Here is a 56,937-nt window from a genome sequence, read left to right as displayed (position 1 = left end):
GCTCGAAGAGCTGGCGCCGCATCATTTGAGCGTGCCGTCGGGCTCGTCGATTCGCCTGGATTACAGCGAGCAGCCACCGATTCTGGCGGTGCGTCTGCAGGAGCTGTTCGGCCTGGCCGAGACCCCACGCATTGCCGGTGGGCGGCAGGTGGTCAAACTGCATTTGCTGTCCCCGGCGCGGCGGCCGGTGCAGGTGACGCAGGATCTGGCGAACTTCTGGCGCAGCACCTATGCCGAGGTGAAGAAGGATTTGAAGGGGCGGTATCCGAAGCATTATTGGCCGGATGATCCGTTGGTGGCCGAGGCGACGGCGCGGATCAAACCCCGTAAGTAGCGCCGCAGGTGTTTTAAGGCGCAGCCGGTAACAGAAACCGCGCAATCACCGGCAAGTGATCGGAAATGCGCAGCGTATCGTCCTGCCGCACCCGTGCTTCGACCCGTTTGATGCGCGGGCTGTAAAACAGGTAGTCGACGGTCCGGTCCGGCCCGTTCAAGCCGGGATCGTTCGGGTAATGGGTCAACCATTGCGCCCGGTCGATCCCGCTGGCTTCGTTGTTGGTGGGGATCATCGGGTATTTGTCCCACAGCACATGCAGCGCGCTGTCGGCGGAGTAGGGCGTGCGTTGCTCGGCGGGCAGGCGTTGATACTGGCCCAGCGGCAACAGATTGAAATCACCACCGATCAACCACGGCGTGCCGCGGCTTTCGAACTTGTCGAGCACCCTGGCCACGGCGGCCACTTGGGTTTGCAAGGTATCGTCGAGCTGGGTGGCGCGGTCCAGATGGGTGTTGAGCACGGCCATCTGGCCGCCGTCGTTCAATGGCAGGTACGTGACCAGCAAGGCGTCTTTCGGCTTGAACTGACGGCTGATGAGATTGGCCGGCGCGACCGGCAATTGCAGGCGTTCGGCGTGTTCGATCCGGTAGCGGCTCAGGGTCGCCAATTGCCGGCCAACGCTGCCGAAAATATGCGGTTCAGGCACGAAGTCGGCTTTCCAGTCGAAGGCCTGAGTGGTGCACGGATACAGGTCGGTGACCCTATCCTGAAGCAATTTGAACTGGTTCTGGTAGTCGCTGGCCTTGGCGCCGTCATCGAGTTCCTGCAACAGCACGATGTCCGGTTGCTCGTCGCGAATCACCCGCGCCACTTCGTCGAGGCTGAAGGCCATGTCTTCAGGCGTAGGGCTCTCGTCGTCTCCTGCGGCCAGGTCGTTCCAGAACACATAGCGCTTGCCGGCCAGGTACTGGACGTTCCAGGTCATCACCTTCAACGCCTGACCGGGCACCAGCGTCGGCGCCTGGGCGTTGCAACTGACCGGCAGCGCTTCCTTGGCGTCGGGGCGCCAGGTCAGGCTGTAGATCAGCAATGCAATCAGGCTGATGGCGATCAGCAGGCCCAGCAGGGTGTAGCGCAGTAGACGGGGCATGGCTCGGCTTATCGCGTTACAAGATTGACCCCGAGCATAACCGAGAGCAGCGCCAAAGCCCAAGGGTAGAGCGGTCAGAGCCGCTCATCAGATTTCTCGGGCGCATCGGCGATCAGCATGAACAAGCGGAACAGCACCACGCTGGTGAACAGCTGCAGGAAGCTGTGGGCGCTGTCGATCAGCAGTGAGATCACCGGGTTCTGCGGGTCAGGGTAAACCGCCAGCGTCGCTCCCTTGAGCACCCACAGCGGGCCCATCACACAGAGAATGCACACCAGAATGCGCATGAAATGCCCGCGGGTCAGGCGCAGGCTTTCCTTCATCGCCGCCAGCGGTGCCAGGCCGCGCAACACCAGCAGGTACTCGCCGAACGCCAGCGTCACCATCAGCCAGATGCCCGGCAGGAAATACAGTGACAGGCCGACCAGGATCAGCAGGGTATTAAGGGCGGTCAGCACGGCGAAGCGCGGCCAAAGGGTCGCGGCGCTCGCCAGCAGGTCGCGGGTACGCGGCGATTCGCCGCGGCTGCGGGCATCGAGGAACAGGATCAGCGCGGCGGTGTACAGCGGATACACCAGCAAGCCGACAATCACACTGATGCCGGCGAAACTGTCCGGCCCGGTGGAGTGGTCGACCACTTGTTGCAGCAGCGCCTCGACAATCACCAGCGGCAGGCACAGCTGCACGATCTGGCCCAGATTGCGCTTGAAGAAATACAGAGAGTCACGCAGTACATCGAACGAATTCATCAGTCGGTATCGCAGGTTGAAAGCAGTGCCTCACTTTAACCGATCAAACCCTTCGGGACACAAACGTAAACGTTCGGTAAAGGTCATTGAAACATCCTGTATCAGCCCCATTACTGGTGAGCACCTTATCCACTGTGGGTGAGGGCAACGATATTCCCGGCAATCTACGAGGTCGCCATGAACAGCGAAGAACAAACCCTGATCGATGGACTGTTTTCCCGGCTGCAACAGGCCGAAACGGACTCAGCCCCGCGCGACGCCCAGGCCGAAGCACGGATCAAGGAGCACCTGACTCGCCAGCCAGCGGCGGGTTATTTCATGACCCAGGCGATTCTGGTGCAAGAGGCAGCCATCAAGAGCCTCGACGAACAGAACAAGCAACTCACCCAGCAAGTGCAGCAATTGCAGGCCGAACTGCAACAGGCCAAGGCGCAGACAGCGGCGCCGGCGCCGAGCGGCGGCTTTTTGTCGAGCATTTTCGGTGGTGCTTCCCGTGATCCACAGCCTGCGCCGACTCAAAGCGCAGCCCCGTCGAATGGCGGCTGGCGTGAACCAGGACGGCCGTCGTTCAACTCGCAGCCGCAGCAAAACTTCGGTGCACCGCCTGCGCAGCAGAATTTCGGAGCGCCGCCTCAGCAGAATTACGCACCGCAACAGCCTGTCGGCAGCGGTTTCCTCGGCGGTGCCTTGAAAACGGCAGCGGGCGTGGCCGGTGGCGTGATGCTGGCGCAAGGCATCAGCAGCCTGTTCCATCACAATCAGCAACCGGAAGTGGTTGAGGTCATCAAGGAAGAACCAGCCCAGGTCAACAATCAGAGTGACAGTGGCAATGGCTGGGGCGACGATCAGCGCGTGGCTGACAACTCCAGCGATCAGGGCGGTTTCACCGACGCGAATTACGACGATGACGGTTCATCGTTCTTCGGTGGCGATGACGACGACTCCTTCGTCTGACCTGCCATTCGTCCGGAGCGCCATGGCGCTCCGGGCCGATTATTCGCGGAACAATCCTTCTGGCTGGCATACTGGGCGACTTTTCGGGCCTGGAGCCTGATCCAGCCCGCGCGCCTGTGCGCCAAGACCCCGCGCGCCAGCGCGTTGAGAGGATGTGCGGTGAAAAAAATCGCAGTGTTCGCCGATGTCCAGAACCTCTATTACACCGTGCGTCAGGCCTATGGTTGCCACTTCAACTACGCCGCTTTGTGGGCTGACGTCAGCAAGCAGGGGCAGATCGTCGAGGCCTATGCCTATGCGATCGATCGTGGCGACAGCAAGCAGCAGCAGTTCCAGCAGATCCTGCGCAACCTCGGCTTCATCGTGAAGCTCAAGCCCTACATCCAGCGCAGCGACGGTTCGGCCAAAGGCGACTGGGACGTGGGCATCACCCTCGACATCATGGACGCCGCCGACCATGTCGACGAAGTGGTGCTGGCCTCCGGCGACGGTGATTTCGACATGCTGCTGGAGCGCATCATCGCCAAGCACGGCGTGCAAGCGGTGGCCTACGGTGTGCCGGGCCTGACGGCCAACTCGCTGATCCGCGCCGCCAGTCGTTACGTGCCGATCGAAGGCGCGTTGCTGCTCAAGAATTGATTTTTACGGAGTTGAAACAGGTTTGGAACGCATAGCAGTCATCGACTTTGAAACCACCGGGATCTCCCCGAGCAGCAGCTGCCGGGCCACGGAAATTGCCGTGGTGATTCTTGAACAGGGGCGCATCGTCGAGCGTTACCAAAGCCTGATGAATGCCGGCGTGCGGGTGCCGGCGTTCATTGAACAACTGACCGGCATCAGCAACGCCATGCTGCGCACCGCGCCTTCGGCCGAGCAGGTGATGAACGAGGTCAACGAATTCGTCGGCATCACGCCGCTGCTGGCGCACAACGCTGCGTTCGACCAGAAGTTCTGGGACTACGAGCTTGGGCGAATCAAACGTACACGCTTGCAGAACTTTGCCTGCTCACTGTTACTCGCCCGCCGCCTGATGCCCGCCGCACCGAACCACAAACTCGGCACCCTCACCACCTTCGCCAGCCTGCCCAATACCGGCAAGGCTCACCGGGCCATGGCCGACGCGGAAATGGCCGCCAACCTGACGGCACATCTGGCGCAAGAGCTGCGGCAAAAGCATGGGTTGCGCGAGTTGTCCCATGATCTGCTGTGCAACTTGCAGAAAGTGCCGGCGGCGAAGATCAATGAGCATTTGAAGCGGTATCGCGGGTTCTGACAGAAGCACCTATGGACCTCCTACGGGGGAATTATTTTCCATTTCCTTCCAGTTGACCCAACGGCACGCGCTTTTCGATGGCGCTGGACAATACAATCGAGGTCTTGCTGAACCCAAACGTGGCGATCCGGTTGATCAACTCTTCCAGCTCCGGCATCGAGCCCACTGCCGCTTGCATGATTACGCACGGGTCGCCGGTGACGCGATGGCACTCGGTGAGCTGTGGGATTTTGATCAGTTCGTCGTAGGTTTTCTGGTTGCCGTGCTGGTTCAGGCGCAGTTCGATGACGCACTGGATCGGCAGGCCGATTTTGGACATGTCGACTTTCGCCTGGTAGCCGGTGATCACCCCGCAGGCCTCAAGTTTGGCGACGCGTTCGGCCACCGCCGGAGCGGACAGATTCACCTTGCGCGCCAGATCGGCGTAGGACGCACGACCGTTTTCCAACAGGGCGCTGAGGAGCATGCGGTCGTATTTGTCCATCGTGGCCTACCTGAAAAATGACTGACTTTCGAAAGCACGGTTTATAGCGCCGAACTCCGTGTTTTGAAAAGTGTACCGGCGCTATAAACAGGTTTTGTAGCTTATTTTCCGCTGTTGGCCTTTCTAGAATAGCTGCTCTCCTTGTCTTGTTCCTCGAGTTGCCCATGTCTGGTCTACGCCGTTTTTCCTTACCGTTGATCGCTGCTTTTTTCGCGTTGTACGTGATTTGGGGGTCGACTTACCTGGTGATTCGTATCGGCGTGCAGTACTGGCCGCCGTTGCTGCTCGCCGGTATTCGCTTCGTGCTCGCCGGGACGTTGATGTACGCGTACCTGCGCTGGCGTGGAGCGCCGGCACCGACCTGGGCACAGTGGAAAGCCGCGGGGATCATCGGGATTTTGCTGCTGACGTGCGGTAACGGTGCGGTGAGCGTCGCCGAACACACGGGCGTAGCCTCTGGCGTGGCCGCGCTGGCGGTGGCGACGGTGCCGCTGTTTACCTTGCTGTGCGGGTATTTCTGGGGCGCGCGTAATACCCGTCTCGAATGGGCTGGGATTGCGCTCGGGCTGATCGGCATTGCCATGCTCAACCTCGGTTCCAATTTGCAATCGAGCCCTTTGGGCGCGGCGTTGCTGGTGTTCGCGGCGGCTTCCTGGGCCTTCGGCTCGGTGTGGAGCAAACACTTGCCATTGCCTCAGGGCGCGATGGCCAGTGCCGTGGAAATGCTGGTGGGCGGCGTGGTGTTGTTGATCGGCAGCGCGGCGAGTGGCGAGCGTCTGGAAAGTCTGCCGCCGATCGAAGGCTGGGCGGCGCTGGCGTACCTGACCATTTTCGGTTCGATCATCGCCTTCAACGCCTACATGTACCTGTTGAAACACGTGCGTCCGGCCGCGGCCACCAGTTATGCCTACGTCAACCCGGCGGTGGCAGTGTTGCTGGGGATCGTATTTGCTGGCGAGACCATCGGTATCGAGGAAGCGCTGGCCATGGCGGTGATCATCAGTGCCGTGGTGTTGATCGGGTTGCCGCAGTGGCGCCGTGGCACAGATCGGCCAGCCCCTGCCGTGGTGGTGCCGACAGAATCCCGCGCGAATTAGGGTAAACTGCGCGCCATTGCACACTTGTTTCGCACAATCGCGCTGAATTTTCCTACGGTACTCTCATGACTTTCGCCACCCTTGGCCTGATCGAACCCTTGCTGCGCGCCCTCGAGACGCTTGGCTACCAGACCCCGACGCCGGTTCAGACGCAAGCGATTCCGGCGGTGCTGGCCGGTCGCGACCTGATGGCCGCGGCCCAGACCGGCACCGGCAAAACCGCTGGTTTCGCCTTGCCGCTGCTGCAATTGCTGACCATGGAAGGGCCGAAAGTCAACGCCAACTCCGTGCGCGCGCTGATCCTGGTGCCGACCCGCGAACTGGCCGAACAGGTTCACGAAGCCGTGCGCCAGTACGCCGAGAACCTGCCGTTGAGCACCTACGCGGTGTACGGCGGCGTCAGCATCAACCCGCAAATGATGAAGCTGCGCAAAGGCGTCGACCTGTTGGTCGCGACCCCGGGCCGCTTGCTCGACCTGTTCCGCCAGAACGCGCTCAAGTTCAATCAGTTGCAAACCCTGGTGCTGGACGAAGCCGATCGCATGCTCGATCTGGGCTTTTCCGAAGAGCTGGGGAACATTTACAAGGCACTGCCGAAGAAACGTCAGACGTTGCTGTTCTCCGCGACCTTCTCCGATGCCATCCGCATGCTGGCCGGGCAAATGCTCAACGACCCGCTGAGCATCGAAGTCAGCCCGCGCAACGTGGCCGCCACCACCGTCAAGCAATGGGTGGTGACGGTGGACAAGAAGCGCAAGCCCGAGCTGTTCATTCACTTGATGCGCAAGGGCAAGTGGAAGCAGGTGCTGGTGTTCGCCAAGACCCGTAACGGCGTAGACGCATTGGTGGAAAAACTCCAGGGCCTGGGCGTCAATGCCGACGGTATCCACGGCGACAAACCTCAGGCGACCCGTCAGCGGGCACTGGATCGCTTCAAGGCCAGCGAAGTGCAGATCCTTGTGGCTACCGACGTGGCTGCCCGTGGTCTGGATATCGAAGATTTGCCATTGGTGGTCAACTTCGACCTGCCGATCGTGGCAGAGGACTACATCCACCGCATCGGTCGTACCGGCCGTGCGGGTGCCACCGGGCAGGCGATTTCGCTGGTCTGCGCCGATGAAGTGAATCAGCTGTCAGCCATTGAGATGTTGACCCGTCAGACATTGACTCGCCAGATGGAGCCGGACTTCGAGCCCGAGCACCGCGTGCCGGATACCGATGCCAGCGGTCAGGTGATCAAGAAGCCGAAAAAACCGAAGAAGCCCAAAACCTCCGGTGGCGGTAAGCGCAACCTGGGTAAATGGGTCGAGAGCGGTGAGGCGTCAGCGCCGGAGCCTTCGATCAAGCCTGTGCGTAAAGTGCCAGTGTTCAATACCGGGCCGCGCAAGCGTAAGCCTTGATCCAGTAAAGATCGAAGATCGTTCCCACGCTCTGCGTGGGAATGCAGCCCGGGACGCTTCGCGTCCCTACCGATGCGGACGCAGAGCGTCCATTGAGGCATTCCCACGCAGAGCGTGGGAACGATCAGTGCTTCAGCCACTCCACCATCCCCAACCCCGCCGCACGCCCGCTGGCGAAACACGCGGTCAGTAGATAGCCGCCGGTCGGCGCTTCCCAATCGAGCATTTCCCCTGCGCAGAACACGCCGGGCAGTTGCTTGAGCATCAAACGTTCATCCATCGCCTCGAACATCACGCCACCGGCGCTGCTGATGGCTTCGTCCAATGGCCGGGTTTTCACCAGCGTCAGCGGCAATGCCTTGATCGCTTTGGCCAGCAGCGCCGGATCGGCAAAGCATTCGGCTGGTGTCAGCTCCCGCAACAGCGCTGCTTTCACGCCATCAAGCCCAAGCTGACTGTGCAGGTGTTTGGCCATGGAACGTGAGCCGCGCGGTTTACTCAGCGCCGCCTGGATTTTATCCACAGGCTTGCCCGGCAACAGGTCGAGGTGAAGGGTTGCCGAGCCGTGTTGATTGATCGCTTCGCGGATCGCTGCCGACAGGGCGTAGATCAAACTGCCTTCAATCCCCGTGGCGGTGATCACACATTCGCCGAGTCGTGGCACGTCGTCATTGAGGCCGATGGCGATGTTTTTCAGCGGGCTGCCGGCGAATTTGCTGACCATCAATTCGCTCCAGGCCTGCACCTCGAAGCCGCAATTGCTCGGTTGCAGTGGCGCCAGTCCTACACCGCGTTGTTCGAGCGGTAGCATCCAGGCACCGTCCGACCCCAGGCGCGACCAACTGCCTCCGCCGAGGGCTAATAAGGTTGCATTCGCTTGAACGGTTTTTTCGCCTTCGGGGCTGTCGATGCGCAAGTCACCGTTGTTATCCCAACCGAGCCAGCGATGGCGGGTGTGGATAACTACGCCGGCATCGCGCAGGCGTTTGAGCCAGGCACGCAGCAAGGGCGCGGCTTTCATGTCGGTAGGAAACACCCGGCCGGAACTGCCGACAAAGGTTTCGATGCCCAGGTCATGAATCCATTGGCACAGGGCTTCGGCGCCGAAGGCTCGCAACAGCGGCGCAATCTGCGGTGCCCGTTCGGCATAGCGTGAGAGAAATGCCGGGTAGGCCTCGGAGTGGGTGATGTTCATGCCACCGACCCCGGCGAGGAGGAATTTTCGCCCCACTGAAGGCATGCCGTCGTACAGGTCGACCTTGACCCCAGCCTGGCTCAACACTTCAGCCGCCATCAAGCCGGCTGGGCCGCCGCCGATGATGGCGACGTGAGGGGGAAGGGAAGTGGAGGGCTGGGTCATGGCGAGAGCTGCGGCGTGGCGGAATAAGCCGCGCATTCTACCAGTCCTGCTCCTTGTGGGAGGATTCGAGGGCTGGTTAAAAAACGACCATCGCTCTGTAGCCTATACCCCGCATGGGCTACAGACCCTTTCACTCAGGTTATCCACAGGCGGTTCCACAGGCATTGTGGGTAAAGACCCACACATCAATGACAACCTGATGACTGCCAGACCCGTTGGGCGCTGTGATGGAGGAGGCCATGACGGCGCGCCAGGGCCTTGCGGTCCTTGCTGTAGCCGCCGCCGATCACGCCGACCACCGGAATATCCCGGCCCAGGCAATGGCGCATCACGCGTTCATCGCGAGCGGCGACGCCTTCGTCTGTCAGCTTCAGATAACCCAGGGCGTCATCCTTATGCACGTCGACACCGGCGTCGTACAGCACCAGATCCGGTTGATAGAGCGGCAGCAGATAGTTGAGCGCGTCGTCCACCACCTTCAGGTAATCGGCATCGCCCATGCCCATCGGCAACGGAATGTCCCAGTCGCTTTCGGCTTTGCGTGCAGGAAAATTCTTTTCGCAGTGCAGGGAAACGGTCACCGCCTCCGGAGTGTTGTGCAGGATTCGTGCAGTCCCGTCGCCCTGATGCACATCGCAGTCGAAGATCAGCACCCGATTCACCCGGCCACTTTCTAGCAGGTAATGGCTGATCACCGCCAGGTCATTGAAGATGCAGAACCCGGCAGGGTGATCGTAATGCGCGTGGTGCGTGCCGCCGGCCAGGTGACAAGCCAAGCCATGTTCCAGCGCCTGTTCGGCCGCCAGCAGCGAACCGCCGACTGCCCGCACTGTGCGCCGGGCCAGTGCTTCGCTCCAGGGCAGGCCGAGGCGCCGCTGGTCTTCGCGGGACAACTCGCCGCTCATGTAGCGTTCGATATACGCAGGGTCATGGGCGAGGGCGAGAATATCCGCCGGGCACAGGTCCGGGCGCAGCAGGTCGGTGTCTCGGGTCAGGCCACTGTCCACCAGGTGATCGCGCAGCAGGCGAAACTTGTCCATGGGAAAGCGGTGTTCCGCCGGGAACTCGGGACTGTAGTCTTCATGGTAGATCAGGGGCAGGGGCATGGCTGATTTATCGGGGAAGCCTGTAGGAATGAGTGAACGATCCTACCAGCGATGTAGACTTGCGGCATGGAAACAGAGGGGAAGGGCACGATGGAGCCGATACTGGAACTCGAAAGCGCACGACTGTCGTTACGGCAGTGGCGCGATGAGGATTTGCCGGCGTTTGCGGCGATGTGCGCCGATCCACAGGTGATGCGTTATTTTCCGGCGCCCTTGAGTCGGCTGGAAAGTGCCTCGCTGATCGGGCGGGTTCGCGGGCATTTTGCCGAGTATGGTTTCGGCCTCTGGGCACTGGAGCGCAAGGACACCGGGGCGTTCATCGGGTTTACCGGGCTGGGGGTGGTCGGTTTCGACGCATCGTTCACGCCGGCCATCGAAATCGGCTGGCGCCTGGCGCGCGAGCACTGGGGCCTGGGTTATGCCAGCGAGGCGGCGTGGACCGCTCTGCGCTGCGGATTTGATCGCTTGGCGCTGCAAGAGGTCGTGGCGTTCACCACCGAAACCAACCTGCCTTCGCAAAAAGTCATGCAGGCGATCGGCATGCAGCATGATCCTGTTGATGACTTCGAGCATCCGAGGCTTGCAGCCGATCATCCGCTGCGCCCGCACGTGTTGTACCGCATCACCCGTGAGCAATGGCTGCAAACCTTGCATGGATAAGCAGGCGCGGACGTTTACAATGGCCCTCATGTTGAACCGGGCCATAAATTGAATCGACCGCCGCAGCCAAGACTGCGCGGCAGTGCTTTGAGTGAGGAGAGTCTGAATGAGCCAAGTGTTGGAAGATCTGGTGGACCTGCTGACCCTGGAACCGATTGAAGAAAACCTGTTCCGTGGCCGTAGCCAGGACCTGGGTTTCCGTCAGTTGTTCGGCGGCCAGGTGCTCGGTCAGTCCCTGTCGGCGGCCAGTCAGACAGTCGAAGCGGCGCGCCATGTGCATTCGATGCACGGTTATTTCCTGCGCCCGGGCGATGCCAAGTTGCCGGTGGTGTATCAGGTCGATCGGGTGCGCGATGGCGGCAGTTTCAGCACGCGCCGGGTGACGGCGATCCAGAAGGGCAACCCGATTTTCACTTGCAGCGCCTCGTTCCAGTACGACGAAGAAGGCTTCCAGCACCAGAGCGAAATGCCGCAAGTGGTCGGCCCGGAAAACCTGCCGTCGGAGCTGGAGATCACCCAGCAGCGCGCGCACCTGATCCCTGAGCACATGCGCGAAAAACTGCTGTGCCCGAAACCGATCGAAGTCCGCCCGGTGACCGAGAAAGATCCCTACAACCCGCGGCCTGCCGATCCGGTCAAATACGTCTGGTTCCGCGCCGACGGTGCCTTGGCCGACATCCCGGCGTTGCACAAATACCTGCTCGCCTATGCGTCGGACTTCGGTCTGCTGACCACCTCGATGCTGCCCCACGGCAAGTCGGTCTGGCAGAAAGACATGCAGGTCGCCAGCCTTGATCACGCCTTGTGGTTCCACGCCGACCTGCGCGCCGATGACTGGTTGCTGTACGCCATGGACAGCCCATGGGCCGGAAATTCCCGCGGATTCTCCCGTGGCAGCGTGTTCAACCGTGCCGGGCAACTGGTGGCCTCGGTCACTCAGGAAGGCCTGATTCGTCATCGCAAGGATTGGGCATGAGCTTGGCCGAAGTGCGGCACTGGGTGTTCGACATGGACGGCACCCTGACCGTGGCCGTGCATGACTTTGCGGCGATCCGCGTGGCGTTGGCGATTCCTGCAGAACACGACATTCTCACTCACCTCGCGGCGCTGCCGGCCGATGAAGCGGCGGCCAAGCATGCGTGGCTGCTGGAGCATGAGCGGGATCTGGCACTGGGTTCGAAACCGGCGCCGGGGGCGGTGGAACTGGTGCGTGAGTTGGCTGGGCGCGGTTATCGGCTGGGCATCCTCACGCGTAATGCTCGCGAGCTGGCGCATGTCACGCTGGAGGCCATCGGCCTGGCCGACTGCTTTGCGGTGGAGGATGTACTGGGCCGGGATGAAGCGCCGCCCAAACCACATCCCGGTGGTTTACTGAAACTGGCCGAAGCCTGGAAAGTGCCGGCGAGCGAGATGGTGATGGTCGGCGATTACCGCTTCGATCTGGATTGCGGCCGGGCGGCGGGGACGCGGACGGTGTTGGTGAACCTGCCGGATAATCCGTGGCCGGAATTGACCGATTGGCATGCGCGCGATTGCGTGGAGTTGCGGCAACTGATTTCGGTTTGAGGAATTGGTTGTCGGGTTAACCGCCATCGCGGGCAACCCCAAACTCACTGCCCAAACAAAGCCTTCTGCCCCTCAGGCGAGGTAAACATCCCGTCCCCATTGTGTCCGACCCCGGGCACTTCGATCAGCTGCTGACTCAACCCTTGAGGATGGCGCCGTTTCAGATAATTGAAATAGTTGCGTCCGCGAATCAATCGAGAAGCGCCCTGGGCTTTGGCCTCACAACTTTTATCCAGCGCCGGGTGATTCGGGTCGATGTCCTGCTGCCCGAGCAAATAAACGATGTCACGTTTGACGTAGTTTTCTTCCAGCTGCGCAGGTGTTTGCCCATTGGCATAGACGGGCAAGTCCGCCAGCCCGTACTTCCAGCGGTTGAAGTTCGGACACCCCGCGTGACTGAACGCCGCCGGCCGTTGCTCATTGAAATAGGCATACGACGACGGATTGGCGATCACATAGCGCACCTTCACCCCCGCAGTGTCGAGAGCTGGCTGAGGGTGGCTCAACAAGGCATAACGCTGAACCACCTGAGCGCCACCGGAGTGACCGGCGATGACGATTTGCTTCACGTCCGGAAACTGTCGCCGATCACCCAGGCGAGCGATGATTTCGTCGAGCGCCGCATAGGAGCTCAACGTAAACGGCGCTGTGGATAAGCCGCCGGCCATCCAGTCATTGCCCTGCCAGCGTAAAACGCTGTCAGGCACCGGATGGCTCGCGATGTCGGTTTCATTGAGGAACTGCGGGGCGAGCACCAAGGTGTTCGCGCTTTGCCCGGCCTGCTCGGCTGCGTGCTCGGCGCTCTGGCGGTAGGTTTCAGCGTTGCGCAAACGACCATGGATGATGATCAGCACCCGTTCGATCTTCTCCGGCGGTGTCGGGCCGATGCCCACCGCGATTTCGCCGGCGCTCAACAGCAGGCGCCCGGAACTGATCGCCTTGACCCCATGCTCGGCCGCCTGGGTGCTTGCGCAGGTGATCAACAGAGCCAGCAGCCACTTACGCATTACAGATTCTTCGCAGAAAAGGTATCGCACTGGCCGATCTCGCCCTGTGCGAATCCGGCTTTGAACCAGCGCACCCTTTGCGCTGACGTGCCATGAGTAAACGAGTCCGGCACCACGCGGCCCTGACCTTGCTGTTGCAAGCGGTCGTCGCCGATGGCGTTGGCGGCGTTCAAGGCTTCTTCGATGTCACCGGGTTCCAGCCAGTTCAGGCGCTTCTGCGCATTGTTGGCCCAGACACCGGCCAGGCAATCGGCCTGCAGTTCCTGACGCACCAGCAAACCACCGTCGCCCTCCATTTGCCGGCCCTGTTGGCGAGCGGTCTGAATCTTCGCCGAAACGCCGAGCAAGGTCTGCACGTGGTGTCCGACTTCGTGAGCGATAACGTAGGCCTGGGCGAAATCACCTGCGGCGGAAAAGCGTTGCGACATTTCCTGGAAGAAACTCATGTCCAGGTAGACCTTCTGGTCCGCCGGGCAATAGAACGGACCGGTCGCCGACGTCGCCAGGCCGCACGCCGAGTTCACCTGATTGCTGAACAGCACCAGGGTCGGGTCTTTATATTGCCGACCGGCCTGCTGGAAAATCTGGCCCCAGGTGTCTTCGGTGTCGCCGAGGATCGAGCGCACGAATTCGGCGCCTTCATCATTGGCCGGTGGTGCCTTGCGGGTTTGGGTAGTGGTCGGGGCCGATTGCTCGCTCATCTGCCCGGTCAATTGGCCGAGGATCTGCAACGGGTCCTGGCCGGTGATCCAGCCGATCCCGACGATCAACAGGATCGCCGTCAGGCTCAGGCCCTTGCCCCCACCGAAGCGCATCCCGCCGCCCCCACCGCCGACATCATCGCCACGGGCATCGACCACGTTGTCGCTGCGTCGGCCTTTTTTCCAAAGCATGGGGAGGAATCCTCGTTTGAATATGGTGATGAGTGTTGCTGGTCAGTGAGAGCGGCGCCAGTCCGGTCGTCTGTCTTTTACTGCGCACGGAATGTTTCAGACTTGTATTGAACACGGATAGCCCAGCGAATTCCTTCAGGGCAACAGGTTTTTACCGAGTGGGCGAATGCTTGTCTCGAGAATCACTGATCAAACTCACGCTATACCGGCGATATGCCGCGCAGCGATGTAGCCGAAGGTCAGCGCCGGGCCAAGATTGATGCCCCCGGCGGGATAGTGCCCGCCCATGATGCTGGCCATGTCGCCGCCCGCCGCGTACAGCCCGGCGATGGCTTGACCGGATGCGTCGAGGACTTGCGCGTGTTCGTTGACCTTGAGCCCGGCGAAGGTGCCAAAGCACCCGGGCTGAACCTTCACAGCGTAGAACGGGCCTTGTTCAATCGGCGCGACGCACGGGTTGGGCTGCTGCAACGCATCGCCCTGTTTGCGGTTGTAGGGCGTCGAGCCACGACCGAACAACGGATCTTCACCGTTGCGCGCATGCCGGTTGTACGCCTCCACCGTGCTGCGCAATCCGTTTGGGTCGATGCCGCAGGCCAGGGCCAATTCCTCGACAGTGTTGCCGGTTTTCAGATAACCGCTGCGGATAAAGGATGACAACGGCACCGGAAACGGCCGGGAGATTCCCAAGCCATAACGCCGCTGAAAACCATGGTCGCAGATCAGCCAGGAGGCGACTTCTTCGCCCTGCGGTGCGGCGGCGACCATGGCCGTCACGTAGTCGTAGTAGCCGTCGGCTTCGTTGACGAAGCGCCTGCCATTGCTCAGTACGCCGATGATCCCCGGTTTGCCGCGTTCGATGATGTGCGGGAAGTGGCCGATGCTGCCGTCACTGTGCGGCACTTGCGAAACCGGCGCCCAGGCCACGGGCGATGCCATGTCGCTGTTGACTCGCCCACCAGCGCTTTCGCCCAATCGCAAACCATCACCGGCGACGCCGAGAGGCGGCAGCGCCAGGTGTTCGTTGCCGGTCGGTGTGCGAGGGAACAGCGCCTTGCGCCGCTCGATGTCATTGGCAAACCCGCCGGCAGCGAGCACCACGGCCTTGCGCGCATGGATGCGGGTTTTGCCTTTGGCGGTGCTGACTACCGCTCCTCGGACCTGATCGCCTTCGTGAAGCAACCCGGTCACCGGTGCCGATTCCCAGAGCAAGACGCCCAGGTCTTCGGCGGACTTTGCCAGCCGGGCGATCAGTGCAACACCGTTGACCAGTTGCATCGCCCGGCCATGAACGGCGAGGTCGAGCAGGTGTCGGGTAAAGCGGCGGGTCACGTGCCATGCAGCGGGCAAAGAGCGGGTCAGGTTGAGAAATGCGCTCAGGTCCGTCCCCGCCATGATTGGCATGCCCATGAACGAAGTTTCCCGCATGGTTTTGCGAAGACGCTTCAGTAGCTTGCCGACTTTTCGCCCGTCATAAGGCGCAGCGATCACCGACCGTCCGCCGGTGCCGGCACCCGGCGTGTCGCCATGAATGTCGGCGATGGCGTTGCCGTCGGCGAATTGCAGGGAGGTGTGCTGCTCGAAGAACGCGACCATTCGCGGGCCCGCCTCAAGGAACGCGTCGATCATCGCCGGATCGTAACGCTCACCCAATTCGTGTTTCAGGTAGGTGCGCGGTTGCTCGACGTCTTCGACGATGCCGGCACGACGTGCCAGGGGATTGCACGGCACCCAGGCCCATCCACCGGACCACGCCGTGGCACCGCCGAATACCGGGTCTTTCTCGACCACGATCACTTTCAAGCCATGCCAGGCCGCGGTGACGGCTGCGGACAATCCGGCCGCGCCGGAGCCGACGATCAGCACATCGCATTCGATGTCCGCAAGGAAGTGAGATTCGGCAGGCATCGTCTAAAAGCTCCAGTGCGTATTTTTAGAATTTGATTCCAAAAAATATAAGAGTGTGATTGACCTAGGCAATCATTCAAGGCGTAAAGAGGGCGGTTATCGGACAGTTGGTTCCAGATTTTGCATTGCGTGGTTTGTCTTCTAGAATCGGCAAAATTTCGAGTGGAACCCCCCATGGCCGGCAGTCAGATCGAACGTGTTTTCAGCGTGCTGGAAAGCCTCACCAGTGACCCTCGCGGCCTGCCGATGCAGACGCTGGCGGAGCAACTGGACATCCCCAAAAGCGCGACCCACCGCCTGCTCGCCGAGCTGATTCGGCTGGGTTACGTGCGACAGAATCCGGAGAACCTGCGCTATCACCTGTCGACCAAACTGGTGGCGATGGGTTTTCGTTACCTGTCGAGCACCGGCGCCGATATCGTGCAACCGGTGCTCGATCGCCTGGCCGAGGAAACCGGTGAGCTGGTGCGTCTTGGCGTTATTGAGGGCGAGCGCCAGGTCTGGATCGCCAAGTCTCAAGGCGCCCGCTCGGGGCTGCGTTACGACCCGGACATGGGCCGTGATGCGCCGTTGTTCTACACCGCGTCGGGCCACGCATGGCTGGCGTGCATGAGCGATGCCGAAGCGTTGTCGCTGGTTGAACGTCAGGGTAGTGAGCGACCGAAAGACCTGGGGCCGAATGCACCGCGTTCCAACATTGAGTTACTGGAGCGCCTGCGTCTGGCGCGAGAGCAGGGCTACGCCTGGGTCGAAGAGAGCTCGGCCGTGGGCACCTCAGCGATAGCGGCGGTGGTGCGCCACCCAGGCGACGGGCGAGTGATCGGTGTGCTGAGCATTGCCGGGCCAAGTGCGCGGATGCCGGGGGCACGGTTGCATGAGCTGGCGCCGTTGTTGTTGAGGTTTACTGAAGAACTGTCCGCCGCAAGCCTTGCTTCTGAGTTGTTCAGCTGACGTTTCAAAAGATCGTGTGCGCTGTTCGCACACTTTTGCGGTACGCCTGTGTAAGAATCTGGAACCTGGTTCTAAATTGTCGGAATTCATCCTTCCAACAATAATCACAAGAGGACCGCACCATGACTTCGCCCCTTCGCATCGCCCTGATCGGTGCCGGCAACATGGGCCAGCAGCATTACCGGCATCTGCAAACCCTGACGCAAGCGACGTTGTGTGCGGTTGCCGATCCGGGCCCACAAGCGGCAGGCCTCGCGGCCGAATGGGGCGTGGGGTATTTCGCCGATTACCGTCAGATGCTGGAGCAGGTGAAGCCAGACGCGGTCATCGTCGCCAACCCGAACACACTCCACGTCGGCACTGCGCTCGATTGCCTCGCCGCGGGTGTGCCGGTGCTGCTGGAAAAACCGGTCGGTGTGCACCTGGATGAAGCGCGCGAACTGGTGGCCGCGTCGAAAGCCACCGGTGTTCCCGTGCTGGTCGGCCATCATCGCCGGCACAATCCATTGATCGTCCGCGCCCATGAACTGGTGCAGGGTGGCGCTTTGGGGCAACTGACGACGGTGACGGCGCTCTGGCAGCTGCGCAAACCCGACAGCTATTTTGAAACGCCGTGGCGCCGCGAGCCCGGCGCGGGGATGTTGCTGACCAACCTGATTCACGACCTCGACCTGCTGCGCCATCTGTGCGGCGAAGTGCGGCAGGTGCAGGCGATCACCAGCAATGCGGTGCGCGGGTTTGCCAACGAAGATTGCGCGGCGGTGCTGCTGCAATTCGACAATGGCGCACTGGGCAGCCTGACCGGTTCCGACGCGGTGGCAGCGCCCTGGAGTTGGGAGCTGGGTTCCGGGGAGAACCCGGTCTACCCGCGCCAGGCCGATCAGCCGTGTTACTTGCTGGCCGGGACGAGCGGTGCGTTGAGCATTCCGCAGCTCAAGCGCTGGCACTACGCCGACGTCGATGGCGGATGGCATGAGCCGTTGCTGGCGGAGCAGGAAAGCTTTAGCGCCGATGAAGCGTTGCGTTTGCAGTTGCAGCATTTCGTGCGCGTGGCGCGTCGGGAAGTCGAACCATTGGTGAGCGCTGCCGATGCTGCGCGCACCCTGGCGCTGGTTGAAGCGATTCGCGAGGCCGCCGAAACCGGTCGTGCCTGCACCCCGATGTTGATCGAGGAATGAACATGAGTGAGCGGATCTTTTCCCTGGCCAGCCTGACCGTGCTGGAGTTGTCTCCGCCGGAAATGGTGGACGTTGCGGCGCGTGCCGGTTACAGCCATGTCGGATTACGCCTTGAACCGGCGACACCCGAAGAACATCACTTTGCGCTGGTAGCCGATGTCGGTTTACGGCGTGAGACGCTGGCGCGGCTGCGCGATACCGGCATTCGTGTGCTGGATGTTGAAATCCTGCGTCTTAAACCGCAAACCGTCGTCGCCGACTTCGAGAAGATTCTGGCGGTCGGAGCGGAATTTGGTGCCAGTGAATTGCTGGTGGCCGGTAACGATTCTGACGAACAACGACTCACCGAGAACTTCGCCCGGTTGTGCGATCTGGCGGTACCTTTCGGCCTGCATCCGCACCTGGAGTTCATGCCGTGGACTGATGCGCGCAATCTCGAACAAGCGGTGCGCGTCGTCGAAAACGCTGACCGTGAAAACGGCGCTGTGTTGGTGGACGCGTTCCATTTCGACCGATCGGGCTCGCGGCTGGAAGATCTGGCCAAAGTTGCCCCGTCACGGTTACGGTATGCACAGCTGTGCGATGTTGAGGGGCCACGGCCAACGGACATGGCGGAGATTTTGCGTCAGGCGCGTAACGAACGGCGTTTTCCGGGCGATGGCGATTGTGATCTGGCGGGGTTGTTGCAGTGTTTGCCGGCTGATATTCCATTAAGCCTGGAGATTCCCACCGTGAAGTTGTTGGAGCAGGGCGTGAGCGGGTTGCAGCGGGCGCAGATGGCGTTGGATAAAACCCGGGAATTGTTGGCGCGGCGGTAAGCGGTGCTGCGCACCTATCGCGGGTAAGCCTCGCTCCCACAGGTTATCCAGTGTTCATGTAGGAGCGAGGCTTGCCCGCGAAGCTTTTGACTTTCGATGTAAAAAAGGATCGCTCATGACCGTCAGCACACCGCTCTCCGGCGTAAACCAACCCTTCAAGGGGATTCTGCTGATCGTCGTCGCGACCTTCCTGTTTTCCAGTCACGACGCCTTGTCGAAATATCTATCGGGGTTCTATCCGATCGTCATGGTGGTCTGGGCCCGCTATGTGGTTCACACCCTACTGATGGCCGGGATTTTCCTGCCGCAATCGGGGTTGCGAGTTCTGCGTACCAAACGGCCGTTGCTGCAGTTGCTGAGGGCGTTGTGCCTGTTGGGCACCAGTTTGTTTTTCACCACCGGTTTGCAGTACATCCCGTTGGCCGAAGCCACGGCGGTCAACTTTCTCGCCCCGGTTCTGGTCACCGCGCTGTCGGTGCCACTGCTGCGTGAGCGGGTCACCCGTGGCCAATGGATCGCGGTGATTTGCGGATTTGTCGGCGTATTGATCATCGTCCACCCCGGCGGTGATCTGTTCACGCCAGCAGTCTTGCTGCCGCTCTGCTCGGCGCTGTTTTTCTGCTTCTATCAATTGCTCACCCGCAAGCTCAGTGAAATCGACAGCCCGACCACCAGTAACTTCTTCGCCGGCCTGTGCAACACCCTGGTGATGAGTGCTCTGGTGCCGTTCTTCTGGAAAGTGCCAAGCCTTGGGCATGGACTGATGATGGTTGCACTGGGCGCCTGCGGGATGACGGCGCACCTGTTTCTGACCCAGGCGTTCCGCCACGCCGCCCCCGCGCTGCTGGCGCCGTTCGGCTATTGCCAGATTGTCTTTGCCGGTTTGCTCGGCTGGCTGCTGTTTTCTCACACGCCGACCCTGACCACGGTGGTCGGGATCGCCGTGATTTGCTGCAGCGGGTTGGCGGCGGCGTGGCAACAAAGCCGCCGCTGAGGCCGGTCAAAACCTGAAGCGCACCACCAGGTTTTGCAGGCCCGCCGCCAGTCGCGACAACTCCTGGCTGGTGGCGCTGGTCCGGGTCGCGGCGTCGGCGCTTTCCAGCGACAGGTCGCGGATGTTCAGCAGATTGCGATCCACTTCACGGGCCACCTGCGCCTGTTCTTCCGAGGCACTGGCGATCACCAGGTTGCGTTCATGGATCTGCTCCATCGCCCGGGTGATTTCTGCCAGCGCCATCCCGGCCTGTTCAGCAATCGACAAGGTTTCAGCGACACGCTGACTGTTGTCGTGCATCGACATCACCACGCCGTCGGTGTCGCCCTGAACCCGGCCAATTATCTGCTCGATCTCCCGGGTTGATTGCTGAGTGCGATGTGCCAGCGCCCGAACTTCATCGGCCACCACCGCAAAACCGCGCCCGGCTTCCCCGGCTCGCGCGGCCTCGATGGCGGCATTGAGCGCGAGCAGGTTGGTCTGTTCGGCGATGGCGCGGATCACGTCCAGCACCTTGCCGATTTCCCGGGACTGCTCGGCCAGGGTCTGAACCTGTTGCAGTGCGATGCCCGCATTGCTGCTCATCGCCTGAATCGAATCCAGTGTTTCAATCACCCGCGCCTGGCCCTGGCCGGCTTGCTGCGTTGACTGGCGAGTGCTGTCGGAAGTCGATACCGCGTTGCGCGCCACTTCTTCCACCGCGACGGTCATTTCGTTGACGGCCGTGGCGGCCTGCTCGATTTCATTGTGTTGCTGTTGCAGCCGACTGGAATCCTGCTGAGTGCTCTGATTCATCTGCAGGGCGGCGGCCGCCAGTTGTGTCGACGTGCCGCTGATCAGTTGCAGGGTTTCCCGCAGGCTGGTCTGCATGGCCGACAGGGCCTTGAGCAAGCGTGCGGTTTCATCGGCGCCGTGGCTGCGGATCGGTTGACTCAGGTCGCCGGCGGCCACTTGTTCGGCCACTTCGACCGCCTGACGGATCGGCATGACGACGCTGCGAATCAACAGCCAGGCCAGGCACAGGGTCAGGAGCGCGACCGCTATCAGCGCACCGATCACGGTGATTTTTACCTGGTTGTAGAGTGAGTCAGCCTGGTTGGCCGAGAGGCTGACTTCGTTGGCGGAAAGGGCCATCAATTCGGCGAACTGGTCACCGGTCTGGGTCGAGTAGTCCTGGATTTTGCCATTGAGCAAGGCGGTCATTTCTTCGCTGCGGTTCTCCCGCGACAGCGCTTCGTATTGCGCCAGCGCCTGGCGGTAACTGGTGACGGTGGCGACGAACTTTTCGTACGGCGCCCGATTGTAATCACCGACCAGCGGGGTGAATTTTTCCAGCGTCTCTGCAAGCCAACCCTGCACTTGGTGCAGGCGTGTGACGGTGGCGTCGAGCACTTTTGGATCGCGGTTGAGCGCCATGCGCAAGCTGAGCACGCGAATACTCAGGATGTAGTCGCGGATTTCACCCAGGTGGCGAATGCTGGGCAGCGAGATGTTTTCAGTGTGCTGGCCGGTGGCGCGGACCTGCGCGACCTGTTTTAGGGCGAACAGTCCCTGCAACAGGACCAACAAGGCGATGACGCCGAAGCTGATCACGGCACGCTTGGCGATGCTCAAGTTACCTGGCGACATGGTGTGCCTCTGTGGCTTCAAGAAAAAAAGGGGAAATTGATAAACCGCGCACATAAAAAAACGCAGGCCCGGGATCAGGCCTGCGTTTGAGGTGTATCAATCTTTTAAGGTCGGAATCTTGCGCGGTGCCATGAAGTACATCCAGGTCAGCGCGATGAAGTACATCGCCGGAATCATGGTGAACAGCACGGTGTAGTTGTTGTTGGTGATGGTCAGGATGTGGCCGACCAACTGGGTCATGAACATCCCGCCGATGGCCGCGCACATGCCGCCGAAGCCGAACACCGTACTCATCATGTGTTTAGGCGTGTAGTCCATCACCAGGCTCCAGATGTTCGCGGTCCAGGCCTGGTGTGCGCCGATGGCCAGGGAGATGGCGAATACCGCGAGCCACAGGCTGCTCGAACCGGCGGCCATGACCACGCCGATGATGCAGCAGGCGAACAGGAACATGGACATCAGTCGCGCCTTGATCGGCTTGATTCCACGACCGATCAGGAACGAAGACAGGATCCCGCCGCCGACGCTGCCGAAGTCAGCCGTGAGGTAGATGATGATCAGCGGAATACCCATCTGGGTCACGTTGATCCCCAGGTTGTATTGCTGATTGAGGAACGGCGGCAACCAGTACAGGTAGAACCAAAACACCGGCGCGGTGATCGCGTAGGCGAGGGCGAAGGCCCAGGTGCCACGCATGCGCAGGATTTTCGAGAACGGTACGCGGGATTGTTCCGGCTCGACTTCCTTCTGGATGTAGTCCAGTTCCGATTGTTTGACGCTCGGGTGATCTTCCGGGTTGAAGTACTTCAGACCCCAAAACAGCAACCAGATGCCGCCCAGCGACGCCATGCACAGGAACGCGGCTTGCCAGCCCCAGGCGTGAAGGATCAGTGGCAGCAGCATCGGTGTGAACATCGCACCGACGTTGGTCCCGGCGTTGAAGATACCGGTGGCCACGGCGCGCTCGCCAGCAGGGAACCACAACCGCGTGGTTTTCACACAGGCCGGGTAGTTGGCGGCTTCGGTCAGACCGAGAATGAACCGGCAGACCATGAAGCCCGCCGCCGAAGTGGCCAGGCCATGAGCGCCGGTGGCCAGGCTCCAGAGCAGTACTGCGAAGAAGAACACGCGCTTCACGCCGACCCGGTCGATCAACCGGCCTTGCAACACGAAACCAACGGCGTAGCCGACCTGGAACCAGAAGTTGATGTTGGCGTAGTCCATCGCCGTCCAGCTCATTTCCTTGGCGAGGATCGGCTGCATGACGCCCAGGGCGGCGCGGTCGATGTAGTTCAGGGTGGTGGCGAAAAATACCAGCGCCAGCATTCCCCAGCGGGTTTTGCCAACGGCCATGGCGCCGCGGATTTTGTCGCCGATGCCGCCAGTGGCGACGCTTTGGGCCGAAGCCACGCGAGAGCTTTGAGAAGGAAACATGTGTGTGCCATCCGTTCAATGACTGACAAGCGAGGCTTGTCGGGACTTCAAGGGCGCGTGATCAATCGATGGCGACGGGCGCGGGTGAGATTGATCGGCTGAGGTGTTCTCGTCAGGTGACGACAACGTTTTATTCAGCGAGCGGCACGGTTCGGCCGAGGGGGCGCAAGGTTCGGATGGACACCAGGTCTGGCGTGAGATCGGTGGAGCAAGCAAACAAGGCGTTGAATGAGCGCATGAGCGTGTACCCGTTTTTTGAAATTTTTATGTGGTGTTCAGGGTCTTTGGTAACCGAGTCCATGGGTTCGTGACCGGACTCAATGTGGTGTCGATGGTGCGCAGTGGACGAAAAATCGTCAATTCGCCAACCGCCATTGTGTTCGATAATCGCCCGCAAAACTAACTGGGTAGTACACTTTGAATTGCTGTGCGGATTCGTCAAGCCAATAATTTACCCAACAAGAATGTCCCCACCACCGGGAGTCGACACATGCAGCGTTCCATTGCCACCGTTTCCTTGAGCGGTACCCTGCCGGAAAAACTGGAAGCCATCGCCGCCGCCGGTTTTGACGGGGTGGAAATTTTCGAGAACGACCTTCTCTACTACGACGGCAGCCCACGGGAAATCAGGCAGGTGTGCGCTGATCTCGGGATCGCGATCACTCTGTTTCAACCCTTTCGGGATTTCGAAGGTTGCCGCCGCGATCGCCTGCCGCGCAATCTGGAGCGGGCCGAGCGTAAGTTCGACTTGATGCAGGAGCTGGGCACCGACCTGGTGCTGGTGTGCAGCAACGCCTCGGCCGACTCCATCGGCGATGAGCAGATCCTGGTCGACGATTTGCGCCTGCTCGCCGAACGGGCCGGCGCTCGTGGTTTGCGGATCGGTTACGAAGCGCTGGCCTGGGGCCGACACGTGAACACGTATCAACAGGTGTGGAACATCGTTCGCCAGGCTGACCATCCGAACCTCGGTGTGTTGCTGGACAGTTTCCATACGCTGTCGCTCAAGGGCGACCCGAAGGCGATCGCCGAGATTCCCGGCGACAAGATCTTCTTCGTGCAAATGGCCGATGCGCCGATCCTGGCCATGGACGTGCTGGAGTGGAGCCGGCATTTCCGTTGTTTCCCGGGTCAGGGCGAATTCGATCTGCCGGGGTTCCTCGCGCCGATCATCAAGAGCGGCTACACCGGCCCGCTGTCGCTGGAGATTTTCAACGACGGCTTCCGCGCCGCGCCACCCCGGGCCAACGCCGCCGACGGCTTGCGTTCGTTGCTGTACCTGGAAGAGAAAACCCGCCAGCGTCTGGAACAGGAGGCCACGCCTGTGGCCAATCGCGACATACTGTTCGATACCCCAGGCGCCAGCGAATACAACGGCATCGAGTTTCTTGAATTCGCCGTGGACGAAAGTCTCGGCGCCAAGCTGTCCCATTGGCTGGAGCGGCTGGGTTTCGTCAAGGCCGGGCAACACCGTTCCAAGAGCGTCAGCCTGCTGCGCCAGGGCGATATCAACCTGATCCTAAACTCCGAGCCTTACTCCTTCGCCCACAGTTTTTTCGAGGCCCATGGTCCGTCGCTGTGCGCCACCGCCGTGCGGGTCAAGGACAGTGCCAGTGCGCTGGCGCGTGCCGTGGCTTATAAAGGCCAGCCGTATCGCGGGCTGGTAGGCCCTAATGAACTGGAGCTCGCCGCCGTGCGTGCACCGGACGGCAGTCTGATTTACCTGGTGGACCAGAATGCAGACGTCTATGGCACCGATTTCAATCTGCAATCCACAGCCGTGGCCAGCGGTGGCCTCAAGCGCATCGATCACATGGCCATGGCACTGCCCGCCGACAGCCTCGACAGTTGGGTGCTGTTCTATAAGAGCCTGCTGGATTTCGAAGCCGACGATGAAGTGGTGCTGCCCGACCCGTATGGTCTGGTGAAGAGCCGTGCCTTGCGCAGCCGTTGCAGTTCGATCCGCCTGCCGCTGAACATTTCCGAGAATCGCAACACCGCGATCTCACACGCGCTGTCGAGCTATCGCGGTTCCGGCGTGCATCACATCGCTTTCGATTGTGACGACATCTTCGCTGAAGTCAGCCGCGCCAAGGAGGCGGGCGTGCCGCTGTTGGATATCCCGCTCAACTACTACGATGACCTCGCCGCGCGCTTCGATTTCGATGATGAATTCCTCAGCGAGCTGGCGTATTTCAACGTGCTCTACGACCGTGATGCCCAGGGTGGCGAGCTGTTTCACGTGTACACCGAGCCGTTCGAAGGACGGTTCTTCTTTGAGATCATCCAGCGCAAAAACGGCTATGCGGGTTACGGCGCGGCCAACGTGGCAGTGCGATTGGCGGCCATGGCCAAATCCCGAAGTGGTGGCGTACGTCAGGCAAAGTTGTAGGAAAATCGTAAACACGGGTACAAAACCGCTGCCGCACGGCTTCCTTCACTGTGCGCAGCGGCCCATAATCGCCCACTTGTGCAGTGATGGCCGTGAGCCCGCAATGACAATAATTTCAGAACTCCCTGTAGCGCCCGAAAAGCCAATGGCCGAGCCTCGCAAGAGTCGCAAGAACAACCCGGAAAAAACCCGCGAGAACATCCTTCAAGAGGCTATCGTCGAGTTCGTCCAGCAGGGGCTTTCCGGTGCGCGCGTCGATGCGATCGCCGAGCGCATCCACACCTCAAAACGCATGATCTATTACTACTTCGGCAGTAAGGAACAGCTCTACGTCGAGGTGCTGGAAAAACTCTACGGGGATATCCGCAGCACCGAAAGTCGCTTGCACCTGGCCGAGCTGGCGCCGGTGGAGGCGATTCGGCGGTTGGTGGAATTCACCTTCGATCACCATGATCGCAATGTCGATTTCGTGCGTATCGTCAGCATCGAGAATATTCACAATGCCGAGTACGTGAAGCGCTCCGATGCGATCAAGGCGATGAACAACACCATCCTCGATTCACTGGGCGAGATTTTGCGTCGCGGGGCCGCCGAAGGAGTATTCCGCGCCGGCCTTGACCCGCTGGATGTGCATCTGCTGATCAGTTCGTTTTGCTTCTATCGCGTGTCGAACCGTCATACATTCGGTGAGATCTTTCAGATCGACTTGCCGGACGAAAGCATCAAGCAGCGTCATCGGGAGATGATCTGTGAGTCGGTTTTGCGGTATCTACAGGCCTGATTTTCAGGTCCCTTAAAAGATCGCAGCCTCGTTTCACTCGACAGCTCCTACAAGTACCCATACCCCTGTAGGAGCTGTCGAGTGAAACGAGGCTGCGATCTTTTGCATTTCAACCATTCATGCTTTGAAAATGCGCCAGCATCCGCTGGGCGTCCGGCACCACGCCGCTGAATAGTTCAAACGCCTTCACCGCCTGAAATACTGCCATATTGCCGCCATCCAGGGTTCGGCAACCCAACGCACGGGCGTTACGCAGCAGTTCGGTTTCCAGCGGGAAGTAAACGATCTCCGCCACCCACAACTGCGCCCGAAGCAGCTCTACCGGCACCGGCATGCCCGGCAGCTTTTTCATGCCCATGGGCGTGGTATTCACCAGCCCGTCAGCCTGACCCAGTGTGCCCGGCAAGTCATGACCGGCCATGGCGCGGCCAAAACCGAAATGCTGATTGAGGTTGTCCGCCAAAGACTGAGCCCGGCTGTGATCCACATCGAAAATGCTCAGCAGTTGCACGCCTTCGCTCAATAACGCGTGGGCCACCGCCGCGCCTGCGCCACCGGCGCCCATTTGCACCACTCGCTCACGGGCAACGTCCTGCAGGCCGCGACGAAACCCTTCGGCGAAGCCCAGGCAATCGGTGTTGTGGCCGATGCGTTTACCGTCCTTCAGCACCACCGTGTTCACCGCGCCAATGCCGCGGGCCTCCGGCGACAATTCGTCGAGCAACGGGATAATCGTCTGCTTGCATGGGAAGGTGATGTTCAGCCCGGTGAAGTTCATCCGCTCGGCGGCCATCAGCAGGTCGGGCAGGGCGCCGCTGTCGAGTTTCAGTTGATCCAGATCGATCAACCGATACAGGTAGCGTAAACCCTGCGCATCGCCTTCGCGCTCGTGCAGCGCCGGGGTGCGGGAAGCCTGAATGCCGGCGCCGATCAGCCCGGCGAGTACCGCGGTGTTCTGTGTCATCACGCTTAACCTTTCAAACGTTGGCTGAAATGCTCCAGCGCCAAACGATAGCCGTGGCTACCGAAACCGCACATGACCGCCGTGGCGATCGACGAAACAAAGGAGTGATGCCGGAAGGGTTCGCGGGCATGGACGTTGGACAAGTGCACTTCGATCACCGGCAGTTCGCTGGCGACCAGGGCATCGCGAATGGCGACCGAGGTGTGAGTCCAGGCGGCCGGGTTGATGACGATCCCGGCGCAGCGGCCACGGGCGGCATGAATCCAGTCGAGCAGTTCGCCTTCATGGTTGGTCTGGCGAAACTCCACTTTCAGGCCGAACTCTTCGGCGGCGCGACCGCACAGCGCTGAAATATCCGCCAGGGTTTCGTGGCCATAAGTTGCCGGTTCACGGGTACCAAGCAGATTCAGGTTCGGGCCGTTGAGCACCAGAACGATAGGGGACATCGGGTCTCTCCACTTATTATTTTTGGAATTGGCCGAGGGTTTCAGCCTGTGGAGATAAATTGTACTAACCAGTTAATTCGGTCAATTGAAGAGGCGACGCAGCGGTTTTTTGTGTGCGGTGATCGGACATATGCAAAAAGATCGCAGCCTGCGGAGCTCTTACAGGTGCGATCTTTTCAGCGCGGCAGACGCTCTACCAGAAAATCGATGAATGCTCTCACGCGCAACGGCATATGGCGGCTTTGCGGATACAGCAAAGTGAAGGGGCGGGAGCGCCCGCCATAGGGCTTGAGCACTTCCACCAGCGAGCCATCCGCCAGTTCGTTTTCGACGATGAAGCGATAGGTTTGAAACAGTCCGGCGCCGTGTTTCGCCAGCGTCACGCCGCCCAGTACGTCATCGGAACAGCAGTAATTACCCTCGGCCAGAATCTCCAGCGGCACGCGGTTATCGTTGAACAGCCAGGCAATCCGCCGCCCGCTGCTGGGCAGTTCGAACTGGATGCATTCGTGGTGCGCCAGGTCGTCCAGGGTCTGTGGAGTGCCAGCACGCTTGAGATAGTCAGGGCTGGCAATCATCACCAGCGCCGCGTCCTCCAGCGGCCGGGCAATCAGCCCGGAGTCGGGAATGGCGCGCACACGGATTGCCATGTCATAGCCTTCGCCGACGAAATCGATGTTGCGATTGCTGATGTGTGTCTCGACTTTCACAGCGGGAAAACGCGCCCGAAACGCCGGCAGCAGCGGCAGGATACGGTGGTGGGCATAGGTGGTGGGAATGCTGATGCGCAAGGTGCCGGAGGGTTCCTGCTGTTGGCCCATGACTTCGCGCTGAGCCTCGACCAATTGCGCAAGGGCCAGGCGACACTCCTCGAAATAGCGCCGGCCACTGTCGGTCAGCTTGACGCTGCGGGTAGTACGCGCGAACAGCCGCACACCCAGACGTTCTTCCATCCGCGACACCGAGCGGCTGACCGCAGCCGGCGTCACACCCGCCACCAGGGCCGCGGCGGTAAAGCTGCCGGCTTCGGCGGCCAGGCAAAACAGTTCGATGCTGCCGAGCTGAAGATCGTCGAAATGTCGCTGCATGATTGATTACACCGGGAATCAAATGGAGTGTCTGAGGCTGTATTTATCAAAGATGGGCGCACAAATACAGGGCGTTTCAATCGCCCACAAAAAAGCCGTCCCAAGGACGGCTGATTTGTATAACGGCTGCAATCAACGACGGGTCAACAACACTCCGGATTCCATGTGATGGGTCCACGGGAACTGGTCGAACATCGCGCATTGGGTGATGCGGTGGGTGTCGTTCAGTTGGGCGATGTTGGCCGCGAGGGTTTCCGGGTTGCAGGAGATGTAAAGGATGTTGTCGAAGCGCCGGGTCAGCTCGCAAGTGTCCGGGTCCATGCCGGCGCGTGGCGGATCGACGAACACGCTACCGAACTCGTAGCTCTTGAGGTCGATGCCGTGCAGGCGACGGAACGGGCGAACTTCGTTCAGGGCCTCGGTCAGCTCTTCGGCAGACAAACGCACCAGCGTGACATTACCCACCGCGTTTTCGCTCAGGTTGCTGAGCGCGGCGTTGACCGAGGTCTTGCTGATTTCGGTGGCCAGCACTTTGCGCACGCGGGTAGCGAGCGGCAAAGTGAAGTTGCCATTGCCGCAATACAGCTCCAGCAGATCATCCGGGCGATCACCGAGAGCGTCATACGCCCAGTTGAGCATCTTCTGGTTCACCGTGCCGTTGGGCTGGGTGAACGCGCCTTCCGGCTGGCGATAGCTGAAGGTGCGGCCGCCGACTTCAAGCTTCTCGACCACGTAATCATGGCCGATCACTTCGCGCTTGCCCTTGGAGCGACCGATGACGCTGACGTTCAGGTCGGCTGCCAGCTTCGACGCCGCTGCGTGCCAGTGCTCGTCCAGCGGGCGGTGGTAGCACAGGGTGATCATCGCATCGCCGGCCAGCGTGGTCAGGAACTCCACCTGGAACAGTTTGTGGCTCAGGGCTGCACTCGCTTGCCACGCCGCCTTGAGCTGCGGCATCAACTGGTTGATGCGCAGGCTTGCGATCGGGAACTCTTCGATCAGGATCGGCGTGCGTTTGTCTTCCTGGGAAAACATTGCGTAGTGGCGCTCGCCGGCTTCACGCCACAGGCGGAATTCGGCACGCAGGCGGAAGTTTTGCAGCGGCGAATCAAACACCACAGGTTCGGGCGCATCGAACGGGGCCAGCAGGTCGCGCAGGCGCGCGACCTTTTCTTCGAGCTGAACGGCGTAAGCCTGGGAATCAAAAGTCATGCGTTGAACCAACCCAACTTGATCACGAACAGAATCGACAGAATCACCAGCGCCGAATTCAATTCACGGCCGCGACCGGACAACAACTTGGTGGCTGTCCAGGAGATGAAACCGAAGGCGATGCCGTTGGCGATGGAGTATGTGAACGGCATGGCCAGGGCGGTGACCACGACCGGTGCGGCGACGGTGATGTCGTCCCAGTCTATTTCCGCCAGGCCGGATGTCATCAACACGGCGACGAACAGTAACGCAGGCGCCGTGGCGAAGGCTGGAACGCTGGCCGCCAATGGCGAGAAGAACAGCGCCAGCAGGAACAGAATCGCCACCACGATGGCCGTCAGGCCGGTGCGGCCACCGGCACTCACGCCTGCTGCGGATTCGATGTAGCTGGTGGTGGTCGAGGTGCCCAGCAACGAACCGGCCATGGCCGCGGTGCTGTCGGCGATCAGGGCACGACCCATTTTCGGCATGTGGCCGTCCTTGCCCATCAGGCCGGCGCGCTTGGCGACGCCGATCAGGGTGCCGGAGTTGTCGAACAGGTCGACGAACAGGAACGCGAAGATCACGCTGACCAGACCGATGTCCAGTGCGCCTTTGATGTCCAGTTGCAGGAAGGTCGGCGCCAGCGACGGTGGCACCGACATCACGCCGCCGAACGGGGTGAAGCCCAACAGGATGGAGACGATGGTCACCGACAGAATGCCGATCAGCACCGCTCCACGGACTTTCAGGGCCTCCAGGGCGACGATCAGGGCAAAGCCCAGGGTCGCGAGGATCGGCGCCGGTTGCTTCAGGTCGCCGAGGCCGACCATGGTCGCCGGGTTGCTGACGACGATGCCGGCGTTGTGCAGGGCGATCAGTGCCAGGAACAGGCCGATACCGGCGGCAATCGCCGAGCGTAGCGCCAGTGGGATGCTGTTGATGATCCATTCGCGGATGCGGAAGATCGACAGCAGGAAAAACATTACCGCCGAGAGGAACACCGCGCCCAGCGCCACTTGCCAGGTGTGACCCATGTGCAGGACCACGGTGTAGGTGAAGAAGGCGTTCAGGCCCATGCCCGGTGCCAGGGCGATCGGGTAGTTGGCGATCAGGCCCATGGTCGTCGAGCCGATGGCGGCTGCCAGACAGGTGGCGACAAACACCGCGCCCTTGTCCATGCCGGTCTCGCCGAGGATGCTCGGGTTGACGAACAGAATGTAGGCCATGGCCAAAAAGGTCGTGACGCCCGCCAGAATCTCGGTCCGCACGTTGGTGTTGTGTGCCTTGAGTTGAAACAGCCTTTCCAGCATGTCTGCTCCCCGTGGCGCGCCCGGCGCCGTGAATGTATCGACCTCAACAGCAAAGCACAGACCGCCGCAGGCGCCTGAGAATTTTCTGTGGGTCGGAAAAAGCCGCGCATCATACCAGCAGCGTGGGGCTATGGCTGCTTATGGCTGCGATCGTCGTCGATGTTTTGCCAAAAAGGGAACTGAGCCATACTGCGCGCTGTTTTTTTGGGGGCGGGAGGGGTGAATATGAAGTACATGAACAGGCGTGTGGTTGCCGCATTCGCAATAGGGGGCGCGTTGTTCCTGGGCGCCCAAACCGCCTCGGCAGCGACTGCGCCACCGTTGAGCCAGGTCAAGGTGCTCAAGGTCGAGTCACCCAGCTGTGGCTTTGAAGATATTGCAGACAAGCAGGAGCAGACCCGTTGCGATCACAAGGGGCCGAACATCAAGGTTTATGTGCTGGAAGTCGGTTATGGTCGTGAGGCCCATGTCGCGTTGGACGGTTTCGAAGTGGATGGCACCCGGACCAAGGTTTGCGCCTTCGATAATGGCAACCTGACCGATTGCTCTGAACGGACCAAAGTGGTCGGCTACTTGTACATCTTCGATCTGAAGGGCAAGCAGGACGGCATCTTCACGTTCAGCAATACCTCGATCAACGCGCCGGGCAACACGATGTCGACGCAGCTTTACATCAAGTAACGGCTGAGCTCGAACAAGGGTCAGGAAAGCTGACTACGCTTTAAAGATCATCCTGTGGACCGCGCCCATGACCTTTAGAGCACTGATTACCCTCGCCGAGGGCATCGACGATCTGCAAACCGTGACCCTGATCGATGTACTGCGCCGCGCCAAGGTTGAAGTGGTGGTGGCCAGCATCGAGTCGCGCCGCATGCTTACCTGCGCTCGCGGCACCCGCCTGACCGCCGATGCGATGTTGGTCGATTTGCTGGCCCAACCCTTCGACTTGATCGTTTTGCCCGGCGGCGCCGTGGGGGCGCAGCATTTGGCGGCCCATCAACCCCTGCAACAATTGATCAAGGACCAGGTTGCCGCCGGGCGCTTGTTCGCCGGCATTGCCGAAGCGCCGGCGCTGGCGCTGCAGACTTTTGGCGTGCTGCGTCAGCGGCGCATGACGTGCCTGCCTTCCGTCAGCCATCAATTGTCGGGCTGCAACTTCGTCGATCAACCGGTGGTGGTCGATGGCAACTGCATCACCGCCCAGGGGGCGGGCGCCGCGCTGGAGTTTGCGCTGACGCTGGTGGAGCAACTCTGCGGTAAAGCCACGCGGTCGGCGGTGGCGGGGGAGTTGCTGGTGTAGAAGACTGCTTCAGGCCCTGACCTCTTCCACCGGCACATGCATGCGGTCGCGGTTAGCCAGGGTCGGAAACAGTTTGACCCAGACCCCGGTCACCAGCAGCGTGCCGATGCCGCCCATCACCACGGCCGGCACGGTGCCGAACCAGTGGGCCGTCAAGCCGGACTCGAATTCGCCGAGCTGATTCGAAGCGCCGATGAACAAGCCATTCACGGCGCTGACCCGACCGCGCATTTCGTCCGGGGTTTCCAGCTGCACGAACGAGGCGCGGATCACCATGCTGATCATGTCCGCTGCGCCCAATACCACCAGCACGGCGAGGGAGAACCAGAACGAAGTCGACAGGCCGAAAGCGATGGTCGCCACACCGAATACGCCCACGGCGGTGAACATCACCCGCCCGACGTTGCGTTCCACGGCAAATCGCGCCAGAAACAGCGACATCAGCAGTGCGCCCACCGCGGGGGCTGAACGCAGCAGACCCAGACCCCAAGGGCCGGTCAGCAGAATATCTTTGGCGAACACCGGCAGCAGCGCAGTCGCGCCACCCAGCAGGACGGCAAACAGATCCAGGGAAATCGCCCCGAGAATGTCCGGGCGGCTGCGAATGAAGCGGATACCTGCCAGCAGCGAATCCAGGGTTGCCTTGCCCTTGTTCAACGGTGTCTGCCGGGCCGGGAGGTTAAGCATCAGCGCACAGGCGATGAGGTAGAGGATCACCGTCGGGCCATACACCCAGACGCTGCCGAAGGCGTAAAGCAGACCACCGAGGGCCGGGGCAACGATGGTGGCCGATTGTTGCGCAGATTGCGCGGCAGCAACCGCGCGCGGGAATAGAGCACTGGGCACGATGCTCGGCAGCAAGGCCTGGGTGGTCGGCATCTCGAAGGAACGGGCGGCGCCGAGCAGGAACGCGAGGATGAAGATCATCTCTCGGGTGACATGGTCGGTCGCGCTGCCGATGGCCAGTGACAGGGCAATCAGCGCTTGCACGGACTGACAGATCGCCGCGACCTTGCGCCGGTCATAGCGGTCCGCGACATGCCCGGTGTGCAGCATGAACAACACACGCGGGGCAAATTCCACCAGACCCACCAGACCCAGATCTAGCACATTGCCGGTCAGTTGATACAGATTCCAGCCGATGGCCACGGTCAACATCTGAAAACCGCTGGCGGTAAATACTCGAGCCAGCCAGAACGCAATAAAAGGGCGGTGATGACGTAACAGCAGGGGCGCTTGGCTGGGCATCTGAAGGCAAGTCTGGGCGAGGGGAAGGGCGAGATTATCACCAACCTGTAACCAGAAGTTGCGAGCGCGGAAAATTTAGTTAGCTAGACACCGATCTCTCAGAACATACAAATCCCCTGTGGCGAAGGAGTGTGCTCCCGCTGGGCTGTGAAGCAGTCCCGAACCTGCTACCTCATACCTCTGGCACATCGCATTACCCGGTTTTACGACTGCTATGCAGCCGAGCGGGAGCAAGCTCCCTCGCCACAGGGAATGTATTGCAACGCTTGACCAAACCCGTGAGGCAACCTGTCACGCGGCAATAGACCACACCGTCCATCGGCAAAAATGCGACTACTCTTTCAACGTTGCTTGATCCAGATCAAGACCCTTCGTGGAAATGATCCGGTGGCCAGATGGCCAGATTCCCTACGCTGTGATGATGGTAGAAAAAGAACGAATTCAAATTCGCCACACTCCGTATCCGTGGGGGCAGTGGGTGCAGGCCGCAAGCCTTCAGCCGGTATTACCTGACAGAGGAAGACTTATGTTCGGTTTGGAGGCACTTGATCTCGCCCGGATTCAGTTCGCGTTCACCATTTCGTTCCACATCCTGTTCCCGGCCATCACCATTGGCCTGGCGAGTTACCTGGCGGTGCTCGAAGGCCTGTGGCTGAAGACGCACAACGACACTTACCGCGATCTGTACCATTTCTGGTCGAAGATCTTTGCCGTCAACTTCGGCATGGGTGTGGTGTCCGGCTTGGTCATGGCCTATCAGTTCGGCACCAACTGGAGCCGCTTCTCGGATTTCGCCGGTTCCGTGACCGGGCCGTTGCTGACCTACGAAGTACTCACCGCGTTCTTCCTGGAAGCCGGTTTCCTCGGCGTCATGCTGTTCGGCTGGAACAGGGTCGGGCGCAAGCTGCACTTCTTCGCCACGGTCATGGTCGCCATCGGTACCCTGATCTCGACCTTCTGGATTCTCGCCTCCAACAGCTGGATGCAGACCCCGCAGGGCTACGAGATCGTCAACGGGCAAGTCATCCCGGTGGACTGGCTGGCGGTGATTTTCAACCCGTCGTTCCCCTACCGCCTGATGCACATGGCCACGGCGGCGTTCGTCGCTACTGCTTTCTTCGTCGGTTCGTCGGCGGCCTGGCACTTGCTGCGCGGCAAGGACAACCCGGCCATCCGCACCATGCTCTCGATGGCCATGTGGATGGCGCTAATCGTGGCGCCGATTCAGGCCGTCATCGGTGACTTCCACGGCCTCAACACTCTCAAGCACCAGCCGGCGAAAATCGCTGCGATTGAAGGTCACTGGGAAAATGTCGGCGATGAACCGACCCCGTTGATCCTGTTCGGCTGGCCGGACATGAAAGCCGAAAAGACCAAATTCGCGGTCGAGATTCCGTACCTGGGCAGCCTGATCCTGACCCACACCCTGGACAAACAAGTGCCGGCGCTCAAGGAGTTCCCGCCTGAAGACCGGCCGAATTCGACCATCGTGTTCTGGTCGTTCCGGATCATGGTCGGCCTGGGTTTCCTGATGATCTTCACCGGTTTGTGGAGCCTGTGGCTGCGCAAGCGCGACACGCTGTATACCTCGCGTCCGTTCCTGTACCTGGCGCTGTGGATGGGCCCATCCGGCCTGATCGCGATTCTCGCCGGCTGGTTCACCACTGAAATCGGCCGCCAGCCGTGGGTGGTCTACGGCTTGATGCGCACGGCAGATGCGTCCTCCGGGCACAGTTTCGTGCAGATGAGCATCACCTTGATCATGTTCGTTGTGGTGTATTTCGCGCTGTTCGGTGCCGGTCTTGGCTACATGATGCGCCTGGTGCGCAAAGGGCCGAAGACCGACGAAGGCAAGGAAACCAACGAAGGCGGTCCTGGCCAGAAACGCACGCCGGCCCGTCCGCTGTCCGCTGCCGACGACAACGGTGACGGCGATCACAACCACAGCCTGACCAAGGAGATTTGAATCATGGGTATTGATCTTCCGCTGATCTGGGCCGTGATCATCATCTTCGGCATCATGATGTACGTGGTCATGGACGGCTTCGACCTGGGGATCGGGATTCTTTTCCCGTTCATCAAGGGCAAGACCGACCGTGACGTGATGATGAACACCGTCGCCCCGGTCTGGGACGGCAACGAAACCTGGCTGGTACTGGGCGGCGCGGCGTTGTTCGGCGCCTTCCCGCTGGCCTATTCGGTGGTGCTCTCGGCGTTGTACCTGCCGCTGATTTTCATGCTGATCGGGCTGATTTTCCGCGGCGTGGCCTTCGAATTCCGCTTCAAGGCCAAGGACGCCAAGCGCCACTTGTGGGACAAGGCATTCATCGGTGGTTCGATCGCCGCAACCTTCTTCCAGGGCGTGGCATTGGGTGCGTTCATCGATGGGCTGCCGGTGGTCAATCGTCAGTTTGCCGGTGGTTCACTCGACTGGCTGACGCCGTTCACGATGTTCTGTGGCGCGGCGCTGGTGGTGGCTTATGCGCTGCTCGGTTGCACTTGGCTGATCATGAAGACCGAAGGCAAGCTGCAGGAACAGATGCATGACCTGGCGCGGCCATTGGCCTTCGTGTTGCTGGCGGTGATTGGCATCGTCAGCGTCTGGACGCCGTTGGCCCATACCGAGATCGCTGCACGCTGGTTCACTTTGCCGAATCTGTTCTGGTTCCTGCCAGTACCGATTCTGGTGCTGGTAACCCTGTACGGTCTGATTCGCGCGGTGGCTCGCAATGCGCACTACACGCCATTCCTGCTGACCCTGGTGCTGATCTTCCTCGGCTACAGCGGTCTGGGTATCAGCCTGTGGCCGAACATCGTGCCGCCGTCGATCTCGATCTGGGACGCCGCCGCACCGCCGCAAAGCCAGGGCTTCATGCTGGTGGGCACGCTGTTCATCATCCCGTTCATCCTGGGTTACACCTTCTGGAGCTACTACGTGTTCCGGGGCAAGGTCACCCACGAAGATGGTTACCACTAGCTCATACGACTATGGCGCAGAGGAGAAAAAGATGATGGCTGGCAAACCTGATTTGCAGGAAATCGAAGCCGCCGAGAAAAAGCCGCTCTGGCAACGGCTCGGTTGGCTGGCGTTGATCTGGGCCGGCAGCGTTATGGCACTGTTCATCGTGGCCACGCTGATGCGCATGTTCATGAATGCCGCGGGCCTGAGTACCCACTGAAATTCCCATCCCGTTGCCTTGCGGCACGGATTTATAACCCTCCTGCGACGGAGGGTTTTTTTTGCCTGCTTTTATTTGCGGGCTTTGAGAATCACGAACTTGGGGGTGGCCGCTACTTGTTCGACGCCGCGGAACAACCGCGCAAGCTTGCTGTGATAACCCAGATGACGGTTGCCGACGATGTACAGCGCGCCACCCACCACCAGCGCTTCGCGCGCCTGCTGGAACATCCGCCAGGCCAGAAAATCGCCGACCACTTGCTGTTGGTGAAATGGCGGATTGCATAGCACCACGTCGAGGGATTGGGGTTCCTGCCCCGCCAACCCATCGCCGGCGCGCACGATCACATCACGATCACCCAGCGCAGCGCGCCAGTTTTCAGCGGCCGATTGCACGGCCATGAACGACTCGTCCACCAACGTGTAATGGGCTTCAGGGTTTTGCAGGGCGCTGGCGATTGCCAGCACGCCGTTGCCACACCCCAGATCGGCGACCCGCGCTGTGCCGAGGTTCTTCGGCAAGTGCGGCAGAAAGGCCCGGGTGCCGATATCCAGCCCTTCGCGACAGAACACATTGGCGTGATTGAGCAGTTCGATTGCGGGCGCGTCGAGTCGATAGCGAGTCGGGTATGGAGAGACAGCGGGGGCTTTGGCTTCGGGCGTGGCGATCAGCAGCCGAGCCTTCTTCACGGCCAGCGAGGCTTGCACCGGGCCGATGTAGCGCTCCAGCAGATCGCCCGCGGCGCGTGGCAGATGCTTCACCATCGCGGCGGCAATCACCTGAGCGCCGGGAGCCAATTGACCCTGTAGCCGGATCAGTTGCTCTTCCAGCAAGGCCAGGGTTTTCGGCACCCGGATCAATACCCAGTCAAACGGCCCGACGAACGCTTCGCTGGCAGGTACGCTCGGCACCGCGTCAAATGCCTGGCCGTTGCGCATGAGGTTTTTTTCCAGCCCCTGAAAGGCCAGGAATGAATCGCCGCTGCTGGTCACCCGGACCTTGCCCGCCAGGCTAATGGCCAATGCGCCGAAGCTGTCGTTGAGCACCAGCACTCGGGTATCCGCTGCCGGTTGTTGCCCGGCCAGATGACTGAGCAGGTATTCGTCTGCGGCATCAAACGCTTGCAGCGGCTCGTTCTGCTGTTCTGGCTGGCGGATCAGATCGAGTTGAGCGAAGGGGGTTTCGAGCAGGGGCATGAGGCGGGGGGCTCTGGGTAGTCAACGGAGGAATCAACGAGTGGTCCGCCGCTCACGAGCGTTGTAGCGGACGGAACCATTCGAGTGGACTGCGTCGTGGAGTTTCACACGGCATCACTCAGAACGGATCGCAAATGGTACGTTTTTTTCGTCCGGATTACTCGCACGGATTACCTGATTCGAACAGTTTCAGATAACCCCCGATCTTGCTGCGCTGATCACCGCTGCAATCTTGTTGTTGACGCCAAATTTGCGGATAGCGCCCTTTATATGGAAATTTACGGTGCTTTCACTCAGTCTGAGGATGATTGCGATCTCGCATGCCGTCTTGCCGACAGCTGAATATTTCAGCACTTCGATTTCTCTGCATGATAAAAGCACCGTGGCCGGCTTCAGCGAGGAGACACGCAGGTCTTTCGCGACAAGCCCGTGCAGGTGACGGCCAATAAACATCGCGTAGCCCAGATTTTTGTACAGTTCATATGCGGTAATCGGGCAATGGGTTCTGGCCACGCTCAGCATGCTGCAAAGCCCGTTTTTATCATGAACGGATTGGGACCAGCCGTGGTGCAGCCCCTGGTTTTTTTGCGCTTGCCACAGCCTTGGTGTTTTTGAATAGCACTCTTCTTGCCAGAGAATCGGCACTTCGGAGTCATGGCAGTGGGCTAGTATTGGATCAACCGCATCGTAATGCTCGTTTTCATATTTCGTGTTCCATTCGCTAGGGTAATTATTCAGATTTATCTCATGATGGTGTGTCCCTGTTGTTGGGGATATTGTTGAAAATGCACAGAAATTAAAGCCCATGTTTTTGACGAGATTAAGCGACATCTCATATGCAGTCTTTATTTCTTGAGCGCAAGAAAGCTGTGTTAACTGTGATTCCTTCCACACTTTCATATGGTAACTCCATGCGGACTTCCTTGGGGGTGCCGATTGGATCCAAGATCCGGCACGTCCCAGAGTGTAGGAGTATTCTTACAAACATGCTGAACTTTTTTGCTCTTGAAAAGGCCCATGACTGCATAACCGGTTCTTAGCTCCATTTACGATGGGACAGAATCAACACTAATGTATTGTTCATTTATCTGCGCGAAAGACATTACAAATCATCGGTGTTTACACAGCCCGCTTTGCGGGACACTGGGGCCATCTGTTGAATGGAGCGACCCATGACTGCCAGTGCAGAAAAATTCACTCGCCAGACGCTGTGTAACGTCCAGCCATTGACCCCCAATCTGTTTACCCTGCGGACCACCAGGGATCCGGGCTTTCGTTTTCGCGCAGGGCAATTCGCCCGGCTGGGCGTGACCAAGGCTGACGGCAACACGGTATGGCGGGCCTATTCCATGGTCTCGTCACCCTATGACGAGTTCCTTGAATTTTTCTCCATTGTTGTGCCGGGAGGGGAGTTCACCAGTGAGCTGAGTCGGCTGGAAGTCGGCGATACGCTGCTGGTTGACCGTCAGGCCTTTGGTTATCTGACGCTGGATCGCTTCGTCGATGGCCGTGACCTCTGGTTGTTATCCACAGGCACGGGCGTAGCGCCGTTTCTGTCGATCCTTCAGGACTTCGAAGTTTGGGAGAAATTCGAACGAATCATCCTGGTCTACAGCGTGCGCGAAGCGCGGGAGCTGGCGTACCAGGCGTTGATTGCGGAGCTGGCGCAACGTGACTACCTGGCCGAGTACGCGCACAAACTGCAATTCATCGCCACCGTCACCCGCGAACAGCATCCGGGTGCCTTGAATGGGCGGATCACCAGCCTCCTGGAAAGTGGCGAACTGGAACGGACGGCCGGTGTAGCGCTGACGGCCGAGCATTCGCGAGTGATGCTCTGTGGTAACCCACAGATGATCGATGACACGCGCAAGTTACTGAAACAACGGGGCATGCACTTGAGCCTCAGTCGACGAGCAGGCCAAGTGGCGGTGGAAAACTACTGGTAAACAAACGGCGCCCGAAGGCGCCGTTTCTCTGGGTAATCAGCTATCAGGGCCGATTGTTCTGAGCCTTGAGCAGATCGCGGATCTCGCTCAGCAGTTCTTCTTCCTTGGTCGGAACCGGTGGCAGGGTTGGCGCAACGGCCTCTTCGCGTTTCAGCCGGTTGATGGCCTTGACGCCCAGGAAGATCGCGAAGGCAACGATGATGAAGTCGATCATGCTCTGGATGAACTTGCCGTACGCCAGCACCACTGCCGGGACATTACCGTTGGCGGCCTTGAGCGTAATGGCCAGGTCACTGAAGTCCACCCCACCGATCAGCAAGCCAATTGGCGGCATCACCACATCGCCGACAAACGAAGAAACGATTTTGCCGAAGGCAGCGCCGATGATGATACCGACGGCCATGTCGACCACATTACCTTTGACCGCGAAGGCCTTGAACTCACTTATCACGCCCATAGGTTATTTCCTTGTTACAGATGAGGTTGGTGAACGCAGTGTAAATCAGCAAAACGTCTCTTGCTTGAAACGCCTTCTTACAATGCCCGTGTCTATCGACACATCTTCCGGCAATTAGTTTACAAAATGCCACTATTCGCGCGCGACTACCCGCTCTAGACCGGGCTTTCCAGAACCTTTTGGCTATCGGCCCGGTACGGGATTTCTATTTATGTTTTGGCCTTTGGGTCACTAGCCTCTGTGGTGCGCACCAGGATGCGCTTAATAAAACCAGAGGAAACTTCCATGACAACTCCCCTTGGCCTCGGGGCTTTTCCCCTCCGTCGAACCTTCGGCGTTCTGACCGTCAGCCTGCTGTCCTTCTCCATTAACGCTGCAACGTTGACCCGTGATAACGGTGCCGCCGTCGGTGACAACCAGAACTCGCAAACCGCCGGCGCGACCGGGCCGGTGCTGTTGCAAGACGTACAGTTGATTCAGAAGCTCCAGCGTTTCGACCGTGAACGCATTCCCGAACGCGTGGTGCACGCCCGTGGCACCGGCGCCCATGGTACGTTCACCGTGACCGACGACCTGAGTGACTTGACCAAGGCCAAGGTATTCGCCGGCGGCCAGAGCACGCCGGTATTTGTGCGCTTCTCCGCGGTGGTCCATGGCAACCATTCGCCGGAAACCCTGCGTGATCCACGGGGGTTCGCCACCAAGTTCTACACAGCGGACGGTAACTGGGACCTGGTCGGCAACAATTTCCCGACCTTCTTCATCCGGGACGCCATCAAGTTTCCGGACATGGTCCATGCCTTCAAACCGGACCCGCGCACCAACCTTGACGACGACTCCCGTCGTTTCGATTTCTTTTCCCATGTTCCGGAAGCCACTCGCACTTTGACCGAGTTGTATTCCAACTCCGGTACCCCGGCCAGTTATCGGGAGATGGATGGCAACGGTGTACATGCCTACAAGTTGGTTAACGCCAAAGGCGATGTTCACTATGTAAAGTTTCACTGGAAAAGTTTGCAGGGGATTAAAAATCTTGACCCCAAAGAAGTCACCAGTGTTCAAGGTCAAGACTACAGTCATATGACTAACGACTTGGTCGCTCATATTAACAAGGGTGACTTTCCTAAGTGGGACTTGTACATCCAGGTTCTGAATTCTCAAGATTTGTCCAAGTTTGATTTCGATCCATTGGACGCGACCAAGATCTGGCCCGGTGTTCCTGAGCGAAAAGTTGGACAAATGGTGTTGAACCGTAATCCGGCGAATGTATTCCAGGAAACCGAACAAGTGGCGATGGCACCGGCCAACCTGGTGCCGGGTATCGAGCCTTCGGAAGATCGCTTGTTGCAAGGGCGAGTGTTCTCGTATGCCGATACCCAACTGTATCGCCTGGGGGCCAACGCTCTGCAGTTGCCGATCAATGCACCGAAAATCGCCGTGAACAACGGTAATCAGGATGGTGCGATGAATATCGGCGCCAGCAGCACGGGCGTGAATTACCAGCCGAGCCGTCTGCTGCCCCGTGAGGAGCCGCAAACTGCGCGTTACAGCCAGTCGAGCCTGTCGGGCAGCACGCAGCAGGCGAAGATTCAGCGTGAGCAGAACTTCAAGCAGGCCGGCGATCTGTATCGCTCGTTCACACAGAAGGAGCGTCAGGACCTGATCGACAGCTTCGGCGGCTCCCTGGCCACCACCGATGACGAGAGCAAGCACATCATCCTGTCCTTCCTCTATAAGGCCGACCCGGAATACGGGGCGGGAGTAACCAAAGTGGCCAAGGCTGATCTGGCCCGGGTCAAGACGCTGGCGGCCAAACTGGTCGATTGATCTATCTGTCTGAAGCGGGGCCTCACGCGAGGTCCCGTCTGATCAAGGAGCGCTGCCATGCGTTTTTATTTGTCTGTGTTTCTGGCGTGCTGGTCGCTCAATGTGCTCGCCGGGGCTGAGCCGCCACTCTCGAAGGACCCCGAGGCGCTTAAAGCGCAATTACAGGATTACTATTTCGATGCCGCTCGACGGGGTGATGTGCCGATGCTCGAGACCTTCATCGAGGCCGGTTATTCCCTCGATACCCGCGACAGCAAGGGTTACACCGCGCTGATTCTGGCCGCCTATCACGGTCAGGGTGCCGCCGTGGAGCGTTTGCTCGCGGCCGGGGCGGACGCCTGCGCTCAGGATCAACGCGGCAATACGGCGCTGATGGGCGCGATTTTCAAAGGCGAAGTGCAGATCGCTCGAACCCTGCTGGCCGCCAATTGCAGCCCCGACCAACGCAACGGCGCGGGGCAGACTGCCGCGATGTATGCCGGGTTGTTCAAGCGCGTCGAGTTGCTCGACGCACTCAAGGCCAAAGGGGCTGACATGAACGCCGAGGATCCGTTGGGCAACAGTGCCGCGCGTCTGGCCAGCGGTGAAATCCGCACGGCGGCGCCGCGCTGATCCGCGCCAGCTGAGCTATCATCGCGGTTTTTGCCGGGAGTTCAGATGGCCAAGGCCAAGCGCATGTACGGCTGCACCGAGTGCGGCTCAACCTTCCCCAAGTGGGCCGGCCAGTGCGGCGAATGCGGGGCCTGGAACACGCTGACCGAAACCATGGTGGAGAGTGGCGGCGCCGCAGCCCCCAGCGGTCGCACCGGTTGGACTGGCCAGCAGGCGCAGATCAAGACCCTGGCCGAAGTCAGCGTCGAAGAGATTCCGCGTTTCTCCACGGCATCCAGCGAGCTTGATCGCGTACTGGGTGGCGGCTTGGTGGATGGCTCGGTGGTGTTGATCGGTGGTGACCCTGGCATCGGCAAATCGACCATTCTGTTGCAAACCTTGTGCAACCTCGCCAAGAGTATGCCGGCGTTGTATGTCACCGGTGAAGAGTCCCAGCAACAAGTGGCCATGCGTGCCCGGCGGCTGGGTTTGCCTCAGGATCAACTGCGGGTAATGACCGAAACCTGCATTGAAACCATCATCGCCACCGCCAGGCAGGAAAAGCCCAAGGTGATGGTGATCGACTCGATTCAGACGATCTTCACCGAGCAATTGCAATCGGCACCGGGCGGTGTCTCCCAGGTGCGTGAAAGTGCGGCATTACTGGTGCGTTACGCCAAGCAAAGCGGCACGGCGATTTTCCTCGTGGGCCATGTCACCAAAGAAGGTGCGCTGGCCGGCCCCCGAGTGCTGGAACACATGGTCGACACCGTTCTGTATTTCGAAGGCGAATCCGATGGGCGCCTGCGTTTGCTGCGGGCGGTGAAAAACCGCTTTGGCGCGGTGAATGAACTGGGCGTGTTCGGCATGACCGACAAAGGCCTGAAAGAAGTCTCCAACCCTTCGGCGATTTTCCTTACACGCGCCCAGGAGGAAGTCCCGGGAAGCGTGGTCATGGCCACGTGGGAAGGCACCCGGCCGATGCTGGTGGAAGTCCAGGCGTTGGTGGACGACAGCCATCTGGCCAACCCGCGCCGGGTGACGCTAGGTCTGGATCAGAATCGCCTGGCCATGTTGTTGGCGGTTTTGCACCGCCACGGCGGCATCCCGACCCACGATCAGGACGTGTTCCTCAACGTGGTCGGCGGCGTGAAGGTCCTGGAAACCGCTTCCGACCTGGCCTTGATGGCGGCGGTCATGTCCAGTTTGCGCAACCGGCCGCTGCCGCACGATCTGCTGGTGTTTGGCGAAGTCGGGTTGTCGGGTGAAGTGCGCCCGGTGCCGAGTGGCCAGGAGCGCTTGAAAGAGGCGGCCAAGCACGGCTTCAAACGCGCCATCGTGCCCAAGGGCAATGCGCCGAAAGAAGCACCGCCGGGGTTGCAGATTATTGCCGTGACGCGCCTGGAACAGGCCCTTGACGCACTGTTCGAATAGACACAAATTTACGCCTGAACGCCAATCCCTGTAGGAGCTGCCGAAGGCTGCGATCTTTTGATCTTGATCTTCAGCGGCCTGTGAAAGCGCCCAGATCAAAAGATCGCAGCCTGCGGCAGCTCCTACACAAGCAATCAGATTTCGATGAGTGCCCCCAACTCCCGGTCCAGCTCCTCAGGATCGCCGAGATTCAGCTCGATCAGCCGTCTCAGGTGTTCGATCGAGTCCAGCCCGATATGCAGGCAGACAAAACCCAACTGGCCCTTGCCATCGTGGGTCAGCTGCACGTCCATTCGGATCTCGGCCTCGTTGTTCAAATGGATATCGGCTGCGAAGGGCTGGCTGGCGTCGCCTGACCAGGGCTCGGGACGCTGGATCAGCATGCCCTTGAGCGACAGGTCGAGTAATTGCACCGGCCAACGCTGTCCGTCCTGGCTCAGTTCGGCCTTTGCACTGAAGGCGATGCGCTTGAAACGGCGGCGATCGGAATGCTGTTCGCTCATGGCCTGACCCTCTCTGCATGGTGCACTGACTATAGACCGGGCTTTGCATCAGCCGCCACGCAATCCCTTATCTAGACCAACGTTGGGGGTGGCCTTTGAGGCCAGTAGCGCTAAACTCGGGGTGGCTGTCTTTCTTGTCCACTCTGGCTGGAATCATAAAATGAAAAATAATAATAGCCCGCTACGCCACTTACCCTGGCTGCTGCTGGCAGTCGTAGGCGCGTGCGCCCTAGGCGTAGTGGCATTGCGCCGAGGCGAGGCGATCAACGCCTTGTGGATCGTGGTTGCCGCCGTGGCCATTTACCTGGTCGCGTATCGTTACTACAGTCTGTTCATCGCTAACAATGTGATGCAACTCGATTCGCGTCGGGCTACACCTGCCGTACTCAACAATGACGGTCTGGACTACGTCCCGACCAACAAACACATCCTTTTCGGTCACCACTTCGCGGCCATCGCCGGCGCGGGGCCGCTGGTCGGTCCGGTGTTGGCGGCGCAGATGGGCTATTTGCCCGGTACGCTGTGGCTGATTGCCGGCGTGGTGCTGGCCGGTGCGGTTCAGGACTTCATGGTCCTGTTCATGTCCACCCGCCGCAACGGCCGTTCCCTGGGTGACATGGTCCGTGAAGAAATGGGCCGTATCCCCGGGACCATCGCGCTGTTCGGCTGCTTCCTGATCATGATCATCATCCTCGCGGTGCTGGCGTTGATCGTGGTCAAGGCCCTGGCCGAAAGCCCTTGGGGTATTTTCACGGTGATGGCGACCATCCCGATTGCGATGTTCATGGGCATCTACATGCGCTACATCCGCCCGGGCCGCATCGGTGAAATTTCGGTGATCGGCGTGCTGTTGCTGCTGGGTTCGATCTGGCTCGGCGGGCAGATTGCCGCTGACCCGGTCTGGGCCAAGGCGTTCAGCTTCACTGGCGTACAAATTACCTGGATGCTGATCGGCTACGGTTTTGTCGCGGCCGTATTGCCGGTGTGGCTGATCCTGGCGCCTCGCGATTACCTGTCGACCTTCCTCAAGATCGGCACCATCGTCGCACTGGCGATCGGCATTCTGATCACCATGCCCGAGCTGAAAATGCCGGCATTGACCCAGTTCATCGACGGCACCGGGCCGGTGTGGAAGGGCGGGCTGTTTCCGTTCCTGTTCATCACCATTGCCTGTGGCGCAGTGTCGGGTTTCCATGCGCTGATCTCCTCCGGCACCACGCCGAAACTGTTGGATAACGAAACCAACGCTCGCTACATCGGTTACGGCGGCATGCTGATGGAATCGTTCGTGGCGATTATGGCCATGGTCGCTGCCTCGGTGATCGAACCGGGCGTGTACTTCGCCATGAACAGCCCGGCCGCGGTCGTCGGCGGTGATGTGGTGGCGGTAGCGACAGCGGTCAGCAACTGGGGTTTCGCGATTACGCCGGAAGCGTTGCAAGCGGTGGCCAAGGACATCGGTGAAACCACCGTCCTGGCCCGTGCCGGCGGCGCACCGACCCTGGCGGTCGGTATCGCGCAGATCCTGCACAGCGTGCTGCCGGGTGAAAACACCATGGCGTTCTGGTACCACTTCGCGATCCTGTTCGAAGCGCTGTTCATCCTCACCGCGGTTGACGCCGGCACCCGTGCCGGACGTTTCATGCTGCAGGACTTGCTCGGCTCCTTCGTGCCGGCGCTGAGACGCACCGAATCCTGGACCGCCAACCTGATCGCCACGGCCGGTTGCGTGGCGATGTGGGGTTACCTGTTGTACCAAGGCGTGATCGACCCACTAGGCGGCATCAACACCTTGTGGCCATTGTTCGGCATCTCCAACCAGATGCTGGCCGGTATCGCGCTGATGCTGGCGACTGTCGTATTGATCAAAATGAAACGTCAACGCTACATCTGGGTCACCATGCTGCCAGCCGTTTGGTTGCTGATCTGCACCACCACCGCCGGCTTCATCAAGCTGTTCGACGCCAACCCGGCGATCGGCTTCCTGTCGTTGGCCAAGAAGTACAGCGATGCCCTGGCCAACGGTCAGATCCTGGCCCCGGCCAAGAGCATCGAGCAGATGCAGCACGTGATCTACAACGCCTACACCAATGCAACGCTGACCGCGCTGTTCCTGTTCGTGGTATTCAGCATCCTGTTCTATGCGCTCAAGGTCGGCATCGCCGCCTGGGGCACCAAAGAACGTACGGATAAAGAATCGCCATTCCAGGCTCAGCCGGATGCGTAACCTGAGGATTGCACCATGTTCAATGACCTGAGTCGCCTCGGTAAATACCTCGGTCAGGCCGCGCGCCTGATGGTCGGCATGCCCGACTACGACAACTACGTCGAGCATATGCAAACCAAACACCCGGACAAACCGGTGATGAGCTACGAGGCGTTCTTTCGGGAGCGCCAGGAAGCCCGTTACGGCGGCAAGGGTGGACCGAAGTGCTGTTGATGTACGCGGTTTAGGCAACACACCACTGTAGGAGCACGGCTTGCCGGCGAAGGCGATCTTCAGGACGCTTTCGCCGGCAAGTCGGATCGCCGCACCGCTGGCTCCTACAGTTTTTTTGCGTCCGGGAGACCTTATTTTGTTAGCGCCAATCCCTGTCACGATCCTCAGCGGCTTCCTCGGCGCTGGTAAAACCACCTTGCTGCGTCACCTGCTCAAAGCCGAGCACGGCTTGAAAATCGCCGTGATCGAAAACGAATTCAGTGACGCCGGTATCGATACCCAACTGTTGGGCGACGAGCCAGTGCAAGTGATGACGCTGTCCAACGGCTGCGTCTGCTGCACCATCCACACCGATTTGACCAAAGCGCTGTACCTGTTGCTCGAACGCCTGGACAGCGGTGAAATTGCCTTCGACCGTCTGGTGATCGAATGCACCGGTCTGGCCGACCCGGCCCCGGTGGCACAAACCTTTTTTATCGATGAAGAACTGCGCGAGCGCTACATCCTCGACGGCATCATCACTCTGGTGGACGCGGCCCATGCCGACCTGCACCTGACCCAAACCATCGCCCAGGCGCAGATCGGTTTTGCCGACCGCTTGCTGGTGAGCAAACGCGATCTGGTGGATGAGCCGACCTTCACGGCCCTCAGCGAGCGCCTGACCCGTATCAACCGTCGCGCACCGATTCGTGTGGTCGACCACGGCAAGATTGATCTGGCCGAACTGCTCGACGTGCGCGGTTTCAACCTCAATGCCGACCTCGGTGGTGGCGTGAGTTTGCGCCCGGTGAGCAAGGCACCCTCCATCGATCGCATTTCCAGCCTGGTGTTGCGTACCGGCAAGCCGCTGGATATCGACAAGCTCAGCGAGTTCATGAACGAACTGCTCGAAGAGCATGGCAAGCAACTGCTGCGCTACAAAGGCGTTTTGAACATCCTTGGCGAGCCGCGGCGCATGGTGTTCCAGGGCGTGCTGAAACTGTACGGCTTCGATTGGGATACCGAGTGGGCGGACGACGATACGCGGGAAAGCGTGATCGTGTTCATTGCCGATGAGTTGCCGGAAGAGAAGATTCGCGAAGGGTTTGCGCGGGTTGCGGCGCAGTAAGCCCCGACATTCTCAGCGGGCCTGATGCCGTCATCGCGAGCAGGCTCGCTCCCACATTTAAAATGCATTCCCCTGTGGGAGCGAGCCTGCTCGCGATGGCAATCTACCCGGCAACACGATTCTGGCTGACTACTGATCCAGAGTTCAGCAGTACCTCCTCAAGATGATCCAGATGCCGGTGCATCAACATTTCGGCCATCACTGCATTCCCACGCTCCACTGCATCGACAATCTGCATGTGCTCTTGCCAGCCGCAATAATCACCTGTCTGAGCGTCATACTGCGCAATCGCCAATGAAATCAATGGCACTAAAGTGGCGAGAAAATGCGCCAACGGTGCATTCCCAGCCATTTCGGCCAGTTGCAGATGAAATTCCCCTGACAAGCGAATCGCCGCGCCACGCTGGTCGCGATCCAGGCACTGTCGCTCGCTTTCGATCAAGGCACGCAGGCGTTTCAGGTTTTGCGCACGAGGTTGCTGGCAGGCAAGTTTCACCAGCGTGATTTCGGTCAGACGGCGAGCATGAAGAATCTGACGGGTCTGTTCGGCATCGGGGTCGGCGACCCGGGGGCGATGATTGGTCCGCAGGATGATGATCTGCTGATGGGACAGCTGCGTCAGCACGCTACGAATGTCACTGCGCCTGGCACCGAACATCTGCGCCAGGCTATCTTCGGTAAAGCGACTGGCCGCATTGATGCGCTGTTCGAGAATGGCGTCGAAGATCCGCGAATGGAGATCATCCACCAGCGGGCGAAAGGGCAGGGCAACAAGAGTTTGTGGTGAGGCGAAGCTGTTCATGGCCTGTCTCCAGTTCGAAGAGGGGGGTCAACTGCCGAGGTGGTCGTCCGGAATATTCAATTCGATGCCCATCCGTTTGCCTTCCCGAAGGATATGCCGACGCATCTCGGCACTGGCCTGGGCGCTGTTTTTGCTGCGGATCGCTCGCACCATGGCTTCGCTTTCTTCAAGGCGTTCAGCCAGATGCTCCGGAGAATTGCGCAGCACGTTGGCGCTTTGCTTGAGGGCATTGCTGGTTTGCTGCACCACGCTCTGGAAAATCGGGTTCGAGGTCAGAGTGAACAACTCTTCGTGGAACGCAATGTAGGCGTTCACACCGGCCTCGCTGTCGTTGGCTTCCAGGGCTTCGCGCATGTCCATCAGGGTCAGGCGCAGTTGCCCGACTTCCTTGCTGCTGATGGACTGTGCCACCAGGCCGACGATGAATGGTTCGAGGGTGTAGCGCAGTTGCAGCACATCTTCCAGACTGGCCCCGGCGACCGCGTTGTCGTGGCTTTGGCTGTCGCTGAGATTGGCCTCCAGCACCACCACGCCTTTGCCCGGCATCGAGCGCACCAGCCCGAGAGTTTCCAGCACGATTACCGCTTCGCGCAGGCTTGGGCGACTGATGCCCAGTTGTTCGGCCAGTTCACGCTGGCCCGGCAGCATTTCGCCGGAACGCCACTGGCCGCGGGCCAGCGCGGCCCGAAGTTTTTCTACCACTGAATTTACGACGGTTGACGAGGTAATCACTGTTCGCTCCAAGTCGCGATAAATGTGCCTGCCCGTGGGCAGGCACACGTTGTTTAAAACTCCTGCTGATGCGCCGGGGCAACCGGTTTTCTCGGCTGGAAGGTATAACCCACTTGGCCGGAAAGCACTTTGTTTGCCCGTTCGATATCGATGTCCTTTTCCCAGCGAGCGATGGCGACCGTGGCGACGCAGTTACCGATCAAATTGGTCAGCGCCCGGCCGATGCCCATGAACCAGTCCACCGCCAGTACCAGCACCAGGCCCACCACCGGAATCGCCGGGATCGCCGTCAGGGTGGCGGCGAGAATCACCAACGCCGAGCCGGGAATCCCGTGGGCACCTTTGGAGGTGATCAGCGACACCAGCAGAATCGTCAGCAGGTCAGTCATGGCCAGCGGCGTGCCGGTGGCATTGGCGATGAACACAATGGCCAGGGTCAGGTAGATCGAAAAACCATCAAGGTTGAACGAATACCCGGTCGGAATTACCAGCCCGACCGTGGAGCTGCCGATGCCCAGATGTTCAAGCTTGCGCATGATTTGTGGCAGCACGGCGTCGGAAGAAGCGGTGCCCATGACGATCAGCAGTTCTTCGCGCAGGTACTTGAGCAGCGGCCACATCTTCAGGCCCGAGAGGCGCATCACCAGGCCGAGAATCAGCGCTACGAATGCCGCGCAGGTCATGTAGAAAAGGCCGACCAGGCTGCCCAAGTGTTGCAGTGAATCCAGGCCATATTTGCTGGTGGTGAAGGCAATCGCTCCGAACACGCCGATCGGCGCCAGGCGCACGATCATGCCCATGATGCGGAAGATCACATGGCTCAATTCGTTGATCAGCCGGGAAATGCCTGACGCTGCTTCACCCACCAGGTTCAGGGCGCTGCCGAACAGCACCGAAAACAGCAGGACTTGCAGAATGTTGTTGTCCGCGAAGGCGCCGATCACCGAGGTCGGGATCAGGTTCATCAGGAACTGGGTGGTGGTTTGCATGTGCTGACCGCGCTGGGCAATGTCACCCATGTCGGCGGCGGAGAGTTGTTCCAGATGAATGTTCGCGCCGCTGCCGATACCGGTAGTGAAGGCGAACACCAGGCCGATCACCAGGGCGATGGTGGTCAGTATTTCGAAGTAGATCACTGATTTCAGGCCGATGCGTCCGACCTTCTTCAGGTCACCGGCACCGCTGATGCCGCTGACCACCACGCAAAACACGATCAGACCAATGAGCATCTTGATCAGTTTGATGAAGCCGTCGCCGAGGGGTTTGAGTTGGGCGGAGTATTCGGGAAGGGTCAGTCCGCAGATGATGCCGAGCACCAGTCCGAGAACCACTTGAAGGAAGATTGAACGCGAGCACCATCTGAGCATGGGAGGAATCCTGGTCGGTGTCCTGGCTGCCGTGCGCTAAGCGCATCAGATTCAGGACTTAATTATTGTGGTCTTACCGGTATGTCCAGTGCAGGCGCAGTCTACGCTGAGTTTTTTCGGGATTACAAGTGAAAATCTAAAAATTGGCATGACCGGTCTGACCAGTGGCCAAAGCCGCGCAGGAGCTGTCGAAGGCTGCGATCTTTTGATCTTTATGACGGACGAAAAAAAACCGGCCATCACTGGCCGGTTTTTTCTTTACTGCGGTTTAGCGGGGCAATTAAGCGCCGTACACCGGCAGTTTCTTGCAGATGGCCTTGACCTTCTCACGAACGGCGTCGATCACCGCTTCGTTGTTCAGGTCAGCCAGGATGTCGCAGATCCAGCCGGCCAGCTCTTTGCACTCTGCTTCCTTGAAGCCGCGAGTGGTCACAGCCGGGGTACCGAAACGCAGGCCGGAGGTGACGAACGGGGAGCGTGGATCGTTCGGTACCGAGTTCTTGTTCACGGTGATGAATGCTTTGCCCAGTGCGGCGTCGGCGTCTTTACCGGAGATTTCCTGCTTGATCAGCGACAGCAGGAACAGGTGGTTCTGAGTACCGCCCGACACCACGTCGAAACCGCGCTCGATGAACACGCCGGCCATGGCCTGGGCGTTTTTCACCACTTGTTGCTGGTAGGCCTTGAACTCAGGCTGCAGCGCTTCCTTGAAGCAGATCGCCTTGGCAGCGATCACGTGCTCCAGCGGGCCGCCCTGGGCGCCCGGGAATACTGCGGAGTTCAGCTTCTTCTCGATGTCGGCGTTGGCGCGAGCCAGGATCAGGCCGCCACGTGGACCGCGCAGGGTCTTGTGGGTGGTGGTGGTCACCACGTCAGCGAAAGGCACCGGGTTCGGGTAGACGCCAGCGGCGACCAGCCCCGCAACGTGAGCCATATCAACAAAAAGATAGGCGCCGACCTTGTCAGCGATAGCGCGGAAGCGTGGGAAGTCCAGAACCTGCGAGTAGGCAGAGAAACCGGCCACGATCATTTTCGGCTTGTGCTCAACGGCCAGGCGCTCGACTTCGTCGTAGTCGATCAGGCCATTGGCGTCGATGCCGTACTGAACGGCGTTGTACAGCTTGCCGGAGGACGAAACGCTGGCACCGTGGGTCAGGTGGCCGCCGTGAGCCAGGCTCATGCCCAGAATGGTGTCGCCCGCTTGCAGCAGGGCCAGGTAAACGGCGCTGTTGGCTTGCGAACCGGCGTGCGGCTGAACGTTGGCGTAATCGGCGCCGAACAGTTCCTTGGCCCGATCAATTGCAAGCTGCTCGACGACGTCGACGTACTCGCAACCACCGTAGTAGCGCTTGCCTGGGTAACCTTCGGCGTACTTGTTGGTCAGTACCGAGCCTTGAGCTTCCATCACCGCAGGGCTGGTGTAGTTTTCCGAAGCGATCAGCTCAATGTGCTCTTCCTGGCGCTGAGCTTCTTGCTCCATGGCGGCAAAGAGATCGGCGTCGTACTTGGCAATAGTCAAATCACGGCTGAACATGGCGGTCCTCAAGGATCGGGGCAGAAAAGGGGGGCATTCTAACCCAATGGGTTTTAGATGGCATATGAAAGGACATCATGTCGCAGACAAGTGGTGTTCATGAGAGCCCGAATGCCCCTTTTCAGGCTCTGCACCGAACTTCAGTCGAGCATGAACAACGCATCATTGCTGAACTGCGCTTCGAACCGGCTGGCCGGCATCGGGCGGCCGAACAGGTAGCCCTGAACCTCATCGCAACCGTGCTCGCGCAGGAAGTCGAGTTGCTCGTGGGTTTCCACGCCCTCAGCGATTACCGCCAGATTGAGGCTGTGGGCCATGGCGATGATCGCCCGGGCAATCTGCGCATCCTGCTCGCCCGACGGCAGGCCATCAACGAAGGTGCGGTCGATTTTCAGCACATCGATCGGGAATTGCTTGAGGTAGTTGAGCGATGAATAACCGGTGCCGAAGTCGTCGACCGCAATGCTCAGACCGAGGTTTTTCAGTCCGGCAAGAATCTGCATCGCTTCGCTGACTTCGCGCATCAGGATACTTTCGGTCAATTCCAGCTCCAGGCACGCCGGCGGCAGGCCGGTTTCCTTGAGGATGTTGGCGATCCGCGTGCCGAGCTGCCCGTCGGAGAACTGCCGGGCCGAAATATTCACTGAGACCTTCGGCACCCGCACCTTGGCCTGGTGCCAGGTCTTGAGCTGACGGCAAGCCTCACTGATCACCCAGTCGCCGACATCCACCACCAGCCCGAGCTCTTCAAGCACCGGAATGAAATCCCCCGGCGGCACCAGACCGCGGCGCGGATGGCGCCAGCGCAGCAGGGCTTCGGCGCCGGTCAGGCGTTTGCCGTCGCCGCTGAATTGCGGCTGGTAGTACAGCACGAATTCGTTTTGCTCCAGGGCATGGCGCAAATCGCTTTCCAACTCCAGACGCTCCAGGGCGCTGGCGTTCATGTCGGTCTGATAGAACTGGAAGTTGTTCTTGCCGCGCTCCTTGGCGTGGTACATCGCGGTGTCGGCGTTCTTCATCAGCTGACTGAGTTCGCTACCGTCCTGAGGACTAAGGGCGATGCCGATACTGGCGGTGACGAAGAACTCGCGGCCTTCGAGCACGAACGGTTTCACCAGGCTGGCGAGGATTTGTTCGGCTACGTGAATCGCCCGGTTCAGCGCGATCTCGCGGTTGACCCGCGGTTGCAGCAGCAACGTGAACTCATCACCGCCCATGCGCGCCACGGTGTCGTCATCGTCGACGCAGCCGAGCAGGCGCGTGGCCATTTCCTTGAGCATGCGGTCGCCGGCGGCATGGCCCAGGGAGTCGTTGATCGGCTTGAAACGGTCCAGGTCGAGGAACATCAGCACCACCCAGGACTTCTGCCGTTCGGCCGATTGCAGTGCGGTGTGCAGGCGATCCTGGAACAGCGTGCGGTTGGGCAGGTGGGTCAGGGCGTCGTAATAGGCGAGGCGGTGAATCCGTTGCTCACTGGCCTTGCGCTCGCTGATGTCGCTGAAGAAACACACGTAGCTGGCCAGATCGCCTTCGTCGTCGAGCACCGCCGTAATCCCGACCCAGGCCGGGTAATGCTCGCCGTTGCGACGCTTGAGCCAGACTTCGCCTTCCCAGGTGCTGTGCAGATGCAATTGCTTGAGCACGTAGCGCAGATGAGCTTCCTGCTGCTCGTCGACGGTGAGCATGTTCGGCAACTGATCGAGCACCTGGGACACCGCATAGCCGCTGACGCGACTGAAGGCCTCGTTGGCCTGGACGATGTAGCCGGCCGGGTCAGTGATCAGAATCGCCGAGGTCGAGTGCTCGAATACCGTGGCCGCCATGCGCAGGTCTTTTTCGGCCCGGCGTTGCTGGCTGATGTCGCGACCGACCCCGAGCACGCCTTCGAAGGCCCCGTGTTCGTCCCAGACCAGCACCAGACGCAGCTCGATAGGGATCTTGCGTCCGTCAGCCCGCAGGCAGTCGAACAAAAACAGTTGGGTCTGCACCTGACTGCGCAACAGCGCCAGTTGATCGGGTTTATTCAGCGCTTTGCTGACCCGGTCCATCAGGCTGTAGATGCCGCTCAGTTGTTGCGGGTTGGCGATGGTCGATTGCCAGCCATTCTGGAAGATCCAGTCGGCGTCGAAGCCCAGCACCGCTTGCACCGAAGGGCTGACGTAATTGAGCGCCAGCTTGCTGTCGGTGGAGAAAATCACGTCGCTGATGCTTTCGGCGAGCATCCGGTAGCGCTGCTCGCTGTCGCGCAGGGATTCACTGGCTTCGATCTGCTCGGTGATGTCCTTGGCCACGCCGATGATGCGCGTGACTTGATCGTGCTTGTCCCGCGCCAGGGCCTGTTCGCGAATATCGAAACGTCGCCATTTGCCATTGCGATGACGGAAGCGCAGCTGGCATTGCAACAATTGGGTGTAACCGGCGTGGCGCTGGGACTGGCGCGAGCGGTGGTAGTAGTCGGCATCTTCCGGGTGCAAGAGGATTTCCCAGAAGTACTCGCCCATCTGGTGCAGCTCGGTGCGGTTGTAACCCAGCGTCTGCCCCAGGTGATGGTTGCTGAAGATCATCCGCTGGCTGATCACGTCCTGCACATACAGGTGATCCGGCACGGTACGCACCACATCGGACCAGAACCCTTCACGCTCCAGCAGCGATAGCTCGATAAGTTTGCGGCTGGTGATGTCGCTGATGCTCAGGATCACCGCTCTATAGTCGGCCTGATCCTCTGGCAAGCGCAGCACCAGCCACAAGTGCTGGTCGCGGCCATTGGCATCCTGGAGTTTGATTTCCAGCTCGAGTTGTTTCTGCTGGTGGAGCACCGCTTCGAGCACTTGATTGCCGATGGCCGTGCAGTCCAGTGGGCAGCCGTTGATCAGCAGTTTCCAGGCCTGATCGCAAGAATTGACGTTGAGCAGTTGCAGAGCGACCTGGTTGACTTCGGTGATGCGCAGTTCCTGCAGCAGTTGCTGGCGTTGCTCCGGTATCTCGAGCCAGGTCCTCAACTGCTCGCTGCTGGTGAGTTGCGCCCTGTCGAAAAAACTTTTGAGCCCGGACAGGTCGAGCACGCACAGGGCAACACCGGTGCCTTCGAAGATGTCCTGATAGCGTCGACGGCCTTCATGCAGTTGGCGTTGGCGGCGACGAACGTTCAGCAAAGCGATGAACGGTAACAGCGAGAAGGCCAGGCCCAGCAGGCATTTGCCGATGAACGCCGGCAGCAGTTGTTCGATCACCCGTTGCCGGTCGAACAGCCCGCGCAGTTGCCAGTCGCTGCTGCTCAGGGGGACGGTCAGCACGCTGTTGGTCAGTTCGTCGGGTGTCAGCACCGCGGGTTTGGCTGAGGGCAGGGCGTCATCGCGACTGATGATCTGATGATTGATGCGGTTTTCCACCAGCCACAGGGGACGGATGCCGGCGTCGCCCTGTTTGGTCAGCGAAGAGAAAAATGTCGGTGTCAGGCGCAGGGCCCAGTAGCCGCGGGTGCTGCCGCTGGCCTGATGCAGGAGCAGGTGCACCACCGAGCCGTCATCGGCATTGCTGAAATAGTGGGCCTGGGCGCGGCTGCGCTGGACCAGTTCGCTCAGGTAGTTGGCGTCCTGGCTGTCGACGGCGCTGTCGCTGAGGACTTTTCCGGAGGGGCTGAGCAGCGCCAGGCTGCGCAGGTCGGGCAGCGACTGTTGCAGTTTGCGCAGCAACGCCTGCTGTTCGTCGGCGCTTTGCGGTTGTTCGATGATCGGTAGCAGATTAAGGGCGATCTGGGCGTTGAGCGCCATGTTGAGGCTGACTTGAGAAGCCAGATCGGCGGTGTAGTCGATGGTGTACTGGCGCTGGTTTTTCTGGGTTTCGCGCAGTTGATCCAGCAACTGCCAGAACAGCAGTGCGAGCAGCAACAGCACGAGAGTCGCCAGCGCGCCCTTCAAGCTTCCGCGCAGGGGCGAGCCGAGCCCAGGGTTGAGCACGCTCGCGGACGGTGGCGGAGTGACATTGGACAAACTGTAATCCTGCGATTTGGCTGGACTGGCGCGGCGTGCACTATAAGCCGGACGCCCGAAGGGCGGCTAGCATGCCTTGAGTTGTGGCGAAGTGCCAGCCCCACTCGGCTGGACTGCCTTCTGTCAATCAGGTAGCTTTGCCGGTTACGCGGGAGCGTTCCAGCTCCGAGGGGGCGTTCTCAATCAGTTTTCCCGTCGCGCCGGGTCTGCTGTTGTGC

General features: G+C 60.1%; 52 protein-coding genes (1 of these 52 only partly in view). 27 read left to right on the top strand and 25 right to left on the bottom strand.

All coding sequences use genetic code 11. From position 1 onward, the window contains the following. On the top strand, window positions 1-334 hold the end of the coding sequence (hrpB, locus tag PMI21_RS16860; protein WP_007937352.1) for an ATP-dependent helicase HrpB. 2,183 nt of this gene lie to the left of the window's left edge; only the last 334 of its 2,517 coding nucleotides appear in the window; its start codon lies beyond the left edge, outside the window; it ends in the stop codon at window positions 332-334. 13 nt (window positions 335-347) lie between these two features. On the opposite strand, the gene PMI21_RS16865 is transcribed toward hrpB, so the two are convergent. Next, the gene (locus PMI21_RS16865; protein ID WP_007937350.1) at window positions 348-1,427 is read right to left on the bottom strand and encodes an endonuclease/exonuclease/phosphatase family protein; all 1,080 of its coding nucleotides are present in this window, start codon (window positions 1,425-1,427) and stop codon (window positions 348-350) included. 74 nt (window positions 1,428-1,501) lie between these two features. Next, window positions 1,502-2,176, bottom strand: coding sequence for a YciC family protein (locus PMI21_RS16870; protein ID WP_007937348.1), 675 nt, complete (start codon window positions 2,174-2,176; stop codon window positions 1,502-1,504). Between the two features lie 177 nt (window positions 2,177-2,353). Here PMI21_RS16870 and PMI21_RS16875 point away from each other — a divergent pair, with 177 nt between their 5' ends. The 3 genes from PMI21_RS16875 (at window position 2,354) to PMI21_RS16885 (ending at window position 4,403) form a co-directional block, all read left to right on the top strand. Further along, window positions 2,354-3,130, top strand: a complete 777-nt coding sequence (locus PMI21_RS16875; protein WP_007937346.1) for a DUF2076 domain-containing protein — start codon at window positions 2,354-2,356, stop codon at window positions 3,128-3,130. Window positions 3,131-3,289: 159 nt separating this feature from the next. Then, window positions 3,290-3,769, top strand: coding sequence for a LabA-like NYN domain-containing protein (locus tag PMI21_RS16880; protein WP_007895393.1), 480 nt, complete (start codon window positions 3,290-3,292; stop codon window positions 3,767-3,769). 22 nt (window positions 3,770-3,791) lie between these two features. Continuing rightward, window positions 3,792-4,403, top strand: coding sequence for a 3'-5' exonuclease (locus PMI21_RS16885; RefSeq protein WP_007937344.1), 612 nt, complete (start codon window positions 3,792-3,794; stop codon window positions 4,401-4,403). Between the two features lie 31 nt (window positions 4,404-4,434). Here the strand turns inward: PMI21_RS16885 and PMI21_RS16890 are convergent, their stop codons facing one another. After that, window positions 4,435-4,887 carry an Lrp/AsnC family transcriptional regulator gene (locus PMI21_RS16890; RefSeq protein ID WP_007937341.1) on the bottom strand — a complete coding sequence of 151 codons (453 nt, stop codon included), beginning with the start codon at window positions 4,885-4,887 and terminating at the stop codon, window positions 4,435-4,437. Window positions 4,888-5,051: 164 nt separating this feature from the next. Between PMI21_RS16890 and yedA the strand changes: the two genes are divergently transcribed. Together yedA and PMI21_RS16900 are read left to right on the top strand one after the other, a co-directional pair. Then, the gene (gene yedA, locus PMI21_RS16895) at window positions 5,052-5,984 is read left to right on the top strand and encodes a drug/metabolite exporter YedA (protein ID WP_007937339.1); all 933 of its coding nucleotides are present in this window, start codon (window positions 5,052-5,054) and stop codon (window positions 5,982-5,984) included. Window positions 5,985-6,049: 65 nt separating this feature from the next. After that, window positions 6,050-7,384 carry a DEAD/DEAH box helicase gene (locus PMI21_RS16900; protein ID WP_007937337.1) on the top strand — a complete coding sequence of 445 codons (1,335 nt, stop codon included), beginning with the start codon at window positions 6,050-6,052 and terminating at the stop codon, window positions 7,382-7,384. Window positions 7,385-7,508: 124 nt separating this feature from the next. On the opposite strand, the gene PMI21_RS16905 is transcribed toward PMI21_RS16900, so the two are convergent. Both PMI21_RS16905 and PMI21_RS16910 read right to left on the bottom strand, forming a co-directional pair. Next, entirely contained in the window at window positions 7,509-8,744 is a 1,236-nt protein-coding gene (locus PMI21_RS16905; protein WP_177318283.1) for a TIGR03862 family flavoprotein, read from the bottom strand. 185 nt (window positions 8,745-8,929) lie between these two features. After that, window positions 8,930-9,850, bottom strand: coding sequence for a histone deacetylase family protein (locus tag PMI21_RS16910; protein ID WP_007937335.1), 921 nt, complete (start codon window positions 9,848-9,850; stop codon window positions 8,930-8,932). A gap of 90 nt (window positions 9,851-9,940) precedes the next feature. Here PMI21_RS16910 and PMI21_RS16915 point away from each other — a divergent pair, with 90 nt between their 5' ends. From PMI21_RS16915 to PMI21_RS16925, 3 genes are all read left to right on the top strand, one after another. Continuing rightward, window positions 9,941-10,510, top strand: coding sequence for a GNAT family N-acetyltransferase (locus PMI21_RS16915; protein WP_007937334.1), 570 nt, complete (start codon window positions 9,941-9,943; stop codon window positions 10,508-10,510). A 106-nt stretch (window positions 10,511-10,616) separates the two neighbouring features. Beyond that, window positions 10,617-11,486: an acyl-CoA thioesterase II gene (gene tesB / locus PMI21_RS16920; protein WP_007937333.1), complete on the top strand. Its 870-nt coding sequence runs from the start codon at window positions 10,617-10,619 to the stop codon at window positions 11,484-11,486. Further along, the gene (locus PMI21_RS16925; protein ID WP_007937317.1) at window positions 11,483-12,076 is read left to right on the top strand and encodes an HAD family hydrolase; all 594 of its coding nucleotides are present in this window, start codon (window positions 11,483-11,485) and stop codon (window positions 12,074-12,076) included. The genes tesB and PMI21_RS16925 overlap by 4 nt, the downstream gene beginning before the upstream one ends. A 44-nt stretch (window positions 12,077-12,120) precedes the next feature. On the opposite strand, the gene PMI21_RS16930 is transcribed toward PMI21_RS16925, so the two are convergent. From PMI21_RS16930 to PMI21_RS16940, 3 genes are all read right to left on the bottom strand, one after another. Then, the gene (locus PMI21_RS16930; protein ID WP_007937315.1) at window positions 12,121-13,083 is read right to left on the bottom strand and encodes an alpha/beta fold hydrolase; all 963 of its coding nucleotides are present in this window, start codon (window positions 13,081-13,083) and stop codon (window positions 12,121-12,123) included. Further along, window positions 13,083-13,976, bottom strand: a complete 894-nt coding sequence (ypfJ, locus tag PMI21_RS16935) for a KPN_02809 family neutral zinc metallopeptidase (RefSeq protein WP_007937313.1) — start codon at window positions 13,974-13,976, stop codon at window positions 13,083-13,085. The genes PMI21_RS16930 and ypfJ overlap by 1 nt, the downstream gene beginning before the upstream one ends. 195 nt (window positions 13,977-14,171) lie before the next feature. Beyond that, entirely contained in the window at window positions 14,172-15,884 is a 1,713-nt protein-coding gene (locus tag PMI21_RS16940; RefSeq protein ID WP_007937311.1) for an FAD-dependent oxidoreductase, read from the bottom strand. Between the two features lie 174 nt (window positions 15,885-16,058). Between PMI21_RS16940 and PMI21_RS16945 the strand changes: the two genes are divergently transcribed. The 4 genes from PMI21_RS16945 to PMI21_RS16960 all read left to right on the top strand — a co-directional run bounded on the left by PMI21_RS16945 (window position 16,059) and on the right by PMI21_RS16960 (window position 19,825). Further along, window positions 16,059-16,835, top strand: a complete 777-nt coding sequence (locus PMI21_RS16945) for an IclR family transcriptional regulator (protein ID WP_007937309.1) — start codon at window positions 16,059-16,061, stop codon at window positions 16,833-16,835. A gap of 122 nt (window positions 16,836-16,957) precedes the next feature. After that, a complete protein-coding gene (locus tag PMI21_RS16950; RefSeq protein WP_007937307.1) occupies window positions 16,958-18,013 on the top strand; it encodes a Gfo/Idh/MocA family protein in 1,056 nt (351 codons plus the stop codon). 2 nt (window positions 18,014-18,015) lie between these two features. Then, window positions 18,016-18,831, top strand: coding sequence for a sugar phosphate isomerase/epimerase family protein (locus PMI21_RS16955; RefSeq protein ID WP_007937305.1), 816 nt, complete (start codon window positions 18,016-18,018; stop codon window positions 18,829-18,831). Between the two features lie 115 nt (window positions 18,832-18,946). Further along, the gene (locus tag PMI21_RS16960; RefSeq protein ID WP_007937303.1) at window positions 18,947-19,825 is read left to right on the top strand and encodes a DMT family transporter; all 879 of its coding nucleotides are present in this window, start codon (window positions 18,947-18,949) and stop codon (window positions 19,823-19,825) included. A gap of 6 nt (window positions 19,826-19,831) precedes the next feature. On the opposite strand, the gene PMI21_RS16965 is transcribed toward PMI21_RS16960, so the two are convergent. Beyond that, window positions 19,832-21,454 carry a methyl-accepting chemotaxis protein gene (locus tag PMI21_RS16965; RefSeq protein ID WP_007937302.1) on the bottom strand — a complete coding sequence of 541 codons (1,623 nt, stop codon included), beginning with the start codon at window positions 21,452-21,454 and terminating at the stop codon, window positions 19,832-19,834. Between the two features lie 96 nt (window positions 21,455-21,550). Beyond that, window positions 21,551-22,888, bottom strand: a complete 1,338-nt coding sequence (locus tag PMI21_RS16970; RefSeq protein ID WP_007937301.1) for an MFS transporter — start codon at window positions 22,886-22,888, stop codon at window positions 21,551-21,553. A gap of 490 nt (window positions 22,889-23,378) precedes the next feature. Here PMI21_RS16970 and quiC point away from each other — a divergent pair, with 490 nt between their 5' ends. Then, window positions 23,379-25,280, top strand: a complete 1,902-nt coding sequence (quiC, locus tag PMI21_RS16975) for a 3-dehydroshikimate dehydratase QuiC (RefSeq protein WP_007937300.1) — start codon at window positions 23,379-23,381, stop codon at window positions 25,278-25,280. Window positions 25,281-25,383: 103 nt separating this feature from the next. Next, window positions 25,384-26,061, top strand: a complete 678-nt coding sequence (locus PMI21_RS16980) for a TetR family transcriptional regulator (protein ID WP_007937299.1) — start codon at window positions 25,384-25,386, stop codon at window positions 26,059-26,061. Between the two features lie 109 nt (window positions 26,062-26,170). Here PMI21_RS16980 and PMI21_RS16985 read toward each other — a convergent pair whose 3' ends face one another. The 5 genes from PMI21_RS16985 to PMI21_RS17005 all read right to left on the bottom strand — a co-directional run bounded on the left by PMI21_RS16985 (window position 26,171) and on the right by PMI21_RS17005 (window position 31,063). Next, a complete protein-coding gene (locus tag PMI21_RS16985; protein ID WP_007937298.1) occupies window positions 26,171-27,025 on the bottom strand; it encodes a shikimate dehydrogenase in 855 nt (284 codons plus the stop codon). A 5-nt stretch (window positions 27,026-27,030) separates the two neighbouring features. Beyond that, window positions 27,031-27,471, bottom strand: coding sequence for a type II 3-dehydroquinate dehydratase (gene aroQ / locus PMI21_RS16990; protein ID WP_007937291.1), 441 nt, complete (start codon window positions 27,469-27,471; stop codon window positions 27,031-27,033). Window positions 27,472-27,647: 176 nt separating this feature from the next. Then, window positions 27,648-28,559: a LysR family transcriptional regulator gene (locus PMI21_RS16995; protein ID WP_007937289.1), complete on the bottom strand. Its 912-nt coding sequence runs from the start codon at window positions 28,557-28,559 to the stop codon at window positions 27,648-27,650. A gap of 132 nt (window positions 28,560-28,691) precedes the next feature. After that, the gene (gene trmA, locus PMI21_RS17000; protein ID WP_007937288.1) at window positions 28,692-29,771 is read right to left on the bottom strand and encodes a tRNA (uridine(54)-C5)-methyltransferase TrmA; all 1,080 of its coding nucleotides are present in this window, start codon (window positions 29,769-29,771) and stop codon (window positions 28,692-28,694) included. Continuing rightward, window positions 29,768-31,063, bottom strand: a complete 1,296-nt coding sequence (locus PMI21_RS17005) for an NCS2 family permease (protein WP_007937287.1) — start codon at window positions 31,061-31,063, stop codon at window positions 29,768-29,770. Before PMI21_RS17005 ends, trmA begins: the two co-directional genes overlap by 4 nt. 225 nt (window positions 31,064-31,288) lie before the next feature. Between PMI21_RS17005 and PMI21_RS17010 the strand changes: the two genes are divergently transcribed. Continuing rightward, complete coding sequence (locus tag PMI21_RS17010; RefSeq protein WP_007937286.1) at window positions 31,289-31,744, top strand: DUF4879 domain-containing protein; 456 nt, start codon at window positions 31,289-31,291, stop codon at window positions 31,742-31,744. 67 nt (window positions 31,745-31,811) lie between these two features. Then, window positions 31,812-32,363: a DJ-1 family glyoxalase III gene (locus PMI21_RS17015; RefSeq protein ID WP_007937285.1), complete on the top strand. Its 552-nt coding sequence runs from the start codon at window positions 31,812-31,814 to the stop codon at window positions 32,361-32,363. A gap of 9 nt (window positions 32,364-32,372) precedes the next feature. Here the strand turns inward: PMI21_RS17015 and PMI21_RS17020 are convergent, their stop codons facing one another. Further along, window positions 32,373-33,611, bottom strand: a complete 1,239-nt coding sequence (locus PMI21_RS17020) for an MFS transporter (RefSeq protein WP_007937284.1) — start codon at window positions 33,609-33,611, stop codon at window positions 32,373-32,375. Window positions 33,612-34,137: 526 nt separating this feature from the next. On the opposite strand from PMI21_RS17020, the gene PMI21_RS17025 reads away from it, so the two are divergent. From PMI21_RS17025 to PMI21_RS28850, 3 genes are read left to right on the top strand one after another with little or no spacing between them, the layout of a single operon-like run. Beyond that, window positions 34,138-35,577: a cytochrome ubiquinol oxidase subunit I gene (locus PMI21_RS17025; RefSeq protein ID WP_007937283.1), complete on the top strand. Its 1,440-nt coding sequence runs from the start codon at window positions 34,138-34,140 to the stop codon at window positions 35,575-35,577. A gap of 3 nt (window positions 35,578-35,580) precedes the next feature. Further along, the gene (cydB, locus tag PMI21_RS17030; protein WP_007937281.1) at window positions 35,581-36,588 is read left to right on the top strand and encodes a cytochrome d ubiquinol oxidase subunit II; all 1,008 of its coding nucleotides are present in this window, start codon (window positions 35,581-35,583) and stop codon (window positions 36,586-36,588) included. 34 nt (window positions 36,589-36,622) lie between these two features. Beyond that, window positions 36,623-36,790 (top strand): DUF2474 domain-containing protein, encoded by a 168-nt coding sequence (locus tag PMI21_RS28850; protein WP_177318282.1) that lies wholly within the window; start codon window positions 36,623-36,625, stop codon window positions 36,788-36,790. 71 nt (window positions 36,791-36,861) lie between these two features. Here PMI21_RS28850 and PMI21_RS17035 read toward each other — a convergent pair whose 3' ends face one another. Further along, window positions 36,862-37,986, bottom strand: coding sequence for a methyltransferase (locus PMI21_RS17035; protein WP_007937275.1), 1,125 nt, complete (start codon window positions 37,984-37,986; stop codon window positions 36,862-36,864). A gap of 189 nt (window positions 37,987-38,175) precedes the next feature. Continuing rightward, on the bottom strand, window positions 38,176-38,886 hold the full coding sequence (locus PMI21_RS17040; protein WP_007937274.1) for an autoinducer binding domain-containing protein: 711 nt from the start codon (window positions 38,884-38,886) through the stop codon (window positions 38,176-38,178). A 272-nt stretch (window positions 38,887-39,158) separates the two neighbouring features. Here PMI21_RS17040 and PMI21_RS17045 point away from each other — a divergent pair, with 272 nt between their 5' ends. Continuing rightward, window positions 39,159-39,935, top strand: a complete 777-nt coding sequence (locus PMI21_RS17045) for a ferredoxin--NADP reductase (RefSeq protein WP_007937272.1) — start codon at window positions 39,159-39,161, stop codon at window positions 39,933-39,935. A gap of 43 nt (window positions 39,936-39,978) precedes the next feature. Here the strand turns inward: PMI21_RS17045 and mscL are convergent, their stop codons facing one another. Continuing rightward, window positions 39,979-40,392 (bottom strand): large-conductance mechanosensitive channel protein MscL, encoded by a 414-nt coding sequence (gene mscL, locus PMI21_RS17050; protein WP_007937271.1) that lies wholly within the window; start codon window positions 40,390-40,392, stop codon window positions 39,979-39,981. A gap of 285 nt (window positions 40,393-40,677) precedes the next feature. Between mscL and katB the strand changes: the two genes are divergently transcribed. Genes katB through radA form a run of 3 tightly spaced genes read left to right on the top strand, consistent with a single transcriptional unit; the run spans window position 40,678 to window position 44,244 of the window. After that, window positions 40,678-42,219, top strand: coding sequence for a catalase KatB (katB, locus tag PMI21_RS17055; RefSeq protein WP_007937270.1), 1,542 nt, complete (start codon window positions 40,678-40,680; stop codon window positions 42,217-42,219). Window positions 42,220-42,276: 57 nt separating this feature from the next. Next, window positions 42,277-42,831 carry an ankyrin repeat domain-containing protein gene (locus tag PMI21_RS17060; RefSeq protein WP_007937269.1) on the top strand — a complete coding sequence of 185 codons (555 nt, stop codon included), beginning with the start codon at window positions 42,277-42,279 and terminating at the stop codon, window positions 42,829-42,831. Between the two features lie 45 nt (window positions 42,832-42,876). Further along, window positions 42,877-44,244, top strand: a complete 1,368-nt coding sequence (gene radA, locus PMI21_RS17065; protein WP_007937264.1) for a DNA repair protein RadA — start codon at window positions 42,877-42,879, stop codon at window positions 44,242-44,244. 134 nt (window positions 44,245-44,378) lie between these two features. On the opposite strand, the gene PMI21_RS17070 is transcribed toward radA, so the two are convergent. Beyond that, complete coding sequence (locus PMI21_RS17070; protein WP_007937263.1) at window positions 44,379-44,747, bottom strand: PilZ domain-containing protein; 369 nt, start codon at window positions 44,745-44,747, stop codon at window positions 44,379-44,381. Between the two features lie 160 nt (window positions 44,748-44,907). On the opposite strand from PMI21_RS17070, the gene PMI21_RS17075 reads away from it, so the two are divergent. The 3 genes from PMI21_RS17075 (at window position 44,908) to yjiA (ending at window position 48,295) form a co-directional block, all read left to right on the top strand. Next, window positions 44,908-46,974: a carbon starvation CstA family protein gene (locus tag PMI21_RS17075; RefSeq protein WP_007937262.1), complete on the top strand. Its 2,067-nt coding sequence runs from the start codon at window positions 44,908-44,910 to the stop codon at window positions 46,972-46,974. A 15-nt stretch (window positions 46,975-46,989) separates the two neighbouring features. Then, on the top strand, window positions 46,990-47,187 hold the full coding sequence (locus PMI21_RS17080) for a YbdD/YjiX family protein (RefSeq protein WP_007937254.1): 198 nt from the start codon (window positions 46,990-46,992) through the stop codon (window positions 47,185-47,187). Between the two features lie 136 nt (window positions 47,188-47,323). Continuing rightward, window positions 47,324-48,295 carry a GTPase gene (yjiA, locus tag PMI21_RS17085; RefSeq protein WP_033063957.1) on the top strand — a complete coding sequence of 324 codons (972 nt, stop codon included), beginning with the start codon at window positions 47,324-47,326 and terminating at the stop codon, window positions 48,293-48,295. A gap of 103 nt (window positions 48,296-48,398) precedes the next feature. Here yjiA and PMI21_RS17090 read toward each other — a convergent pair whose 3' ends face one another. From PMI21_RS17090 to PMI21_RS17110, 5 genes are all read right to left on the bottom strand, one after another. After that, window positions 48,399-49,097, bottom strand: coding sequence for a GntR family transcriptional regulator (locus PMI21_RS17090; RefSeq protein WP_007937252.1), 699 nt, complete (start codon window positions 49,095-49,097; stop codon window positions 48,399-48,401). A 27-nt stretch (window positions 49,098-49,124) separates the two neighbouring features. Continuing rightward, the gene (locus PMI21_RS17095; protein ID WP_007937251.1) at window positions 49,125-49,829 is read right to left on the bottom strand and encodes a FadR/GntR family transcriptional regulator; all 705 of its coding nucleotides are present in this window, start codon (window positions 49,827-49,829) and stop codon (window positions 49,125-49,127) included. Window positions 49,830-49,882: 53 nt separating this feature from the next. Then, the gene (locus PMI21_RS17100) at window positions 49,883-51,196 is read right to left on the bottom strand and encodes a C4-dicarboxylate transporter DctA (protein WP_007937250.1); all 1,314 of its coding nucleotides are present in this window, start codon (window positions 51,194-51,196) and stop codon (window positions 49,883-49,885) included. Between the two features lie 280 nt (window positions 51,197-51,476). Continuing rightward, window positions 51,477-52,730 (bottom strand): serine hydroxymethyltransferase, encoded by a 1,254-nt coding sequence (gene glyA / locus PMI21_RS17105; protein WP_007937248.1) that lies wholly within the window; start codon window positions 52,728-52,730, stop codon window positions 51,477-51,479. Between the two features lie 140 nt (window positions 52,731-52,870). Then, a complete protein-coding gene (locus tag PMI21_RS17110; protein ID WP_007937246.1) occupies window positions 52,871-56,719 on the bottom strand; it encodes a sensor domain-containing protein in 3,849 nt (1,282 codons plus the stop codon). Window positions 56,720-56,937: the final 218 nt, after the last annotated feature.

Origin of the sequence: Pseudomonas sp. GM18 (assembly GCF_000282195.1) — a bacterium.
Lineage (GTDB): Bacteria > Pseudomonadota > Gammaproteobacteria > Pseudomonadales > Pseudomonadaceae > Aquipseudomonas.
Note: the sequence above shows the minus strand (reverse complement) of the source record. Positions and strands in the feature narration are given on the sequence as shown.

Bases quoted from the DNA above. Each gene is read 5' to 3' on its own strand.
- PMI21_RS16865 (WP_007937350.1), bottom strand. From the start codon at position 1,427: ATGCCCCGTCTACTGCGCTACACCCTGCTGGGCCTGCTGATCGCCATC.
- PMI21_RS16870 (WP_007937348.1), bottom strand. From the start codon at position 2,176: ATGAATTCGTTCGATGTACTGCGTGACTCTCTGTATTTCTTCAAGCGC.
- PMI21_RS16875 (WP_007937346.1), top strand. From the start codon at position 2,354: ATGAACAGCGAAGAACAAACCCTGATCGATGGACTGTTTTCCCGGCTG.
- PMI21_RS16890 (WP_007937341.1), bottom strand. From the start codon at position 4,887: ATGGACAAATACGACCGCATGCTCCTCAGCGCCCTGTTGGAAAACGGT.
- yedA (WP_007937339.1), top strand. From the start codon at position 5,052: ATGTCTGGTCTACGCCGTTTTTCCTTACCGTTGATCGCTGCTTTTTTC.
- PMI21_RS16900 (WP_007937337.1), top strand. From the start codon at position 6,050: ATGACTTTCGCCACCCTTGGCCTGATCGAACCCTTGCTGCGCGCCCTC.
- PMI21_RS16905 (WP_177318283.1), bottom strand. From the start codon at position 8,744: ATGACCCAGCCCTCCACTTCCCTTCCCCCTCACGTCGCCATCATCGGC.
- PMI21_RS16910 (WP_007937335.1), bottom strand. From the start codon at position 9,850: ATGCCCCTGCCCCTGATCTACCATGAAGACTACAGTCCCGAGTTCCCG.
- PMI21_RS16915 (WP_007937334.1), top strand. From the start codon at position 9,941: ATGGAGCCGATACTGGAACTCGAAAGCGCACGACTGTCGTTACGGCAG.
- tesB (WP_007937333.1), top strand. From the start codon at position 10,617: ATGAGCCAAGTGTTGGAAGATCTGGTGGACCTGCTGACCCTGGAACCG.
- PMI21_RS16925 (WP_007937317.1), top strand. From the start codon at position 11,483: ATGAGCTTGGCCGAAGTGCGGCACTGGGTGTTCGACATGGACGGCACC.
- PMI21_RS16930 (WP_007937315.1), bottom strand. From the start codon at position 13,083: ATGCGTAAGTGGCTGCTGGCTCTGTTGATCACCTGCGCAAGCACCCAG.
- ypfJ (WP_007937313.1), bottom strand. From the start codon at position 13,976: ATGCTTTGGAAAAAAGGCCGACGCAGCGACAACGTGGTCGATGCCCGT.
- PMI21_RS16940 (WP_007937311.1), bottom strand. From the start codon at position 15,884: ATGCCTGCCGAATCTCACTTCCTTGCGGACATCGAATGCGATGTGCTG.
- PMI21_RS16945 (WP_007937309.1), top strand. From the start codon at position 16,059: ATGGCCGGCAGTCAGATCGAACGTGTTTTCAGCGTGCTGGAAAGCCTC.
- PMI21_RS16950 (WP_007937307.1), top strand. From the start codon at position 16,958: ATGACTTCGCCCCTTCGCATCGCCCTGATCGGTGCCGGCAACATGGGC.
- PMI21_RS16955 (WP_007937305.1), top strand. From the start codon at position 18,016: ATGAGTGAGCGGATCTTTTCCCTGGCCAGCCTGACCGTGCTGGAGTTG.
- PMI21_RS16960 (WP_007937303.1), top strand. From the start codon at position 18,947: ATGACCGTCAGCACACCGCTCTCCGGCGTAAACCAACCCTTCAAGGGG.
- PMI21_RS16965 (WP_007937302.1), bottom strand. From the start codon at position 21,454: ATGTCGCCAGGTAACTTGAGCATCGCCAAGCGTGCCGTGATCAGCTTC.
- PMI21_RS16970 (WP_007937301.1), bottom strand. From the start codon at position 22,888: ATGTTTCCTTCTCAAAGCTCTCGCGTGGCTTCGGCCCAAAGCGTCGCC.
- quiC (WP_007937300.1), top strand. From the start codon at position 23,379: ATGCAGCGTTCCATTGCCACCGTTTCCTTGAGCGGTACCCTGCCGGAA.
- PMI21_RS16980 (WP_007937299.1), top strand. From the start codon at position 25,384: ATGACAATAATTTCAGAACTCCCTGTAGCGCCCGAAAAGCCAATGGCC.
- PMI21_RS16985 (WP_007937298.1), bottom strand. From the start codon at position 27,025: ATGACACAGAACACCGCGGTACTCGCCGGGCTGATCGGCGCCGGCATT.
- aroQ (WP_007937291.1), bottom strand. From the start codon at position 27,471: ATGTCCCCTATCGTTCTGGTGCTCAACGGCCCGAACCTGAATCTGCTT.
- PMI21_RS16995 (WP_007937289.1), bottom strand. From the start codon at position 28,559: ATGCAGCGACATTTCGACGATCTTCAGCTCGGCAGCATCGAACTGTTT.
- trmA (WP_007937288.1), bottom strand. From the start codon at position 29,771: ATGACTTTTGATTCCCAGGCTTACGCCGTTCAGCTCGAAGAAAAGGTC.
- PMI21_RS17005 (WP_007937287.1), bottom strand. From the start codon at position 31,063: ATGCTGGAAAGGCTGTTTCAACTCAAGGCACACAACACCAACGTGCGG.
- PMI21_RS17010 (WP_007937286.1), top strand. From the start codon at position 31,289: ATGAAGTACATGAACAGGCGTGTGGTTGCCGCATTCGCAATAGGGGGC.
- PMI21_RS17015 (WP_007937285.1), top strand. From the start codon at position 31,812: ATGACCTTTAGAGCACTGATTACCCTCGCCGAGGGCATCGACGATCTG.
- PMI21_RS17020 (WP_007937284.1), bottom strand. From the start codon at position 33,611: ATGCCCAGCCAAGCGCCCCTGCTGTTACGTCATCACCGCCCTTTTATT.
- PMI21_RS17025 (WP_007937283.1), top strand. From the start codon at position 34,138: ATGTTCGGTTTGGAGGCACTTGATCTCGCCCGGATTCAGTTCGCGTTC.
- cydB (WP_007937281.1), top strand. From the start codon at position 35,581: ATGGGTATTGATCTTCCGCTGATCTGGGCCGTGATCATCATCTTCGGC.
- PMI21_RS28850 (WP_177318282.1), top strand. From the start codon at position 36,623: ATGGCTGGCAAACCTGATTTGCAGGAAATCGAAGCCGCCGAGAAAAAG.
- PMI21_RS17035 (WP_007937275.1), bottom strand. From the start codon at position 37,986: ATGCCCCTGCTCGAAACCCCCTTCGCTCAACTCGATCTGATCCGCCAG.
- PMI21_RS17040 (WP_007937274.1), bottom strand. From the start codon at position 38,886: ATGAAAGTGTGGAAGGAATCACAGTTAACACAGCTTTCTTGCGCTCAA.
- PMI21_RS17045 (WP_007937272.1), top strand. From the start codon at position 39,159: ATGACTGCCAGTGCAGAAAAATTCACTCGCCAGACGCTGTGTAACGTC.
- mscL (WP_007937271.1), bottom strand. From the start codon at position 40,392: ATGGGCGTGATAAGTGAGTTCAAGGCCTTCGCGGTCAAAGGTAATGTG.
- katB (WP_007937270.1), top strand. From the start codon at position 40,678: ATGACAACTCCCCTTGGCCTCGGGGCTTTTCCCCTCCGTCGAACCTTC.
- PMI21_RS17060 (WP_007937269.1), top strand. From the start codon at position 42,277: ATGCGTTTTTATTTGTCTGTGTTTCTGGCGTGCTGGTCGCTCAATGTG.
- radA (WP_007937264.1), top strand. From the start codon at position 42,877: ATGGCCAAGGCCAAGCGCATGTACGGCTGCACCGAGTGCGGCTCAACC.
- PMI21_RS17070 (WP_007937263.1), bottom strand. From the start codon at position 44,747: ATGAGCGAACAGCATTCCGATCGCCGCCGTTTCAAGCGCATCGCCTTC.
- PMI21_RS17075 (WP_007937262.1), top strand. From the start codon at position 44,908: ATGAAAAATAATAATAGCCCGCTACGCCACTTACCCTGGCTGCTGCTG.
- PMI21_RS17080 (WP_007937254.1), top strand. From the start codon at position 46,990: ATGTTCAATGACCTGAGTCGCCTCGGTAAATACCTCGGTCAGGCCGCG.
- PMI21_RS17090 (WP_007937252.1), bottom strand. From the start codon at position 49,097: ATGAACAGCTTCGCCTCACCACAAACTCTTGTTGCCCTGCCCTTTCGC.
- PMI21_RS17100 (WP_007937250.1), bottom strand. From the start codon at position 51,196: ATGCTCAGATGGTGCTCGCGTTCAATCTTCCTTCAAGTGGTTCTCGGA.
- glyA (WP_007937248.1), bottom strand. From the start codon at position 52,730: ATGTTCAGCCGTGATTTGACTATTGCCAAGTACGACGCCGATCTCTTT.